The organism is Winslowiella iniecta (assembly GCF_001267535.1).
GTDB classification, from domain to species: Bacteria; Pseudomonadota; Gammaproteobacteria; order Enterobacterales; family Enterobacteriaceae; genus Erwinia; species Erwinia iniecta.
Genome location: NZ_JRXE01000013.1, coordinates 38,398 through 95,773, shown reverse-complemented (window position 1 = coordinate 95,773; position 57,376 = coordinate 38,398). Strand labels below are relative to the sequence as shown.

General features: G+C 53.6%; 56 protein-coding genes, 1 other RNA gene and 1 other annotated feature (1 of these 58 cut by a window edge). Of the genes, 23 read left to right on the top strand and 34 right to left on the bottom strand.

Annotated features, from left to right (window positions below; all coding sequences use genetic code 11):
• The 3 genes from copA to ybaK all read left to right on the top strand — a co-directional run.
• Positions 1-1,053: the final stretch of a copper-exporting P-type ATPase CopA gene (gene copA, locus NG42_RS10850; protein WP_052899333.1), read on the top strand. 1,461 nt of this gene lie to the left of the window's left edge; 1,053 of the gene's 2,514 nt are visible here — the last part of the coding sequence; its start codon lies beyond the left edge, outside the window; its stop codon occupies positions 1,051-1,053.
• Between the two features lie 74 nt (positions 1,054-1,127).
• Positions 1,128-1,931 carry a TraB/GumN family protein gene (locus NG42_RS10845; RefSeq protein ID WP_052899332.1) on the top strand — a complete coding sequence of 268 codons (804 nt, stop codon included), beginning with the start codon at positions 1,128-1,130 and terminating at the stop codon, positions 1,929-1,931.
• 171 nt (positions 1,932-2,102) lie between these two features.
• The gene (gene ybaK / locus NG42_RS10840; protein ID WP_052899330.1) at positions 2,103-2,582 is read left to right on the top strand and encodes a Cys-tRNA(Pro)/Cys-tRNA(Cys) deacylase YbaK; all 480 of its coding nucleotides are present in this window, start codon (positions 2,103-2,105) and stop codon (positions 2,580-2,582) included.
• Here the strand turns inward: ybaK and NG42_RS10835 are convergent.
• Entirely contained in the window at positions 2,579-3,448 is an 870-nt protein-coding gene (locus NG42_RS10835; protein ID WP_052899329.1) for a LysR family transcriptional regulator, read from the bottom strand. The two genes, ybaK and NG42_RS10835, sit on opposite strands and share 4 nt — an antisense overlap.
• Before the next feature lie 90 nt (positions 3,449-3,538).
• Here NG42_RS10835 and NG42_RS10830 point away from each other — a divergent pair, with 90 nt between their 5' ends.
• Positions 3,539-3,973, top strand: coding sequence for a multidrug/biocide efflux PACE transporter (locus tag NG42_RS10830; protein WP_052899328.1), 435 nt, complete (start codon positions 3,539-3,541; stop codon positions 3,971-3,973).
• 201 nt (positions 3,974-4,174) lie between these two features.
• Here the strand turns inward: NG42_RS10830 and ushA are convergent, their stop codons facing one another.
• The gene (gene ushA, locus NG42_RS10825; RefSeq protein ID WP_053115696.1) at positions 4,175-5,788 is read right to left on the bottom strand and encodes a bifunctional UDP-sugar hydrolase/5'-nucleotidase UshA; all 1,614 of its coding nucleotides are present in this window, start codon (positions 5,786-5,788) and stop codon (positions 4,175-4,177) included.
• A gap of 608 nt (positions 5,789-6,396) precedes the next feature.
• Here ushA and ybaL point away from each other — a divergent pair.
• A complete protein-coding gene (ybaL, locus tag NG42_RS10820) occupies positions 6,397-8,085 on the top strand; it encodes a YbaL family putative K(+) efflux transporter (RefSeq protein ID WP_052899324.1) in 1,689 nt (562 codons plus the stop codon).
• Positions 8,086-8,134: 49 nt separating this feature from the next.
• Here the strand turns inward: ybaL and NG42_RS10815 are convergent, their stop codons facing one another.
• The 4 genes from NG42_RS10815 to NG42_RS10800 form a co-directional block, all read right to left on the bottom strand.
• Positions 8,135-9,442, bottom strand: coding sequence for an inosine/guanosine kinase (locus tag NG42_RS10815; RefSeq protein ID WP_052899323.1), 1,308 nt, complete (start codon positions 9,440-9,442; stop codon positions 8,135-8,137).
• A 70-nt stretch (positions 9,443-9,512) separates the two neighbouring features.
• Complete coding sequence (gene hemH / locus NG42_RS10810) at positions 9,513-10,472, bottom strand: ferrochelatase (protein WP_052899321.1); 960 nt, start codon at positions 10,470-10,472, stop codon at positions 9,513-9,515.
• Positions 10,473-10,594: 122 nt separating this feature from the next.
• Positions 10,595-11,239 (bottom strand): adenylate kinase, encoded by a 645-nt coding sequence (gene adk / locus NG42_RS10805; RefSeq protein ID WP_052899319.1) that lies wholly within the window; start codon positions 11,237-11,239, stop codon positions 10,595-10,597.
• Positions 11,240-11,484: 245 nt separating this feature from the next.
• Positions 11,485-12,102, bottom strand: coding sequence for a DUF6024 family protein (locus NG42_RS10800; RefSeq protein WP_156322033.1), 618 nt, complete (start codon positions 12,100-12,102; stop codon positions 11,485-11,487).
• 268 nt (positions 12,103-12,370) lie between these two features.
• Here NG42_RS10800 and NG42_RS10795 point away from each other — a divergent pair, with 268 nt between their 5' ends.
• Positions 12,371-13,246, top strand: a complete 876-nt coding sequence (locus NG42_RS10795) for a LysR substrate-binding domain-containing protein (RefSeq protein ID WP_052899318.1) — start codon at positions 12,371-12,373, stop codon at positions 13,244-13,246.
• An 86-nt stretch (positions 13,247-13,332) separates the two neighbouring features.
• On the opposite strand, the gene htpG is transcribed toward NG42_RS10795, so the two are convergent.
• From htpG to NG42_RS10765, 6 genes are all read right to left on the bottom strand, one after another.
• A complete protein-coding gene (gene htpG / locus NG42_RS10790; protein WP_052899317.1) occupies positions 13,333-15,207 on the bottom strand; it encodes a molecular chaperone HtpG in 1,875 nt (624 codons plus the stop codon).
• Between the two features lie 98 nt (positions 15,208-15,305).
• A complete protein-coding gene (gene recR, locus NG42_RS10785; protein ID WP_052899316.1) occupies positions 15,306-15,911 on the bottom strand; it encodes a recombination mediator RecR in 606 nt (201 codons plus the stop codon).
• On the bottom strand, positions 15,911-16,240 hold the full coding sequence (locus NG42_RS10780; RefSeq protein WP_052899314.1) for a YbaB/EbfC family nucleoid-associated protein: 330 nt from the start codon (positions 16,238-16,240) through the stop codon (positions 15,911-15,913). The genes recR and NG42_RS10780 overlap by 1 nt, the downstream gene beginning before the upstream one ends.
• 54 nt (positions 16,241-16,294) lie before the next feature.
• Positions 16,295-18,229, bottom strand: a complete 1,935-nt coding sequence (gene dnaX, locus NG42_RS10775; RefSeq protein WP_052899313.1) for a DNA polymerase III subunit gamma/tau — start codon at positions 18,227-18,229, stop codon at positions 16,295-16,297.
• Positions 16,898-16,959: a sequence feature (DnaX frameshifting element), on the bottom strand. (Overlaps the previous gene by 62 nt.)
• Positions 18,230-18,372: 143 nt before the next feature.
• Entirely contained in the window at positions 18,373-18,924 is a 552-nt protein-coding gene (apt, locus tag NG42_RS10770; protein ID WP_052899312.1) for an adenine phosphoribosyltransferase, read from the bottom strand.
• A gap of 158 nt (positions 18,925-19,082) precedes the next feature.
• Positions 19,083-19,460, bottom strand: a complete 378-nt coding sequence (locus NG42_RS10765; protein ID WP_052899311.1) for a DUF454 family protein — start codon at positions 19,458-19,460, stop codon at positions 19,083-19,085.
• Positions 19,461-19,517: 57 nt separating this feature from the next.
• Between NG42_RS10765 and priC the strand changes: the two genes are divergently transcribed.
• Genes priC through rsmS form a run of 3 tightly spaced genes read left to right on the top strand, consistent with a single transcriptional unit; the run spans position 19,518 to position 20,494 of the window.
• Positions 19,518-20,054, top strand: a complete 537-nt coding sequence (gene priC, locus NG42_RS10760) for a primosomal replication protein PriC (protein ID WP_052899310.1) — start codon at positions 19,518-19,520, stop codon at positions 20,052-20,054.
• A 36-nt stretch (positions 20,055-20,090) separates the two neighbouring features.
• On the top strand, positions 20,091-20,336 hold the full coding sequence (locus NG42_RS10755; protein WP_052899308.1) for a GlsB/YeaQ/YmgE family stress response membrane protein: 246 nt from the start codon (positions 20,091-20,093) through the stop codon (positions 20,334-20,336).
• An 11-nt stretch (positions 20,337-20,347) separates the two neighbouring features.
• On the top strand, positions 20,348-20,494 hold the full coding sequence (rsmS, locus tag NG42_RS21985) for a pleiotropic regulatory protein RsmS (protein ID WP_072133189.1): 147 nt from the start codon (positions 20,348-20,350) through the stop codon (positions 20,492-20,494).
• Between the two features lies 1 nt (position 20,495).
• Here the strand turns inward: rsmS and acrR are convergent, their stop codons facing one another.
• A complete protein-coding gene (gene acrR, locus NG42_RS10750) occupies positions 20,496-21,143 on the bottom strand; it encodes a multidrug efflux transporter transcriptional repressor AcrR (protein ID WP_052899306.1) in 648 nt (215 codons plus the stop codon).
• A 141-nt stretch (positions 21,144-21,284) separates the two neighbouring features.
• Here acrR and NG42_RS10745 point away from each other — a divergent pair, with 141 nt between their 5' ends.
• The 4 genes from NG42_RS10745 (at position 21,285) to ykgO (ending at position 26,193) form a co-directional block, all read left to right on the top strand.
• Positions 21,285-22,481 carry an efflux RND transporter periplasmic adaptor subunit gene (locus tag NG42_RS10745; RefSeq protein ID WP_052899305.1) on the top strand — a complete coding sequence of 399 codons (1,197 nt, stop codon included), beginning with the start codon at positions 21,285-21,287 and terminating at the stop codon, positions 22,479-22,481.
• Positions 22,482-22,498: 17 nt separating this feature from the next.
• Positions 22,499-25,657, top strand: coding sequence for a multidrug efflux RND transporter permease subunit AcrB (acrB, locus tag NG42_RS10740; protein WP_052899303.1), 3,159 nt, complete (start codon positions 22,499-22,501; stop codon positions 25,655-25,657).
• A gap of 125 nt (positions 25,658-25,782) precedes the next feature.
• Positions 25,783-26,043: a type B 50S ribosomal protein L31 gene (locus NG42_RS10735; RefSeq protein ID WP_052899300.1), complete on the top strand. Its 261-nt coding sequence runs from the start codon at positions 25,783-25,785 to the stop codon at positions 26,041-26,043.
• A gap of 9 nt (positions 26,044-26,052) precedes the next feature.
• Positions 26,053-26,193, top strand: a complete 141-nt coding sequence (ykgO, locus tag NG42_RS21980; protein WP_072133188.1) for a type B 50S ribosomal protein L36 — start codon at positions 26,053-26,055, stop codon at positions 26,191-26,193.
• 55 nt (positions 26,194-26,248) lie between these two features.
• Here the strand turns inward: ykgO and NG42_RS10730 are convergent, their stop codons facing one another.
• The 3 genes from NG42_RS10730 to NG42_RS10720 are packed head-to-tail and all read right to left on the bottom strand — an operon-like array spanning position 26,249 to position 28,676.
• The gene (locus tag NG42_RS10730; protein WP_052899298.1) at positions 26,249-27,127 is read right to left on the bottom strand and encodes a metal ABC transporter substrate-binding protein; all 879 of its coding nucleotides are present in this window, start codon (positions 27,125-27,127) and stop codon (positions 26,249-26,251) included.
• Positions 27,124-27,993, bottom strand: a complete 870-nt coding sequence (locus NG42_RS10725) for a metal ABC transporter permease (RefSeq protein ID WP_053115704.1) — start codon at positions 27,991-27,993, stop codon at positions 27,124-27,126. Before NG42_RS10725 ends, NG42_RS10730 begins: the two co-directional genes overlap by 4 nt.
• A gap of 5 nt (positions 27,994-27,998) precedes the next feature.
• Complete coding sequence (locus tag NG42_RS10720; RefSeq protein WP_052899387.1) at positions 27,999-28,676, bottom strand: metal ABC transporter ATP-binding protein; 678 nt, start codon at positions 28,674-28,676, stop codon at positions 27,999-28,001.
• A gap of 417 nt (positions 28,677-29,093) precedes the next feature.
• On the opposite strand from NG42_RS10720, the gene NG42_RS10715 reads away from it, so the two are divergent.
• From NG42_RS10715 to NG42_RS10705, 3 genes are all read left to right on the top strand, one after another.
• A complete protein-coding gene (locus NG42_RS10715; RefSeq protein WP_052899296.1) occupies positions 29,094-29,447 on the top strand; it encodes a hypothetical protein in 354 nt (117 codons plus the stop codon).
• 151 nt (positions 29,448-29,598) lie between these two features.
• Positions 29,599-29,979 carry an Hha toxicity modulator TomB gene (tomB, locus tag NG42_RS10710; RefSeq protein WP_052899295.1) on the top strand — a complete coding sequence of 127 codons (381 nt, stop codon included), beginning with the start codon at positions 29,599-29,601 and terminating at the stop codon, positions 29,977-29,979.
• 29 nt (positions 29,980-30,008) lie between these two features.
• Positions 30,009-30,227: an HHA domain-containing protein gene (locus tag NG42_RS10705; RefSeq protein WP_052899294.1), complete on the top strand. Its 219-nt coding sequence runs from the start codon at positions 30,009-30,011 to the stop codon at positions 30,225-30,227.
• A gap of 58 nt (positions 30,228-30,285) precedes the next feature.
• Here the strand turns inward: NG42_RS10705 and ffs are convergent.
• An RNA gene (gene ffs / locus NG42_RS21975) (signal recognition particle sRNA small type) lies at positions 30,286-30,382 on the bottom strand.
• 305 nt (positions 30,383-30,687) lie between these two features.
• On the opposite strand from ffs, the gene NG42_RS10700 reads away from it, so the two are divergent.
• Positions 30,688-30,999, top strand: coding sequence for an MGMT family protein (locus NG42_RS10700; RefSeq protein WP_052899293.1), 312 nt, complete (start codon positions 30,688-30,690; stop codon positions 30,997-30,999).
• Positions 31,000-31,211: 212 nt separating this feature from the next.
• Here the strand turns inward: NG42_RS10700 and NG42_RS10695 are convergent, their stop codons facing one another.
• Positions 31,212-31,769 (bottom strand): YbaY family lipoprotein, encoded by a 558-nt coding sequence (locus NG42_RS10695; protein ID WP_052899292.1) that lies wholly within the window; start codon positions 31,767-31,769, stop codon positions 31,212-31,214.
• 223 nt (positions 31,770-31,992) lie between these two features.
• On the opposite strand from NG42_RS10695, the gene tesB reads away from it, so the two are divergent.
• Positions 31,993-32,853 (top strand): acyl-CoA thioesterase II, encoded by an 861-nt coding sequence (gene tesB / locus NG42_RS10690; protein ID WP_052899290.1) that lies wholly within the window; start codon positions 31,993-31,995, stop codon positions 32,851-32,853.
• Between the two features lie 98 nt (positions 32,854-32,951).
• Here the strand turns inward: tesB and amtB are convergent, their stop codons facing one another.
• From amtB to NG42_RS10665, 5 genes are all read right to left on the bottom strand, one after another.
• On the bottom strand, positions 32,952-34,238 hold the full coding sequence (gene amtB, locus NG42_RS10685; protein WP_052899289.1) for an ammonium transporter AmtB: 1,287 nt from the start codon (positions 34,236-34,238) through the stop codon (positions 32,952-32,954).
• Positions 34,239-34,272: 34 nt separating this feature from the next.
• The gene (gene glnK, locus NG42_RS10680; protein ID WP_052899287.1) at positions 34,273-34,611 is read right to left on the bottom strand and encodes a P-II family nitrogen regulator; all 339 of its coding nucleotides are present in this window, start codon (positions 34,609-34,611) and stop codon (positions 34,273-34,275) included.
• Between the two features lie 266 nt (positions 34,612-34,877).
• Positions 34,878-36,647: a SmdB family multidrug efflux ABC transporter permease/ATP-binding protein gene (locus NG42_RS10675; RefSeq protein WP_052899286.1), complete on the bottom strand. Its 1,770-nt coding sequence runs from the start codon at positions 36,645-36,647 to the stop codon at positions 34,878-34,880.
• Positions 36,640-38,409, bottom strand: coding sequence for a SmdA family multidrug ABC transporter permease/ATP-binding protein (locus tag NG42_RS10670; RefSeq protein WP_052899285.1), 1,770 nt, complete (start codon positions 38,407-38,409; stop codon positions 36,640-36,642). The genes NG42_RS10675 and NG42_RS10670 overlap by 8 nt, the downstream gene beginning before the upstream one ends.
• Positions 38,410-38,453: 44 nt before the next feature.
• A complete protein-coding gene (locus NG42_RS10665) occupies positions 38,454-38,915 on the bottom strand; it encodes an Lrp/AsnC family transcriptional regulator (protein ID WP_052899284.1) in 462 nt (153 codons plus the stop codon).
• A 113-nt stretch (positions 38,916-39,028) separates the two neighbouring features.
• Here NG42_RS10665 and NG42_RS10660 point away from each other — a divergent pair, with 113 nt between their 5' ends.
• Positions 39,029-40,060, top strand: coding sequence for a PLP-dependent cysteine synthase family protein (locus NG42_RS10660; protein WP_052899283.1), 1,032 nt, complete (start codon positions 39,029-39,031; stop codon positions 40,058-40,060).
• A gap of 18 nt (positions 40,061-40,078) precedes the next feature.
• On the opposite strand, the gene NG42_RS10655 is transcribed toward NG42_RS10660, so the two are convergent.
• Positions 40,079-41,218 (bottom strand): RHS repeat-associated core domain-containing protein, encoded by a 1,140-nt coding sequence (locus tag NG42_RS10655; protein ID WP_053115694.1) that lies wholly within the window; start codon positions 41,216-41,218, stop codon positions 40,079-40,081.
• Positions 41,219-41,400: 182 nt separating this feature from the next.
• On the bottom strand, positions 41,401-42,222 hold the full coding sequence (gene cof / locus NG42_RS10650; RefSeq protein ID WP_052899282.1) for an HMP-PP phosphatase: 822 nt from the start codon (positions 42,220-42,222) through the stop codon (positions 41,401-41,403).
• Positions 42,223-42,320: 98 nt separating this feature from the next.
• Here cof and NG42_RS10645 point away from each other — a divergent pair, with 98 nt between their 5' ends.
• Positions 42,321-44,021, top strand: a complete 1,701-nt coding sequence (locus NG42_RS10645) for an SgrR family transcriptional regulator (RefSeq protein ID WP_052899281.1) — start codon at positions 42,321-42,323, stop codon at positions 44,019-44,021.
• A 47-nt stretch (positions 44,022-44,068) separates the two neighbouring features.
• Positions 44,069-44,764, top strand: coding sequence for a 7-cyano-7-deazaguanine synthase QueC (queC, locus tag NG42_RS10640; protein WP_052899280.1), 696 nt, complete (start codon positions 44,069-44,071; stop codon positions 44,762-44,764).
• Positions 44,765-44,816: 52 nt separating this feature from the next.
• Here the strand turns inward: queC and NG42_RS10635 are convergent, their stop codons facing one another.
• From NG42_RS10635 to bolA, 9 genes are all read right to left on the bottom strand, one after another.
• Positions 44,817-45,236 (bottom strand): YbgC/FadM family acyl-CoA thioesterase, encoded by a 420-nt coding sequence (locus NG42_RS10635; protein ID WP_052899279.1) that lies wholly within the window; start codon positions 45,234-45,236, stop codon positions 44,817-44,819.
• Positions 45,237-45,344: 108 nt separating this feature from the next.
• Positions 45,345-45,686 carry a ComEA family DNA-binding protein gene (locus NG42_RS10630; protein WP_052899278.1) on the bottom strand — a complete coding sequence of 114 codons (342 nt, stop codon included), beginning with the start codon at positions 45,684-45,686 and terminating at the stop codon, positions 45,345-45,347.
• A gap of 141 nt (positions 45,687-45,827) precedes the next feature.
• Positions 45,828-47,696: a peptidylprolyl isomerase gene (gene ppiD, locus NG42_RS10625; RefSeq protein ID WP_052899277.1), complete on the bottom strand. Its 1,869-nt coding sequence runs from the start codon at positions 47,694-47,696 to the stop codon at positions 45,828-45,830.
• A gap of 252 nt (positions 47,697-47,948) precedes the next feature.
• The gene (gene hupB / locus NG42_RS10620) at positions 47,949-48,221 is read right to left on the bottom strand and encodes a nucleoid-associated protein HU-beta (RefSeq protein WP_052899276.1); all 273 of its coding nucleotides are present in this window, start codon (positions 48,219-48,221) and stop codon (positions 47,949-47,951) included.
• Positions 48,222-48,435: 214 nt separating this feature from the next.
• The gene (gene lon / locus NG42_RS10615; RefSeq protein WP_052899275.1) at positions 48,436-50,790 is read right to left on the bottom strand and encodes an endopeptidase La; all 2,355 of its coding nucleotides are present in this window, start codon (positions 50,788-50,790) and stop codon (positions 48,436-48,438) included.
• Between the two features lie 189 nt (positions 50,791-50,979).
• The gene (gene clpX, locus NG42_RS10610; RefSeq protein WP_052899274.1) at positions 50,980-52,254 is read right to left on the bottom strand and encodes an ATP-dependent protease ATP-binding subunit ClpX; all 1,275 of its coding nucleotides are present in this window, start codon (positions 52,252-52,254) and stop codon (positions 50,980-50,982) included.
• 124 nt (positions 52,255-52,378) lie between these two features.
• Complete coding sequence (gene clpP / locus NG42_RS10605) at positions 52,379-53,002, bottom strand: ATP-dependent Clp endopeptidase proteolytic subunit ClpP (protein WP_052899273.1); 624 nt, start codon at positions 53,000-53,002, stop codon at positions 52,379-52,381.
• 344 nt (positions 53,003-53,346) lie between these two features.
• Positions 53,347-54,651, bottom strand: coding sequence for a trigger factor (tig, locus tag NG42_RS10600; protein WP_052899272.1), 1,305 nt, complete (start codon positions 54,649-54,651; stop codon positions 53,347-53,349).
• Positions 54,652-54,984: 333 nt separating this feature from the next.
• On the bottom strand, positions 54,985-55,299 hold the full coding sequence (gene bolA / locus NG42_RS10595; protein ID WP_052899271.1) for a transcriptional regulator BolA: 315 nt from the start codon (positions 55,297-55,299) through the stop codon (positions 54,985-54,987).
• A 311-nt stretch (positions 55,300-55,610) separates the two neighbouring features.
• Here bolA and NG42_RS10590 point away from each other — a divergent pair, with 311 nt between their 5' ends.
• Positions 55,611-56,189 carry a lipoprotein gene (locus NG42_RS10590; RefSeq protein WP_052899270.1) on the top strand — a complete coding sequence of 193 codons (579 nt, stop codon included), beginning with the start codon at positions 55,611-55,613 and terminating at the stop codon, positions 56,187-56,189.
• A gap of 125 nt (positions 56,190-56,314) precedes the next feature.
• Positions 56,315-57,376, top strand: a 1,062-nt coding sequence (locus tag NG42_RS10585) for an AmpG family muropeptide MFS transporter (protein WP_052899392.1), incomplete at its 3' end; no start/stop codon positions are given.

Here is a 57,376-nt window from a genome sequence, read left to right as displayed (position 1 = left end):
GCAACACCGATGTCGATTATTTCCGGCGTTGGTCGCGCCGCCGAGTTCGGCGTACTGGTGCGTGATGCCGATGCGCTGCAACGCGCCAGCAGCGTCGATACGCTGGTATTTGATAAAACCGGCACCCTGACCGAAGGCGCACCGCGGGTAACCGATATCATCACCTTTAATCAGACGAAACAATCACAGGCTCTGCGCTGGGCGGCGGCGCTGGAACAGGGTTCTAATCATCCACTGGCCCGCGCCATTACAGAGCGTGCCGGAGAAGCGTCACTGCCGACAACTGAGCAATTTCGTACAATACCCGGCCAGGGCGTCAGCGGTATGATTGACGGCATCAACGTGTTACTGGGCAACCGCGCCCTGATGCAACAGCAGCATATTGCCACCGGCGAGGCTGATAACGTCTTCGCCACCCAGGCAGAAAGTGGCGCGACGCCGGTGATGCTGGCGGCCGATGGCAAACTGGTGGCGCTCTTCGCAATTCGCGATCCGCTGCGCGCCACCAGCGCCGATGCGCTGAAACGACTGCACCAGCTTGGCTATCGGCTGATTATGCTGACCGGCGATAATCCGGCGACAGCACATGCGATTGCGCGTCAGGCGGGCATTGATGAAGTGATTGCCGGCGTGTTGCCGGACGGAAAAGCGCAGGCAATTATCCGTTTGCAGCAGCAAGGTCGTCAGGTGGCGATGATTGGTGACGGCATTAATGACGCTCCGGCGCTGGCACAGGCGGATGTCGGGATTGCGATGGGAGGCGGCAGCGATGTGGCGATTGAAACGGCATCGGTCACCCTGATGCGACATGATTTAAACAGCGTCGCTGATGCGCTGGCGATTGCCAAAGCCACGTTACGCAATATGAAGCAGAATCTGCTGGGTGCCTTTATTTATAACTCACTGGGTATTCCGATTGCGGCGGGCGTGCTCTATCCGCTGACCGGCACGCTACTCAGCCCGGTAGTGGCGGGAGCCGCGATGGCCTTGTCTTCGATTACCGTGGTCAGCAACGCCAATCGCCTGCTGCGTTACCAGCCACCAAAAGTGTGACGCTTACAGATTTGCTCTGTTCATCAGTCAGTTAACGCGCTAGCATAAATTGTTTGATGGCAAAGGGCGGAAAAATGGGCAAATTGCTGCGCAAAGTGACCTCACTGTTCAGAGCGCTTTCACCGGTGAAATACGCTTATCCGGCGCTGGATATTATTCTGCCCGGCGAGCGGCAACTGCATCTGGTCGGCAGCATCCATATGGGCACCCGCGATATGATGCCGCTGCCCGCGACGCTGCTGCATCGGCTGAATAAGGCGGATACACTGATTGTCGAGGCGGATATTACCGGCGGCGCTTCGCCTTTCGCCCACAGCGAATCGCACCCGCCGCTGGCGCATCGTCTGTCAGCCGACAATCTGAACACGCTGACGCGGCTGTGCGACGAGTTGTCGATTGATGCGGAGATCATCGCCTCACTGCCCGGCTGGCAGGTGGCGCTGATGTTGCAGGCGCAACAGGCGCAGCGACTGGGTCTGCGGCCGGATTATGGCATTGATTATCAGCTGTTGCAGGCGGCAAAGCAGCGCCAGCTGTCAGTGACAGAGCTGGAAGGCCCGGACGAACAGCTTGAGTTACTGAAAACTCTGCCGGACAACGGCATGTCGCTGCTGACCGATACCCTGCAACACTGGCACACCAATGCCCGCCTGTTGCAGACCATGGTGAGCTGGTGGCTGGAAACGCCACCGGGGCAGAATCAGGTCGCGCTGCCCACCACCTTCAGCAGTGAACTGAATGATGTATTAATGCATCAGCGCAATCGTCGCTGGTGCGAAACACTACGCGGTTTACCGGCGGGTCGCTATGTGGTGGCGGTCGGCGCCTTACACCTCTATGGCGAAGGCAATTTGCCGGATCTGCTGAAAGGCAGATAAAAAAAAGGCCAATATCGCTATCGGCCCGTCAAAGAGGAATTTTTTTATGATTTTGGTTATCCATCAGCAATCGAGTTGCTGATGGGACGGCGATTGTCGCTCAAAGCCTGGATTTTCGCCAGTACTTTTCTTCATCAGGCACGATGAGCCTTCTCTATTCAGGAGCGGAAAATGACCCCGGCGGTTAACCTGTTGGAAAAACAGAAAGTTGCCTTTACTCTGCATTCTTATCAGCATGACAGTGATGAAACCCACTTTGGCGATGAAGCGGTACGTAAGCTCAATCTGAATGCCGAACAGGTGTATAAAACCCTGTTAGTGGCAATGAATGGCGACGCGAAAAATCTGGCGGTGGCGGTCACACCGGTTTCCGGCCAGCTGGATCTGAAAAAGGTCGCTAAAGCGCTGGGGGCAAAAAAGGTAGAGATGGCCGACCCGCAGATAGCGCAACGCATTACCGGTTATCTGGTTGGCGGCATCAGCCCGTTAGGTCAGAAAAAACGGCTGCCGACGGTAATTGATCATCTGGCGACCGGCTGGCCGACCATCTTTATCTCCGGCGGCAAGCGCGGGCTGGATATCGAGCTGGCCGCCAGCGATCTGGCCGCACTGCTGAATGCCCGGCTGGCGGATATCGCGCGGCGCGATTAGTCCTGCCGCTGGGCGCAGAGCTGATCGATCATCCAGCGCCCGGCCGGGCCTGGCGGCGAGCGTTTCGACCATACCGCATCGACCGCGATACTTTGTGGCCAGCCATTAACCGGCAGCTCGGTCAGTACCTGATGCCCAAATTGCTCGACCAGCCAGCGCGGCAAAATGCTCCAGCCAAAACCTTGTTCCGCCATCTCCAGCAATAAAAGATAGGAAGGCGCAAACCATACCGCCCCCTCAGCCCGCTGATGCAGACTCGGTGCCCAGGTATTCAGCCGCAGCTGGCGTTCGCCGTTAAGCTGACTCTGCGTCACCTGACTCTGCTGCGCCAGCGGATGCTGCTGATGAATATAGATCGCCATCTGCGCCTGAACCTGTAGCCGCGAAGTGGCAATTTCCAGCGGCAGCTTCGGCTGCACCCGCACCACGCCGACATGTACGCGACCCAGCAACAGCAGATCGATCAGATCCGCATCTTCAGCAATCATGCATTCAAATTCAATCGCCGGATAGCGTGCCGCAAAGCGCTTCAGCAGCGATTCATGATGGTCTGCCTGCCAGAAGTCGGAAATCGCCAGACTGAGGCGCGGTTCGACATCGCCAGCCAGTCGCACCGCCAGCTCATCGAGTCGTGAACTGGCCGCCAGAATTTCCTGTACCTGTGCCAGCGCCCGCCTGCCCTCCTCCGTCAGCACTGGCTGGCGCGCCTCGCGATTAAACAGGGCAAAGCCAAGATCGGTTTCCAGGTTTGCCACGGCGGTACTGATGGTCGACTGACTTTTGCGCAAAGCGCGCGCCGCCGCCGAAAAAGAACCGCTTTCTACCGTTTGTACAAAAGCTTCGAGTGATTCAGGAGAGTAGCGCATGGTGAACTATCGCTTTTATCGATGGATACTCATTTTATCTTACCAGTAAAAACGATGAAAATGTTTAGCTGAACTTATAAAGGAGTGGATATGCCTACCAGAACACTGAAAGAACGTTTTTTACATGCTACAGGCTTTGAGGCGCTGGCCATTTTGATCGTCTCGCCACTGGCCGCCTGGATTATGGATAAACCGCTGTTTCAGATGGGCGCGCTGGCGATCATGCTGTCGACCGTTGCCATGCTATGGAACATGATTTACAACGCCGGTTTTGACCGATTGTATCCGCCGGGAGTGGCAAAACGCGGCATTGGCGTTCGTATCATGCATGCGCTGGGCTTTGAAGGCGGGTTTATCGCCATTGGTTTGCCGATCGCCGCGTGGATGCTGAATGCCACTCTGTGGCAGGCGTTTCTGGTCGAAGTAGGCTTTTTCCTGTTCTTTCTGCCGTACACCGTGGTTTATAACTGGGTGTATGACACGCTGCGCCAGAAGCTGATGGCGCGGCGCGCGTGCCAGGCCTGAGAAACAACATCATGAGGGATGTTAACCCTCGGCACGGGCGGCGAGAACGCCGCCCCTACGGTTTCGATCGGTTATTGGGGAACCGGAACGCCTGACGCTGATCGTTAAGGAAAAACGACCGGAATTTCTGGAATCTCCCAGGGGAGCCGTTTTCGGCTCCCGTTCTGATGGTATGCAGGGTGCTAACCCTCGGCAGGGGCGTCAGTTGGCTGTTTTATAAATAATCTCGCCATGCGGTGCATATTTTGCAGCATCGAGTGGAGAATGTTGCTCGATATACTGTTTCAGCACTTCCGCATCAACAAAACCGGTATTAACGTAACTTGCCCTGTCACTGACCTTCGGATAACCATCACCACCGGTCGCATTAAAGCTGAGTAACGCCATGCGGTAGGTTTTATCGCGCTGCAACGGCTCACCTTTGATTTTGACCTCGCTGACGCCTTTCCCGTCGGCAATCAGACTGACGTTGGCAAACTGAGCATAAGCACCAGAGTCGACCTGCATATTGGCCACTACCGCCAGATATTTTTCGACGTCGCTACCTTTCATATCGACGTAAGTCAGCGTATTGCCAAACGGCTGTACTTTCAGCACATCCTTATAAGTGATATCGCCCTTTTCAATCGAGTCACGCACGCCGCCACCGCTCATCACGGCAAAATCGGCCTTGGTGCGATCGATCTGCCCGGCAAGAATTACGCGCGACAGGTTGGTCTGAACAAAGCGCACTTTACTGCGGTCACCTTCCAGATGCTGGTTGACGCTGCCAATCTTCACGCCGAGCTGCGCCTCGCCCTTCTTCTGAAAGGGAGTCAGTAACTTCATCATGCCCGGATGCTTTTCGATTTGCTGGGTGTAGTTAACCCAGGTTTCAGTGCCGTCGCTGTTTTTAACTTTATGCTTCAGGTTAACCGGAATCAGCTCGTAGTGATCCATCGTCAGCTTGCCGTTACGGAAGGTGAAATCGGCACGACCAACATATTTTCCCCACTCATGGGCCTGCACAATCCAGGTGCCGTTTTGTTGGTCCGGCACGCATGGTGTACCCGGTACGTAGTCGGCCTGTTTAACATTATCTTTGGCCATGCAGACCGGGTCCTGCGAATGTCCGCCGACAATCATATTGAGGTAACCCGCTGGCAGCTCGCGTGCCATTTCAACATCGCCCGGCGCGTTGGAACCGTGATGACCATTGTCGTAATGGCCCATATGGGTCGCCGCAATAATCACATCCGGTTTTTCACTGGCACGCAGCTCCTCAACCACCGCCTTCGCTTCAGCAGCAGGTTTACGGAACTCCATATCGGTAAAGTACTCCGGGTTGCCGATTTTGGCGGTGTCGTCGGTAGTCAAACCGATAACCGCAATTTTCAGGCCAGAGCGATTAAACAGGGCGTAAGGCTGAAACAGACGCTTACCGCTGCTTTTCTGATAGATATTGGCCGACAACAGCGGGAATTTGGCCCACTTTTGCTGCTGACGTAACACCGACAACGGGTTGTCAAATTCATGATTACCAATCGCCATCGCATCGTAACCAATCAGGTTCATGCCTCGGAAATCAGGTTCAGCATCCTGCAAATCGGATTCAGGCACGCCGGTATTAATATCCCCACCTGAGAGAAGCAGTACCGAACCGCCATGCGCCTGCACATCGTAACGAATGCTGTCTACCAGGGTTTTCTGTGCCGCCAGGCCATACTCATCATGATCGTTATTCCAGAAACGCCCGTGGTGATCGTTGGTATGCAATACCGTGAATTTATAGCTGCGGTCTTTTTCCCACGCCTGCGCCAGCAATGGCGTCGCCATTAATGACAACAATAAAACCCCGGGTAAAACTTTTGTCGTTAAACGCAAAATCGATCTCCTTGTCAGCAACGCCATCGCATTATCACGCCAGTGTAAATCGCCGTGCGCAATAACATCAATGCATTCAATTTTTTATAATTACTTACCCATTATCCCGCAGTTTTATGACAGTACCCAGTCAGGATTGTTATAGATAAGTCAGCGATCACGTTTTCAGCGATGGCACATTGCCGACTAACCGCGGAATACAGCGTGGGATAAGGTGGTGCTGGCGTGGCAAATCTGTGCTTATCTGCCACTTATCGGCATTCTGGCGACTTTCCTGCCGAGTAATCGGTGAAAATAGCCCGCACGGAGGATGGATATCTGTGAATTGCCCCGCATCTTAACGTGATAATATATAGCCTGAATTATGATGAGTGTGAGAAATCTCACTCATTCACGGTTTTTCTCTCATTTTTCATCTTTTTTGCAATTATCACCATTATTGACAAGCGCGCGCCAGAAATATGCAATAAACTCAATACTTACAACCGGACACATTTGCATACACCCGCAATAACTGGATTTGCAGCTTCAGCTAAACCGGGAGACACAAGGAGACAGGCATGCATCACACCACACCGCTTATCACGACAATTGTCGGAGGCCTGGTTCTTGCCTTCCTCCTGGGCATGCTGGCTAACCGCCTGCGCATCTCCCCTTTAGTCGGCTATTTGTTAGCGGGGGTACTGGCTGGCCCTTTTACGCCAGGCTTCGTCGCTGACACCGACCTCGCCCCGGAGCTGGCTGAACTTGGCGTTATTCTGTTGATGTTTGGTGTTGGTCTGCATTTCTCCCTCAAAGATTTAATGTCCGTCAAATCCATCGCTATTCCCGGTGCCATTGCGCAGATTGCGGTTGCTACCCTGTTGGGTATGGCGCTGTCATGGAGTATGGGTTGGTCGCTGATTACCGGTTTAGTGTTTGGCCTCTGTCTCTCCACCGCCAGTACCGTGGTGTTACTGCGCGCGCTGGAGGAACGTCAGTTGATTGACAGCCAGCGTGGTCAAATCGCCATTGGCTGGCTGATTGTTGAAGACCTGGTGATGGTCTTAACCCTGGTTCTGCTGCCTGCGATTGCCGGTATGCTGGAACAAGGCAACGCCAGTGTCTCAATGCTGGCGTGGGATCTGGTGCTGACCATCGGTAAAGTAGTGGCATTTATGGTGCTGATGATGGTGGTCGGTCGCCGCGTGGTGCCGTGGATTCTGGCAAAAAGCGCCGCAACCGGCTCACGTGAACTGTTTACCCTTGCGGTACTGGCATTAGCGCTGGGCATCGCTTTCGGTGCCGTTGAGTTCTTCGACGTCTCCTTTGCGCTGGGTGCCTTCTTCGCCGGTATGGTGCTGAATGAGTCAGAACTGAGCCATCGTGCCGCTCACGATACACTGCCGTTACGCGATGCGTTTGCCGTGCTGTTCTTTGTCTCGGTGGGCATGCTGTTTGACCCGATGATTCTGGTGCAGGAGCCGCTGGCGGTTCTCGGAGCGCTGGCCATTATCGTGCTGGGCAAATCCATCGCTGCCTATTTCCTGGTGACGCTGTTTGGCCATTCACGCCGAACCGCGCTGACCATTTCAGCCAGTCTGGCACAAATCGGCGAGTTCGCCTTTATTCTGGCCGGACTGGGTATTTCTCTTAATCTTCTCTCCGCAGAGGGGCGCAACCTGGTGCTGGCGGCAGCGATTCTGTCGATTATGCTGAACCCGATTCTGTTTACCCTGCTGGAGCGTTTTCTGGAGAAAACCGAAACGCTCGACGAGCAGACCATGGAAGAAGCCATCGAAGAAGAGAAGCAGATCCCGGTCGACCTGTGTAATCACGCGCTGGTGGTCGGCTATGGCCGCGTTGGCAGCCTGCTTGGCTCACGCCTGATAGAAGCAGGCGTACCGATTGTGGTAGTGGAGAATTCCCGACCACGCGTCGAAGCGTTACGCGAGCAGGGTATTAAAGCGGTGCTGGGCAATGCGGCGCGCGCCGATACCATGGAACTGGCGCGGCTGGATTGTGCCCGCTGGCTGTTACTGACGATTCCGAATGGTTATGAAGCCGGTGAGATTGTCACTGCCGCCCGCGAAAAACGTCCGAATATCGAGATTATTGCCCGTGCGCATTATGACGATGAAGTGGAATATATTATGGAGCGCGGAGCTGACCGCGTGGTGATGGGGGAGCGCGAAATCGCTAACAGTATGCTGAATATGCTTAAGCTGGAGCTGGAAACCGAGCCACAGCCCGAGCAGTGCCCGATTTAACCGATATGAAATCCCAGGGGAGTCGTTTTCGACTCCCCCCAAACCGCCGTTACCTTTCCCAGTAAGACTCTTCCAGACTGTCCTCACGCTCCGGCAATCCCCGCGTCAGACGTGGCGAGTGCTGATTTAGCACCTGATAGCTGACGCGATTCGCGTACTTACATACCTGTGCCAGCGAGGAGTAGGTCAGATAACTGCGCACATGCTTGCTGGAGTTTGGCACATTGGCGCGGTGATAGTTGTTGGCGGTAATATCATGCAGCACCGCCGCCAGCGCCCCGTCCCCTGCCCCATTGGTATTCATAATCTTCTCTGGGCCGCCCATATAAGGGGCAATATGCGAGAAAATACGCAGCGGCTGCTGACAATCCTGATGACGCATCGCGCGGCTGAACTCATACTGGTTAAATTCGGCAATCGCTCCTGGCAGCAGCGGATGGTTGGTCTTACGCTTGCCTTCATCTTCGGTATAACCGGCCATATACAGCCCGTTTGGCCCGGCAGTACACAGCACCAGGTCAACCCAGTCCAGTGCTTTATCGGAAGCCAGCAATGGATCGCTGAGGCCAGTCAGTTCCTGCGCTTCATCTTCATTCATCGCGACAATAGACACGTGGTCGCGCAGGAAGTCGCGCCAGAACTGCGGATTATCGGCAATCACATACTTAGTACCGAGCGTCAGCACCACCGGCACATTATGCTTTTTCGCATACCCGATGGCTTTCATGGTGGCGGCAGGCATCGGCTCGCCCGGCTTACAGCGCACCAGATAAGAAGTCAGCACCAGCGCCGAAGCACCGGCAATCACCTGCTCCGGAATATTCTCTTCGTGCAGCTGATTCATCATGCCCGGGCTGATGGCAAAGGTACGCTCGCCATGCTCACCAATCAGGGTGAAGCAGCGGCCAATTGCGCCATCTACGCCCTGTAAGTAGTTAAGATCGGTACGGCTGGAGGTATTACACAAATAGCGATAGGCGTAACCGCCAATCTGTACATTGCTGCACATCACGCCGAGCAATACCGAACGGTCATCGGCCAGTACCGAGTAATTATGCAGGGTGTTACCAATGGTGCCACCGGCGAACTGATGACTGATTAACTGTTCGCGCATCAGTTCGTTGTACAGCGCTTCGGCGACGTCATCCTCAATAACCAGCGAGTGACCGGCACTCAGGCCATAACGCGCGACAAAGGCATCATCCACTTTGGCTTCAATATCCACCAGTGTCTGATCGATACCCACCACCCAGCTGCTGCCGTTTTCACTTTCTGGCTGGAGTTGAGGTTGCAGTAATGGATCGCGGGCACTGACGGGGAAGTAGTGTTTGGATTTACGTTTGCCGGGAAATTTCATGATTAATAGCTTCGGAAGAATTCAGGCCGTGAATGATAACATATTCACGGCCTGGCTTTAGCCAAACTCATCAGCGTTGACGGGTAACTAAATCCACCATCATATCGATATGTTCAGCGTCATCATTCAGTGCCGGAATATATTCAAACTGCGTACCACCGGCGTGCATAAAGAATTCGCGGTTCTGTTCGCTAATCTCTTCCAGCGTTTCCAGGCAGTCAGCGGAGAAACCCGGACTCATAATCTGAATATGCTTCACGCCTTTTGCCGGCAAGCCTTTCAGTGTTTCGTCGGTATACGGTGTTAACCACGGCTCGCGACCAAAGCGCGACTGGAAAGTCATCATCACTTCGGTCGGCCCCAGCCCCAGTGCCTCTGCCAGCGCATCCGCAGTATCGCGGCAACGCTGCGGGTAATCATCGCCTTCGTCGGCAAAACGCTGTGGAATGCCGTGGAAAGACATGACCAGCAGATCGGGTTTACCGTGGGCGGCAAAAGAGCGCTCCACCGATGCCTTCAGTGCGTCAATGTAGCCGGGATGCGTGGCGTAATCACGGATAAACTGCACGTCCGGCAGCGAACGGTAACTGGCGAACACTTTGGTTAAGCCATCCCATACCGCAGCCACGGTCGAGCAGGAGAACTGTGGATAGAGCGGCAGGACGATCAGGCGCGTCACGCCCTGCGCCATCAGACTGTCCACGGCGCTTTTCAGGCTGGGATTGCCGTAACTCATGCCCAGTGCCACCGGCATATCCAGCCGGGCAGCCAGCGCTTCACGCTGACGCTTGCTGTACACCAGCAGCGGAGAGCCGTCATCCATCCATACTGATGCATACAGTTTTGCCACACGCGGTGAGCGGATCGGCAGGATCGCGCCATTGAGGATCGGCCACCACAACCAGCGCGGGGTGTCGACAACACGCGGATCGCTGAGAAACTGTTTCAGATAGCGCTTTACCGCAGCAGGGGTTGGCGCATCAGGCGTGCCGAGATTAACCAGCAATACGCCGGGTTTATCGTGCCTCATTTTTATTCCTTTTATTGGCATAAAGGTGGGTATAAATGAAAACGAGAATGATTGTAGCTAAAAATTGCGGGGGATAAACCGATTGCTGCAAAAGGGCCAGGTGAAACCCGGCCCCAGAACGATTAACCGAGGATTTTTGCCAGCTCGGCGCTGACTTCAGACACTTTACGCGTGCCGTCAATTTTGTGGTAAGCGGTGTTACCGGCTGCCGCTTCTTTGCTGTAATAAGCAATCAGCGGAGCAGTCATCTGATGGTATTCCACCAGGCGTTTACGCACGGTCTCTTCCTGGTCATCTTTACGCGTGGTCAGCTCTTCGCCGGTTACGTCGTCTTTACCTTCTTCTTTCGGTGGATTGAAAGTAACGTGGTAAACGCGGCCTGATGGCGCGTGCACACGGCGGCCAACAATACGCTCAACGATCAGTTCGTCAGGTACGGCGAATTCCAGCACGTTATCCACTTTGATACCGGCGTCTTTCATGGCATCCGCTTGTGGAATGGTACGTGGGAAGCCATCGAGCAGAAAACCGTTACGGCAATCTTCCTGCGCAATTCGCTCTTTAACCAGCGCAATTACCAGCTCATCGGTCACCAGCTTGCCAGCATCCATAATCTCTTTGGCTTGTTTACCCAGCTCACTTTCAGCTTTTACAGCTGCACGTAACATATCACCGGTGGAGATTTGCGGAATACCGTATTTCTCCATAATGAACTGAGCCTGAGTACCTTTTCCTGCGCCCGGAGCGCCGAGCAGAATAATACGCATTGCGTAAATCCCCTTGCGAATCGCATTGATCTAACTAATAAGGCCAAGAACATACCACTAAGCCCCGGTATCCACAAGAAAACGGGCGGTTAAACGGCAGTAACAATAATGATCTTAATATGTAAAATGTATAATAATTTAAGTTTAATTACAGAAAGTTAGGCAAATTGTTCTCGGTAACATCTTGACGCTTTATCACGTTTACCGCCACTGCTTTTGTCCGTTTTATTAACCGGCGCATTCAGCTAAGCCAGATTATAGGGTTGCCAGTGGCTACTGTGGATTTTTCCCAATGCATCGGCCAGCGGCTTAGCGGGAACCGTTGAGGCTTCGAACAACCGCAATTCGCTGCGCATCAGGGTGCTGAATTCAGACGTGCGCAGCGCAATCATTGCCAACCCTGTCGACAACGAGGCGTGCAGATGCAACGGGGTGATAAAAATCGCGCTGTCGCGCACCAGCTCATCGTGCAGGGTGGTGGCAAAACTGTCGGAAGCATCAACTACCCCCTTCCCTTCACAGTCACGCAGGCTGTTGACCTGGCCGGTACGGGGATTTACATGCCTGATAACCGGTACCGTTCCCGGATCGCCAAGGCGGGCAGCATGGCGGTCCAGCAGTTCACTGGCTGGCAGCTGGCTGGCTTGTCGGGCCACACAGCGCGCCACTTCCTGCTTGTGAAACAGATGAGATAAAATCACCAGCCCGACAGCGACCGATTTCACAAAAAAGATATCGTGATTTTCCAGCTTATACAGCCGCGAAAGGCTCTGGCGCAGCTGATTGTGCAGCGTGTCAGCACGCTGCTCAGCCGGTTGGTCTGCAATTTTTTGCCGCAATGGAGAGAGCGAGGATGTATCCATTATTGATTAACTCTTGCCGGTAAAAAGCTGCTTCGCGACTGATTGCTGTGTGCAGTCGCGGAGAGAGTGTCTGGTTGTTATTTTTTTGCTGTAAGCCGTGCCTGAGAGCAGGCTACAGATTCCCTGGTGCTGGCGGACAAATTAACCGCCACGGCTTATTAGCGCGGTTTCTCGTTAACTTCCGTTGCCAAGAGTATGAAAATGCGGCTGGACTTTGAAATGATTTAAACAGACACTTCCTGTTAGTTTTTCTCACAGGTAGTGATTTATGGCGGACCTCCCCTCATTACGTGCGCTGCGTTATTTCCAGCAGGCAGCACTGCATAACAGCTTTAGCCTGGCGGCTCAGTCACTGAATGTGACTCACAGCGCGATCAGCCATCAGATCAAACAGCTGGAGGAGTGGCTGGGTAAACCATTGTTTGTTCGGGCTAATGGCCGGGTTTATCTGACGGCTGACGGTGAACGCCTGAAAGTTACCTGCACGCGCGCTTTTAGTGAAATTGAAACCACCTGTGAGAAAATATCCCAGCGCACCAGCAGCAGTCTGACGGTCTCCAGCGCCCCCAGTTTTCTTTCGCAGTGGCTGATCCCGCGCATCAGTCATTTCAGTCAGCAGCATCCCGATATCTCTCTGAACTTTCAGACGCATATGGATATCGATAAAGTGCGTAGCGATCAGACTGATGTGCTGATCCTCAGCCACGAGCAGACCTCGCACCATGATATCGCCGCCACGCTGATTACCGTCGATTATATTGGCCCGGTATGCTCAGCCGATTTTGACCGGCAGGTGAGTCACGATACCGATTTCACCACCCTGCCGCTGCTGCATGCCGAAACGAAACGGCATGCCTGGGCTGAGTGGGCGGAAAAAAGCGGCGCACGCGGTGATTTCTGGGCGGGCAGGTATTTCGACAATCTGACACTCGGCATTCAGGCGGCGCGCAATGGTTTAGGCCTGATGATCACGCCGCGGATTCTGGTAAAAAAAGAGCTGGAAGATGGCACACTGATTGCGCCAGTAGGATTTACGGCAATGGCGCGCGCCACCTGGATGATGGTGAAGCAGAGTCGGAAAGATGAACAGGAAATTGCTATTTTTCGCCGCTGGTTACTGGCTGAAGCGGCTGGCGGGGAGTAAAAAAGGCGGCCTTAGCCGCCCCTACAACAAACGGATGCCAGAAATAGTACAGGGGAGCTAACCTCGCCGCCCCTGTGACACCCGTATCAGGCAATCAGCAGCTGATTCATGCGGCGGATAAACTGGTTAGGATCGTCCAGCGTACCGCGTTCAGCGAACAACGCCTGATCCAACAGCAGCTCGATCCACTCGGCAAAATGTGTCTCGTCCTGCGTATCGGCAGCACGTTTTACCAGCGCGTGATCCGGGTTGATCTCAAACAGATACTTCACTTCCGGTACCGCCTGACCCGCCGCGGCAAACAGTTTCGCCATCTGGGTACTCATGTCGTTGGCTTCGGTGGTGACGATAGCCGGGGTATCGGTTAAGCGATGAGTTAAGCGCACTTCTTTCACGCGCTCGCCCAGCAGGGTTTTCACGCGCTCGATAAACGGTTCCAGCGCTTTTTCCGCTTCTTTCTGCTCGTCGCTCTCTTCATCAGCCAGCTTGCTTAATGAATCGTCCGCCTTGCTGACCGACTGGAAGGATTTACCATCAAATTCAGTCAGGTAGCTCATCATCCATTCGTCAATGCGGTCTGAAAGCAGCAGGACCTCAATACCTTTCTTACGGAACAGCTCAAGGTGCGGGCTGCTCTTCGCCGCCGCATAGCTGTCGGCAGTGATATAGTAAATTTTGTCCTGTCCTTCAACCATGCGGCTGACGTAATCTTCCAGCGCCACGGTCTGCGCAGAACCTTCACTACTGGTAGACGCAAAGCGCAGCAGTTTGGCGATAGTTTCGCCGTTACTGGTATCTTCTGCCGGGCCTTCTTTCAGTACCAGACCGAACTGCTGCCAGAACTGCTGATATTTTTCCGCATCGTCTTTCGCCATTTTCTCCAGCATCTGCAATGCACGCTTACTCAGTGCACTGCGCAGACTCTGGGTGATACGGCTGTCCTGCAGGATTTCACGGGATACGTTCAGCGGCAGATCATTGGAGTCGATCAGCCCGCGAACAAAGCGCAGGTAGTTCGGCATAAACTGCTCGGCGTCATCCATGATAAACACGCGCTGCACATACAGTTTCAGGCCGTGTTTATGATCGCGGTTCCACATATCCCATGGCGCCTGCGCCGGGATATACAGCAGGCTGGTGTACTCCTGCTTGCCCTCGACGCGGTTGTGGCTCCAGGCCGCCGGATCGGTAAAGTCATGGGCAATATGTTTGTAGAACTCTTTGTATTCGTCGTCGCTGACGTCGGACTTGTTGCGCGTCCATAACGCCTGCGCTTTGTTGATTTTTTCCCAGTGGGTGGTGTCGTCTTCTTCGTTATGCGACTCAATCTCGACCGGCAGAGCAATGTGGTCAGAGTATTTGCTGATAATGCCGCGCACGCGCCACGCATCGAGGAACTCATCTTCGCCTTCGCGCAGATGCAGGGTGATTTCGGTGCCGCGATCGGCTTTTTCGATATCGGCGATGGTGTAATCGCCTTCACCTTCTGACTCCCAGAAGACGCCTTCATCGGCAGCAGCACCGGCCGCGCGGGTGCGCACCGACACTTTATCCGCCACGATAAACGCCGAGTAGAAACCGACACCGAACTGACCAATCAGCTGGCTGTCTTTCGCCTGGTCGGAACCGAGCGATTCAAGGAAGGATTTGGTGCCAGACTTGGCAATCGTTCCCAGGTTTTCAATGACTTCATCACGACGCATCCCGATGCCGTTATCGCGCAGCGTAAGAGTGCGTTGTTCCTTGTCAACCGAAACCCGGACCCGCAGATCGCCATCACCTTCATACAGCTCAGAAGCAGAGAGCGCGCGGAAACGCAGCTTATCCGCCGCATCTGAGGCGTTGGAGATCAGCTCGCGCAGGAAGATTTCTTTGTTTGAATAGAGGGAGTGGATCATCAGGTGCAGAAGCTGTTTTACCTCTGACTGGAAGCCACGTGTCTCTTGTCCTTTCATGGTCATTGATACCTCAACAAATCAGGTTTATTGAATGTTGAAGAGGAGATGGGGATGAAATAAAACTTTTCAAGCAGGTACGAACGCGCCGTACCTGCAAATATTCAGAATTTAATCTTTTGACGTCCTGCCAGCGAGTGCGACAGGGTAGTACCATCGACCATTTCCAGTTCGCCGCCCATCGGTACACCGTGTGCGATACGGCTGGCATCCACACCATACTGCCCGCAAAGCTCAGCAATATAGTTGGCGGTCGCCTCACCTTCCACCGTCGGGTTGGTGGCGAGAATCACTTCCTGGATGGTTTCACGTTCCAGACGATGTTCAAGGCGATCCAGCCCGATATCATTGGGGCCGATACCGTCCAGCGGCGAAAGATGGCCCATCAGCACAAAGTAGCGACCGCCAAACTGGCCGGTTTGCTCAATGGCGTGAATATCGGCCGGGCTTTCCACCACGCAGATCTGGCCGTTCTGCTGACGTCGCGGATTGGCGCAAATGGTGCAAATGTCCTGCTCGGTAAATGTATGGCAATCCTTACAGTGACCGATTTCAGACATGGCACGGGTCAGCGCCTGCGCCAGCCGCATTCCGCCGCTGCGATCGCGCTGCAACAGCTGGAATGCCATGCGCTGCGCTGATTTAGGCCCGACACCGGGTAAACAGCGCAGCGACTCCATCAGTGATTCGAGGAGCGGGCTGGTTTGCATCAGAATGGCATCTTAAAGCCCGGCGGCAACTGCATTCCGCTGGAAACTGCTGCCATTTTCTCTTTCTGCGTTTCACCAATACGGCGCGCCGCGTCGTTGAATGCCGCAGCCACCAGATCTTCCAGCATGTCTTTGTCATCTTCCAGCAAGCTTGGATCGATTTCAACACGACGGCAGTTGTGCGCACCGTTAATGGTCACTTTGACCAGACCCGCACCGGATTCACCGGTCACTTCCATTGCAGCAATCTCTTCCTGCACCTGGGCCATTTTGTCCTGCATTTGCTGGGCCTGCTTCATCAGGTTGCCCAAACCGGCTTTACCAAACATAGTCTTCTCTCTCAGCTCAGGCCGCGTAATCGTCGGATACGCTTAGGCGGCGGTTCAAACGGGGCGAATACTCTCTTCATCCAGATCGGCATCAAAGAACCGACGCAGGGTCTGAATATGAGTATCCGCGATTATCGACTGGCGCGCCTGCGCCAGCTTTTCTTCATAAATCGCCTGTCGCCACTCCAGCGGCGTTAACACCGACGGATTATCATCTTCGACAATCGTCAGTTCAACCGTCTGGCCTGCCGCCAGGCTTAATGCTTCCGCCAGCACTTTTTGTGCCGATGGCGAATTCAGATGACGCTGTCCGGCACGTAAGTGTAAACAGATCCCCTGCTCAGTCTGTTCTTTCCATGCGTTTAATGCCAGCTGCTGCACTAATTTAGGTATCGCCATCGCCGCGATTTCTGCCGCCCAGGCATCACGCTGCTGCGACTCTTCCATCAGCCGGTTTGCCAGCTCCGGCGTTTTCTCGTGCTCTAACGCCGAGCGCAACGCTTTTGGTGTCGCAACCGGCTCCGGCTTCGCTTCAACCGGATTCAGTGCTTTCCAGCGGTACGCCTCTTTTTTTACCGTTGCGCCAGCCTCAGCGGCAGCAGCTTGCTGGCGCTTCTGACCTCGCTCGGTAACTGAAGCCAGCCGCTCCAGTGCCGAACTCGCCGGCCGCGCTCCAGGCGCCGCCGGCTCACTCTTTTTTACTTTGGTCGCTCCCTGCTGACGCATCAGTTGGGTGCGCGCCTGCAATAGCTGACTGGTGGCATCGGGTAAATTGCCCGGCGGCGCGCTGTCCGGCACGGTATGCGGGGCTGCCGGTTGTGACGGTGCGCTGGCCGGTACAGTTGGCTGTGGCTGAGCCTGCGGCGTCATCACCGGGCGGGATGCCGGTTCGGCAATCACCTGGCGTGGGTGAAACGCCAGGGCGCGCAGTAGCGTCATTTCGACGCCCATCCGGCGATCCGGTGCCAGCGCCAGCTCTTTACGCCCCATCAGCAAAGTCTGATAGTAAAGCTGCACGTCAGCAGGCGGCAGCACACGCGCCAGCTCGCGCAACCGCTGTTCAATTGCCGCCTGATCGTCGCCGATAGCCGACGGTAACAGCTGCACCATCGCAATGCGATGCAGCAGGCGCAGTATTTCTACCAGCAGCGCCTCCCACTCCACGCCGCGTGATGCCGCCTGGTTCAGCAGCGCCATCACTTGCTGACCATCGGCATCCACCAGCGCTTCAATCAGCGCCAGCGGCTGTTCATCATCCAGCGTGCCGAGCATCGTGTTAACTGTGTCGGTAATCACCTGCCCTTGCCCCATGGCGATGGCCTGGTCAGCGAGGCTGAGCGCATCTCGCATACTACCATCGGCGGCACGCGCCAGCAGCTGCAAGGCACGGTTTTCCGACGGAATCGCTTCCTGTTTCAGCACATGCTCCAGCTGGCCCCGAATTTGCTCAACATCTAACGCTTTCAGATGGAACTGCAAGCAGCGTGACAGGATGGTGACCGGCAGCTTCTGCGGATCGGTGGTGGCAAGCAGGAATTTGACGTGTGATGGCGGCTCTTCCAGCGTTTTCAGCAAGGCGTTGAAGCTGTGGCGCGACAGCATATGTACTTCGTCAATCAGGTAAACTTTAAAACGACCGCGCGCCGGCGCGTACTGGACGTTATCCAGCAGGTCGCGGGTGTCTTCGACTTTGGTACGTGAAGCCGCATCGATCTCGATCAGATCGACAAAGCGCCCCTGCTCAATTTCACGGCAGTTATCGCACTGGCCGCAGGGGGTGGCAGTAATGCCGGTTTCGCAGTTCAGTCCTTTCGCCAGCAGGCGCGCAATGGTGGTCTTTCCCACACCGCGGGTGCCGGAAAAAAGGTAAGCGTGATGAATGCGGCCAAGCGACAGGCCATTTGCCAGCGCTGTCAGGACATGCTCCTGACCGACAACATCAGTAAACGCTTGTGGACGCCACTTGCGGGCAAGTACCTGATAGCTCATTAATTCGCAGAATTTGTCAGTGAAACAGGGGTTAATGCTAACACAGCCGCACTTTTACAGCGAGGCTGAAGATAGTGGGTAGCGAATAGCCAAAATAATTCGAGCGGCAGCCAACGCATCTGCCGCTTGAAGTATGAAGAGTATTAATGACCGGGGAAGTTGACCAGACTATAGCAATCAACGCCCATCGCTTTCAGGCGTGCTTCACCGCTCAGGTCAAACAGATTGATTACAAAGGCGGCGTTTTTCACTTCACCACCGGCACGGCGGATCAGTTTCACCGTCGCTTCCAGGGTACCGCCGGTGGCCAACAGGTCATCCACCACCAATACCACATCACCTTCGCCAATCGCGTCGCAATGCAATTCGAGGCAGTCGGTGCCGTATTCCAGCTCATAGGTTTCGCTGAAGGTTTTGCGTGGCAGTTTGCCCGGTTTACGCACCGGTACGAAACCAACGCCCAGCCCCAGCGCGACAGGCGCACCGAACAGGAAACCACGCGCTTCGGTGCCAACCACTTTGGTGATGCCGGTATTGCGATAGCGATCAACTAACAGTTCAATGCAGGTGGCATACGCTTTCGGATCTTCCAGCAGGCTGGTTACGTCACGAAAGAGGATGCCCGGCTTTGGATAATCCGGGATGCTTTTGATACTGTCTTTAAGGAATTCAAGCTGCTGCGCAGTCGCGGTCATAATGTTATGCCTGGTAAAAACGAATCTGACTCGCGCAGCTCCGAACCTCTCTGGCAGTCTTATGCCGCAGAGAGAGATGTGGTCAAACAGGGGAGCCGCGCACGAAAACGTTCAAATCTAAGCAAAGTGCCGGATAATTGCAACCATCAACCGCTGAATCAGCGATTTTCTTGCTCTGAGGCAACAACTGGCAGGCGCAGCATGAAGATGATCAGTACGCAGAGCATCGTTGCCAGCAGAATGCGTAGCCACCACACTTTTACCAGCCACAATGAAACAGCAAAGGTGATGACAATAAACAGTATCGCCCGGACTTTCGCCTTCGGTGGCAAGGCGCGATGCTGCTGCCAGTGACGAATATAGCCGCCAAACCATGAACGATACAATAACCAGTGGTGAAAGCGCGGTGAAGAGCGCGCAAAGCACCAGGCCGCCAGTAAAATAAACGGCGTGGTCGGTAACAATGGTAAAATAATGCCAAGCGTGCCGAGCACAATTGCCAGCCAGCCAATAACCAGGAGTAAGATGCGCTGCATAGTGTGACCTGAATACGTCGAACTGCGACTACTTTACCACAGTGACCGGAATCTATAATGAAAAGCACCCTTTTACTGCAACAGCTGGATGCGCGCGTCGATCAGCTGGCCAGCAGCGTCTCGCCGCTGGCGGAACGCCGCACTCGCCGGGCGCGCTTTGACAATCAGCTGTTTCATTGTCAGAGCACCCGACTGGGCGACTATTTGCAGGAGGTGCGGGAGACTCTGGCACAATTAAAACAGTGCGTGGCCGGAGCCAATCCTGAGCGCCTCAGCTGGCTGGCGGAACGGGTGGTGCTGCAAATTGGCGCACTACAGCGTGAAGTTGCCACCCAGACGCTGCGCCGTCAGGAGGGCATGAAGCAAAGCCCGGCGGAAAAATTGCAGCAGAAACTCGCCGATCATCATGAGTTTGAGCGGCGTCTGCTGGCAATGCTGATGGAGCGCGAGCGCCAGCTGGGACAGCAGGAAACGCTGCTGCAACAGCAGAAAATGCAGCAAGAAATGGTGGCGCTGGAAGCGCGTTTACAACGCTGTCGCGCGGCGCTGAAAGAGATTGAGCGCGAGGTTGCTCAACGCGAACAGGGTTTTTAACTATAATCACAGCCTGGTGACATCGGGGGGATCGAAATGGGCATTGTCAGCTGGATTATTATCGGCCTGCTGGTCGGTTTTGTGGCACGTAAATTTTTTCCGGGCCGACCAGGAGGTTTAATTCCAACGCTGGTGCTGGCGATGATTGGTGGGTTAATTGGCGGCTATATCAGCAGCTACTTCAACTGGGGTTCGCTGACGCTGCTGCATCCGCGGGCGCTGTTATTCGCGCTGCTCGGTTCGCTGCTGATGTTACTGGTGGTCAAAAAGTTACGTCTATAACGGAGCCAAAGATGTCTTTAGAAAACGCCCCCGATGAAGTCAAACTGGCGGTCGATCTGATTATGCTACTGGAAGAGAATCAGGTGGCTCCACAGACGGTGCTGGCCGCGCTGGAAATTATCAGACGCGATTTCGAAAATAAGCTGACGCAGGCATAAATTATTCGCGGCTGACAGACTGGCGAAGCGAAGGGCTGCTGGTCAGCATTTCGATCAGGGTTTCCACTAACAATGGGGCGTCCGCCGCCAGATCGAAGCTTTCCGGCATAAACAGCCAGTTTTCCATAATTCCGCTGACGTAACCGCGAATAATCACCGCCGCACGTCGGGTATCCAGTTCCGCCGGCAGCTGTTGATGTTCAATGCAATCTTGCAGCGCTTCTTCAATTTTTTCGTAGCATTCCAGATATAAATTTTGCTGCACCATTTGCAGAGTTGTCATTTCACCGACAAACTCACATTTGTGGAAAATGATTTCCATAAGTGACCTTCTGCGCTGGTCACGTGCTGTGGCTTCAAACACATAGTTAAGCATTGCGCGCATAACGGAGAGTGGATCGCCTGGGTATTTTATTTGATACTCATGTTCTAAGTCCTCCATTCCGGACTCAGACTGCGCCCAAATCTCATTCAACAAGTCGGCTTTGTTTTTGAAATGCCAGTAAATTGCACCACGCGTCACCCCGGCAGCCTGAGCGATATGCGCCAGTGACGTTGCAGAGACACCATGTTCAGAGAACCGGGCAATTGCCGCATCAATGATTTGGCCCCGCGTTTCAAGGGCTTGTTCTTTGGTTTTTCGTGCCATAAGTGGGGTATTTACAAAAGGTTAGATTTACATACATTTGCGAATGTATGTAACATAGCACGACCATAATTTAAACGCAGCAATGGGTTTAACGGTTTGTGATCCATTGAACAATCGATATCGGACACTCGAGGTTTATTTATGAACAAATACAGAGGGTTAACGCCTCTGGCGGCCGTCCTGATGCTCTCAGGCAGCTTAGTGCTAACAGGATGTGATGAAAATAAATCCCAGGGAGCCGGCCAGCAACAAGCACCAGAAGTCGGCATTATCACCCTGAAAAGTGCGCCGTTGAAAATGACCACCGACCTGCCGGGAAGAACCTCTTCTTACCGCGTTGCGGAAGTGCGCCCACAGGTTTCGGGCATTATTTTGAAACGAAATTTCGTTGAGGGAAGTGATATTAAAGCAGGGGAATCCCTGTATCAGATCGATCCGGCGACCTATCAGGCGGCGTATGACAGCGCCAAAGGCGATCTCGCGCAGGCACAGGCGAACGCGCAAATCGCCGCTGTCACGGTGAAACGCTATAAGCCTCTGCTGGGCACCCAATATATCAGTCAGCAAGATTACGACCAGGCGATTGCAACCCAGAGCCAGACTGCTGCGGCCGTTCAGGCAGCTAAAGCCAATGTTGAAAGCGCGCGTATTAACCTCGCTTATACCAAAGTGACCTCACCGATTAGCGGACGAATTGGCAAATCTTCCGTCACCGAAGGTGCGCTGGTGCAGAGCGGTCAAACCACCGCGCTGGCAACCGTGCAGCAACTTGACCCGATCTATGTCGATGTGACGCAATCCAGCGAAGATTTCTTGCGCCTGCGTCAGGAGCTGGAATCCGGCAAACTGAAACAGAATGACGGCAAAGCCAGCGTCAAGCTGTTAACGCAAGATGGTAATACTTACGCTCAGGCGGGAACATTAGAATTCTCTGATGTGACGGTAGATGAGACCACCGGTTCAATTACCCTGCGTGCCGTGTTCCCTAACCCTGATCAAAAGCTGCTGCCAGGTATGTTTGTCCGTGCTCGTCTGGATGAAGGCACCAACCCGAACGCCCTGCTGGTTCCACAGCAAGGTGTGACGCGCACGCCAACCGGTGATGCCACCGCAATGGTTGTCGGTCAGGACAATAAAGTGGAAGTGCGCAAGCTGACCGCTGACCAGGCGATTGGTGATAAGTGGTTGGTTTCAGCGGGTCTGAAAGATGGCGATCGCGTGATTGTTACCGGTATTCAGCGTGCTAAACCTGGCGCTCAGGTGACTCCGCAGGAAGTGAGTGCAGACGACGCGAAGAAACAAGATTCTCAGCAGCAGTCTGAACCAACGAAGTCTTAAACAGGAGCCGCTGATACATGGCTAAGTTCTTTATCGATCGCCCCATATTCGCATGGGTCATCGCCATCATCATCATGCTGGCGGGTGCGCTGTCGATTCTCAAACTGCCGATTGAGCAATATCCTAATGTTGCTCCACCTGCCATTGAGATCACAGCAACCTACCCAGGTGCGGATGCAAAAACCTTGCAGGACTCCGTCACGCAGGTCATCGAACAGAATATGAATGGCCTTGATGGCCAGATGTATATGAGTTCCAGCAGTGACTCCTCAGGTACAGTTACGCTGACGATTACCTTCGAATCGGGTACCGATCCGGATATCGCCCAGGTTCAGGTGCAGAACAAACTGCAACTGGCAACGCCGCTGCTGCCGCAGGAAGTCCAGCAACAGGGGATCAGGGTTCAGAAATCCTCCAGCAGCTTCTTGATGGTGGCGGGTTTTATCAACACTGACGGCAGCATGACGCAGAACGATATTTCGGACTACGTTGGCTCCAACATTAAAGACCCCATCAGTCGCGTTAACGGCGTTGGTGATACTCAGCTATTTGGTGCGCAGTATGCGATGCGTATCTGGATGGATCCGCACAAGCTGAACAACTACGCATTGACTCCGGTTGATGTGATTAGCGCCATTAATAACCAGAACTCGCAGGTTGCAGCCGGTCAGCTGGGTGGTACGCCACCGGTGAAAGGCCAGCAGCTGAACGCCTCGATCATTGCGCAAACCCGTCTGACCTCTACCGATGAGTTCGGCAAAATTTTGCTGAAAGTCAACGAAGATGGTTCGCAGGTGCGCCTGCGTGATGTCGCGAGAATCGAGCTGGGCGGCGAGAACTACGAGATCATTGCCCGTTATAATGGCCAGCCGGCTTCCGGTCTGGGGATTAAACTGGCTACCGGTGCCAACGCGCTGGATACCGCCGCCGCGGTAAAAGCGCAACTGGCTGAACTGGAACCGTTCTTCCCGTCAGGCTTGCAGGTGGTTTACCCGTACGACACCACGCCATTCGTTAAGATCTCTATCAATGAAGTGGTGAAAACCCTGGTTGAAGCGATCGTGCTGGTGTTCCTGGTAATGTACCTGTTCCTGCAAAACTTCCGCGCAACGCTGATCCCAACGATTGCGGTTCCGGTGGTTCTGCTCGGTACCTTTGCGATTATCAACGCCTTTGGCTATTCGATAAACACCCTGACGATGTTTGGTCTGGTGCTGGCGATCGGGCTATTGGTCGATGATGCCATCGTGGTGGTGGAGAACGTCGAGCGTGTGATGGTGGAAGAAGGGTTGCCACCGAAAGAAGCCACGCGTAAATCAATGGGCCAGATTCAGGGTGCATTGGTGGGTATTGCGCTGGTGCTGTCGGCGGTATTTATCCCGATGGCTTTCTTCGGCGGCTCAACCGGTGTTATCTATCGTCAGTTCTCGATTACTATCGTTTCGGCGATGGTGCTGTCGGTGATTGTTGCACTGATCCTGACCCCGGCACTCTGTGCCACCATGCTGAAGCCGGTTAAAAAAGGCGACCATGGTAAAACCACCGGTTTCTTCGGCTGGTTTAACCGCATGTTTGATAAGAGCACCAATCACTATACCGATAGTGTGGGCCATATCATTCGCAGCACCGGTCGTTATCTGGTGATCTACCTGCTGATCGTGGTGGGCATGGCGTTTCTGTTCCTGCGTCTGCCAAGCTCGTTCCTGCCGGAAGAGGACCAGGGTGTATTCCTGACCATGGCTCAGCTGCCAGCGGGTGCCACTCAGGAGCGTACTCAGAAGGTGCTTGACCAGGTCACGGATTACTACCTGAATAAAGAAAAAGCCAACGTCAGCTCAGTGTTTACCGTTAACGGCTTTGGCTTTGCAGGTCGTGGTCAGAACACCGGTATCGCCTTCGTCAGTCTGAAGCCGTGGGATGAGCGCTCTGGTACGGAAAATAAAGTCCCGGCGATTGCCGGACGTGCAATGGGTGCCCTCTCGACTATCAAAGATGCGATGGTGATTCCATTTAACCTGCCGGCGATTGTCGAGCTGGGTACTGCTACCGGTTTTGACTTCCAGCTGATCGATCAGGCTAACCTCGGTCATGAAAAACTGACTCAGGCGCGTAACCAGTTACTCGGCATGATCGCGCAACACAGCGATACGCTGGTCGGTGTGCGTCCGAACGGTCTGGAAGATACGCCGCAGTTCAAGCTGGATATCGATCAGGAAAAAGCGCAGGCATTGGGTGTGTCTATCTCTGACATCAACACCACGCTGGGGGCTTCCTGGGGCGGCAGTTACGTCAACGACTTTATCGACCGCGGTCGCGTGAAGAAAGTGTACGTCATGGGTGACGCGCCGTACCGTATGTTGCCAGGCGACATCGGCAACTGGTATGTGCGTAACAGCAGTGGTGGCATGGTTTCGTTTAATGCCTTTGCCAGTGCGCGTTGGGAGTACGGTTCTCCACGTCTGGAACGCTATAACGGCTTACCATCGATGGAGATCCTCGGCCAGGCGGCCACAGGCAAAAGCTCCGGCGACGCGATGAACCTGATGGAAGAGCTGGCGTCTAAACTGCCAAGCGGCATCGGCTATGACTGGACCGGTATGTCCTATCAGGAACGTCTGTCCGGTAACCAGGCCCCTGCCCTGTATGCCATCTCGCTGATTGTGGTGTTCCTCTGTCTGGCGGCACTGTATGAAAGCTGGTCAATTCCGTTTGCGGTTATGCTGGTTGTACCGCTCGGGGTTATCGGTGCGCTGCTGTTTACCACCCTGCGTGGTCTCAGTAACGACGTTTACTTTGTGGTGGGCCTGCTGACAACCATTGGCTTGTCGGCGAAGAATGCGATATTGATCGTTGAATTCGCCAAAGACCTGATGGAGAAAGAAGGCAAAGGCCTGGTAGAGTCGACGCTGGAAGCGGTTCGTATGCGTTTACGTCCGATTCTGATGACCTCACTGGCGTTTATCCTCGGGGTACTGCCACTGACCATCAGTACCGGTGCAGGTTCCGGTTCTCAAAACGCCGTAGGTACTGGCGTAATGGGCGGCATGGTCACCGCAACGGTACTGGCAATCTTCTTCGTACCGGTGTTCTTCGTGGTGGTTCGTCGCCGCTTCAGTAAACACAAAGAAGAACTTGAACACGGGCATCCCGTCGAGCATAAACAGCAAGATCACTAAGTTTCAACCGTGATGAACAGAGGCCGCAAATGCGGCCTCTTTTTTTTGCCCGCAGATCGGGTTGCATTTCATCTCAGAGGTGCGCATAATAATTGTTATGTTATAACATATCTTTTGGAGCCACCATGAAAGCTGATATTCATCCCCACTATCGCCCGGTAATTTTTCATGACACCAGCGCCGATCACTATTTCAAAGTCGGGTCGACCATCAAAACCGACCGTACCGTTGAATTTGAAGGGGCCACTTACCCCTACGTCACCCTTGATGTCTCTTCTGCTTCCCATGCGTATTACACCGGCAAGCAGAAAGAGTTCAACAAGGAAGGGAGTGCGGCTCGCTTTAATAAGCGCTTTGGCAGTTTCCTCGGTAACAGCAACAAGTAAGGGGCCATCATGCAGGTACTGAGTTCATTACGTTCAGCCAAAAAGCGTCATAAAGATTGCAAGGTAGTGCGTCGCCACGGTCGCATCTATGTGATTTGCAAGACTAACCCACGCTTTAAAGCGGTTCAGGGTAGAAAGAAAAAACGATAGTGTTGTTGTGTCATATTGTCCTTTTGGGCCGGACTTCCCATCCGGCCCTTTTTTATTACTTCATACTGCCGGCAATCGCTGTTACGTTATGTTTAAATGCCGCAATATAGCTGGCGGCTGGCCCATCCTTCTCCGATAACGCTTCGGGATACAGCTCTCCGCCCTGCTGCGCACCGGTTGCCGCCGCAATCTGTTTTACCAGTCGTGGATCGGTTTGATTCTCAATAAACCAGGCGTGAATCTTCTCGGCTTTTAGCTGCTTAATTAATGCCGCGACATCACTGGCACTGGCTTCCGACTCGGTAGAAAACCCGACCGGTGCGAGAAAACGCACGCCATAACGCTGGCCGAAATAGCCAAATGCATCGTGGCTGGTCAGCACCTTACGCTTCGTTTCAGGAATGGCGGCAAAGGTCTGCTGCGCCCAGCTATCCAGTTGATTAAGCTGGCTGATGTACGCTGCGCCGTGCTGACGGAAATAGTCGGCATCATCCGGGTCGGCCGCGATCAGCGCATTCATGACGTTGGTGGCATACACCACACCGTTATGCATACTGTTCCAGCCGTGCGGATCGGTAATGGTTTCACCGTCCTCTGCCATTTGGCGCGTGTCGATACCCTTTGAAGCCACCACCACCTTGCCCTGATAGCCCGAGGCGGTGACCAGTCGATCCATCCAGCCTTCCAGCCCCAGACCGCTGACAAAGACGACCTGCGCTTTTGACAGCGCCAGGCTGTCCTGTGGCGTGGGTTCAAAGCTGTGCGGATCGCCGTTTGGCCCGACCAGGCTTCTCACTCTGACGTGTTCGCCCCCCACCTGCTGCACGATATCCGCTAGTACGCTAAAGCTGGCCACGGTTTCGACCGTTTTTGCCAGCGCCAGTGGGCTGCTGAGCAGCGCGGCTAAAGCCAGCGCCATCGGTAACTTCTTCATACTTTCTCCTTACCTGTCGATAAAAAACGGCGGCTGCTAATTAAGCCACCGCGAGGCCCCATCAAAATCGAAATAAAAAACAGTATTGCTGCACTCAGCACCACCGCCGGACCGGCAGGCAGTGAGAGATAAAATGAGGCGAACAGACCGCTGAAGCTGGCGATCAGCGCCAGAATAATCGCGGCGGCCAGCATGCCTGGCAGGCGGATGCTCCAGAAACGAGCACTGGTGGCGGGCAACATCATCAGCCCGACTGACATTAAGGTGCCAAGCACCTGAAACCCGGCCACCAGATTCATCACCACCAGCACCAGAAAAATGCCGTTAACCAGCGGTGAGCTCCAGCGGCTTTGCGCCCGCAGAAAGCTGGCATCGAAGGCATCGATAACCAGTGGCCGATAAATCAACGCCAGCGCCATCAGGGTGATTGCGGCGATAGCGCCCACCAGCAGGATCGACTGATTGTCGACCGCCAGTAGCGATCCAAACAGCACGTGCAGCAGATCGACGCTCGAGCCACGCAGCGACACCAGCGTGACGCCTAACGCCAGCGATCCGAGATAGAATCCGGCAAAGCTGGCGTCTTCACGCAGCGGCGTGAAGCGACTGACTGCCCCCGAAAGCAGCGCGACCGATAAACCGGCGATAAAGCCACCAACGCCCATCGCCACCAGCGACAAGCCGGAAATCAGATAGCCAATCGCCGCGCCCGGTAACACCGCATGGGATAACGCATCGCCCACCAGACTCATGCGGCGCAGCAGTAAAAACACCCCTAACGGAGTGGCGCTAATCGATAACGCAATACAGGCCACCAGCGCACGGCGCATAAAGCCAAATTCGATAAAAGGTTGCAGCAGCGGGATAACCATTACCGACCTCCCACCTGTTGCAGTGGCGCGGCCTGCACGCGACGTGAACGCCACTCGGCCTCATCCGGCTGTAAGCGCAAAACCTGCGGGAAACAGGCATCCACCATACTCATATCGTGCAGTACCACGATTAAGGTGCAGCCCTGACGGTGGCGCTCGGCAAGTAAATCCAGCAGCAGCGCAACGGTCTGGCTGTCAATGCCGGTAAACGGCTCATCCAGCAACAGCAGCGAGGCCTGCTGCATCAGCAAACGGGCAAACAGCACGCGCTGCAACTGGCCACCAGACAACATCCCCGGTTGCGCATCGGCAAAGTCGTCCATTTTCACCGTGCGCAGGGCTTGCATAATCTCCTGACGCAGCTGGCGGCCGATGCAGCCAAACCAGCCGGTGCGCTGCCAGCACCCCATCGCCACCAGATCAAACACGGTGATCGGGAACTGGCGCTCAATTTCCGACTGCTGCGGTAGCCAGCCGACCGCGGACGCCGGCAGCGATAACTGGTATGCACCGCTAACCGGCGGCAACAAACCGGCGAGGGTTTTTAATAAGGTTGATTTACCGCAGCCGTTGGCACCGACCAGTGCGGTCATCGAGCCGGGTGCAAAGCGTCCACTGATCGGCGGTGTTACCGCCTGATGACGATATCCCGCCTGTAATTTTTCCAGGCTAATCATGATGAAATTGCCCAGCAAAGCGCCGCACACAGCAAGGCAATCGGAATCAGACTTAACAGCAGCCTTGCCGATGCAGAACGGGTCAACAGAGTGGGTTTAGCAGTAAAAGAGTGAGGCACAGCAGTGATCCAGTGGAAATTAATATGTTATAACATAACACTTAATCCACTGACGGTTGTTCAACCAAAGCGGGAAAACTGTTTCGAGGTGTTACATCCACGACTTTCCACGCAGGCAACGCCTCTGGTAAAAAAAATTAATCAGCATTCTGCTCGCTATCACAGTAAAAGGCGCGGCCTTTTAAGATAAAGTTCATATAAATCATAATGATATAAAATGAGCTTTTTTTGCCTCTTGCTTTATTCTCAACTGAACGCAATGATCAATATAAGGTGTAATTAACTCTGTGAAGGAAAAATGCGCAAATTAATCCCGTTTAATTATTTGCAGGATGAAGTTGACCCACTATTATTGAATCAAACACTTCTACAGAATATTCCCAAAATAGAACCACAGTTGATCGGGGATTTAGCCTGGTACTCACAAGATGCGCGTTTTGTTCCCGATAGCCTAAAAATTATTTCAATCGATCCACTGGAGAGTTTGCGTTATAAGATGTGTTATCAGTTTGCATGGAACATATTCAATGCATGCTTAGATATTGATGCCAACCAGACCGTAACTGAAAGCGTCAACTTCCAGATTATTCCCGGCTTTCTGGCTTTCGATCTGATTGACAACCCCTACCCTTCAACCGCAGATGAATTGTAATTTTTGGTAATATCCTCAGGCAATATTAATTAATCTGCGTTATATTCAAGATGTCCGTTTATAAAGTATTTTTTTATAATCGCTTCCAGGCCGCATACCTTTAGCTCAGCCCAAGTAACGGCTTTTGTCATTCGCTATGGAGGGGAAAGAGATGGACGAATACACACCGAAAAGGCATGATATCGCTCAGTTGAAATTCTTGTGTGAAAATCTGTACGACGAGAGTATGGCAACCCTGGGCGACAGTCACCATGGTTGGGTCAATGACCCGACGTCAGCGGTCAATTTGCAGCTTAACGAATTGATTGAGCATATCGCCTCTTTCACCATGAATTACAAAATAAAACACGTTGAAGATACGGATCTGATTGCACAGATTGATGAATATCTTGATGACACATTTATGCTTTTTAGTAACTACGGTATTAATGTTCAGGATCTTCAGCGCTGGCAGAAATCAGCAAAACGACTTTTTAACATTTTCGTCGAAGAGTGTGCTCAGCGGCCTTTATCTGCAAGCCATTCATTTTAGCAACCCATTATTTTTACTACGGTTTAACAATGACAGACAAAATCCTGACCAAAACTGATTATCTGATGCGTTTAAGACGTTGTCGTTCTATTGATACGCTTGAACGCGTAATTGAAAAAAATAAGTACGAATTATCTGACGATGAATTGGAAGTGTTTAATTCTGCGGCGGATCATCGCCTGGCTGAATTGACGATGAATAAGCTGTACGACAAAATTCCGGTTTCGGTCTGGAAATATGTACGTTAAGGCAAGTTTTAATACTGTGACGGGAAAAAGTAATGCGAAGGGCTGAAATTGGTGGAGGCCCTGCCAGCGACATCCCGGCACACGCGTCACCTGCTGCGGCTGCTTCCTTCCGGATCTGACCGAGTTCACAAGTTAGCGTTGCGGGAGAACCAACAGGGCCTCCATTGACGGCTCCAACGTTCAGAGCGCAGGCATTATCAATGATGCCTTCTTCAATTGCAAGCGAACCCCAGGCGACCGTTGCTTTCTTGAACAACTGACGCCTTTTAGCCCAAACTGACGGCGTTGCACGCCGGTTATTGGCTGAAATAGACGCAGTCAGTTCTGACGGTTAATTGATCATACTGGCGATCATCTCAGCGACGTCGCGGTACGTGGCCCGGCTCGCTGATTAAATTTGCTTTAGTATCCAAAAGTTATCGATTAAGGTTTCATTATTATTTTCCCCCGGAACCTTCACATGACTGACAACGACAGCTTTCAACAACGCGTCTGGCAGATTGTGGCATCGATCCCGCCTGGCTGCGTCACCACCTATGGCGAGATCGCACGGCTGGCCGGTTCACCGCGTGCCGCCAGACAGGTGGGCGGCGTGCTGCGTCGTCTGCCGCAGGGTAGCAAGCTCCCGTGGCATCGGGTGATTAATCGTAAGGGTGAGATTTCTCTGGTGGGTGACGATCTCAGTCGCCAACGTGATGCGCTGGAAGCCGAAGGGATTGAAGTCAGTAATGACGGTAAAGTGTCTCTGACACGCTATCGCTGGCAGCTTTAAGCCAATGAGCGGAACCCAGCGGCGGCAAGGATTTCCATCCTGCCAGCCATCAGGACGGGAGCCGAAAACGGCTCCCCTACAGTATTCCAGAAATTCCGGTGATTTTTCCTTAAACGCCCAGCATTAGCTGAAAACGGCTAATGCTGGTTACTTAACCACCTTTACCCCGGATTATCCCGTAGGGGCGGCGTTCTCGCCGCCCGCCAGGACGATCAGTAACGGGTCGGCGCCGGGACTGAAGAAGAAGGCGTCACCTGCGTTGGTGAGGTTGACGGAATCGTCCGGGTCGCGCCGCTATGCGTTGGCATCGCAACTGACGGAACCGGCACCAGAATCAGCTCCGCTTTGGTTCCACCGCCATTAATCACAGGTTTAACCGTATCGGTAATAAATGCCAGTTTGCCATCAATGGTTATGGCGGCACTTAACAGGATACGCGCACCAGGCTGAATATCGGCCGGATTAAACGGCAACACAAACTGGAACGGTGACTGCTTGCCCTCGGTACGCACCGCACGCTGAGCCAACACCTTCGACGGCGCATCCGCCAGCGAAGCATCTGACAGTGTTACCGTCAGCACTGCGTCAGGTGGCAAAGCAATGCGCTGACGAATAAAAACTGAGCCGCTGACATTCGGTTGCGCAATTACCGCCTGCTGCCCTGCCGTCGGCGAACCCAGAGTTGGAGTCGGAATATCACTGCTTTTATCCGCGCAACCAGCCAGTGCCACAGCCAGCGCAGCGCCACTCATTACATGCCAAAGTTTCATTGATTTCTTCTCCTTACGATCAATGTTTGCCGGTAAACCTGCCGGAAACTACGCTATTAACAGCGTCACAGATTTAATTCTGGCACAACTTACTGATTTTTGCCTGGGACCGGGGTTTCATCAACGCGAAATGGAAAAAACAGAGCATTAGCCTTTATCGCGGTTGACGGTAACTGGTCGGATCTCGCAAACTAACTGCTGAACCATTTTCGAGGATGTTGCTATGAGCCAGGCACTGCAAAACCTGTTAGATCTGCTCAATTTAGAAAAATTAGAAGAGGGCCTGTTTCGCGGTCAGAGCGAGGACTTAGGTTTACGCCAGGTCTTTGGTGGGCAGGTTGTTGGCCAGGCGTTGTACGCCGCCAAACAGATGGTCCCCGCTGACCGGTTGATCCACTCGTTTCACAGCTATTTCTTGCGCCCCGGTGATAGCCAGAAACCAATCATTTACGATGTCGAAACCCTGCGTGACGGTAACAGCTTCAGCGCACGTCGCGTCAGCGCCATCCAGAACGGTCAGCCGATTTTCTATATGACCGCGTCCTTCCAGTCGCCAGAAACCGGCTATGAGCATCAGAACAGCATGCCGCAGGTGACGGGGCCGGAAAATCTGCCTTCGGAAACCGATATCGCGCGACAACTGGCGGAATTTATTCCGGAAAAAGCGCGTGAAAAGTTTCTTGCCGAAAAGCCGCTGGAAATCCGTCCGGTGAAATTTCATAACCCGCTACAGGGACATGTTGATCAACCTGAGCGTCAGGTCTGGTTTCGCGCCAATGGTCAGATGCCCGAAGATATTCGCGTTCATCAGTATCTGCTGGGTTATGCCTCAGATTTCAACTTTTTACCGGTGGCGTTGCAGCCCCATGGCAAGGGATTCCTCGAATCCGGCATGCAGGTGGCCACTATCGACCATTCCATGTGGTTCCACCGCCCTTTCGATCTGAACCAGTGGCTGCTGTATAACGTGGTCAGCACCTCAGCCTCAGGCGCGCGCGGTTTTGTGCGCGGTGAGTTCTATACTCAGGATGGCACGCTGGTGGCCACAGCGGTGCAGGAAGGGGTGATGCGTCTGCGCAGTTAACTCTGCCCGCCGCAAAAAAAGGGGCGATGTCACCGACATCGCCCCTGCTGTTTTATTCTATTTTTTTATGCACTGCTTTTCTCAGTCAGACCCGATGCTTAGTGGTTGTAAGCATTTTCGCCATGGCTGTTTACGTCCAGACCTTCGCGTTCCTGCTCTTCCGATACACGCAGGCCAACAATCATGTCCGCAACCTTGAAGCCGATAAAGGCAACCACAGCAGTCCAGACGATAGTCACTACTACGCTCAGCAGCTGAATCAGCACCTGATGACCCATGGTAACGCCTTCTGCGTAACCCACGCCACCCAGTGAGGAAGAGGTGAACACACCGGTCAGGATACACCCAACGATACCACAAACACCGTGTACACCGAACACATCGCAAGGGTCATCAACGCGCAGCCATTTCTTCAGGATAGTCACACCCCACAGGCCAGCAATACCCCCGGCGATACCGATAATCAGTGCACCACCGACGCCTACGTAACCACAGGCCGGAGTAATCGCCACCAGACCGGCAATGACGCCTGAGCACGCTCCCAGCAGTGAAGGCTTACCGCGGAACATCCACTCGCCGAAGGTCCACGCCAGTACCGCACCTGCTGTCGCCATAACGGTGTTGAGGAACGCCAGCGCCGCGATTTCGTTAGCGGAACTTGCCGAACCGGCGTTGAAACCGAACCAGCCAACATACAGAATCGCCGTGCCGATAAAGACCATTGGCAGGTTATGCGGTTTAAACGCTTCTTTGCCGAAGCCTGCGCGTTTGCCCAGCAGATAAGCCCCCACCAGACCCGCTACCGCGGCGTTAATGTGCACTACCGTGCCGCCAGCGAAGTCCAGCGCGCCATCCTGTGCGAGGAATCCCCCCCCCCACACCATATGTGCCACCGGCAAATATGCCAGCGTCAGCCAGATGACCACGAAAATCAGTACCGCCGAGAAGCGAATGCGTTCCGCGATGGCACCCACAATCAGTCCAACGGTAATACACGCGAAAGAGCACTGGAACGCCACGTGGATATACTGATAGAAGGAGCCGGATAAGGCGGTCAGCTCGATATTTTTCAGCATTGCCATGCCGAAGCCACCGAAGAAAGCGTTGCCTTCGCTGAAGGCCAGTGAATAGCCGTACAGCATCCACAGCACGCACACCAGCGAGAATGTCACCGCCACCTGCGTCAGCATAGAGAGAACGTTTTTACCGCGAATCAGACCGCCGTAAAACAGTGCGATACCTGGTATAGTCATAAACAGCACCAGCGCGGTGCAAATCATCATAAAGGCGTTATCAGCTTTATCTGCAACGGCAGGTGCCGCCATCGCGAGCGAGGGTAACAGTGCCAGGCTTGTCAGACCCAACGTCGTCAGTAATTTTTTCATTTTATTCCATCCCATCACAGTTCAGACCCCGAAATTACAGCGCGGCTTCGTCAGTTTCACCGGTACGAATACGGATGACACGCTGCAGTTCTGCAACGAAGATCTTACCGTCGCCAATTTTGCCGGTGTAAGCGGCTTTGCTAATCACGTCGATCACTTCATCGATCTGATCGTCGGCGATCGCAATATCAATTTTTACTTTTGGCAGGAAGTTCACGCTGTACTCAGCACCGCGATAGAGTTCTGCATGACCTTTCTGGCGACCAAACCCTTTCACCTCGGTGACGGTCAGCCCCTGAATGCCGATTGAAGACAGCGCTTCACGCACGTCTTCCAGTTTGAACGGTTTGATTACCACGGTAACCAGCTTCATACGATCCCCTCCAGGTATTGAAAAATGTCAGTCACACCCGACCCGGATTGAATAAAGCAAAGGCTGTGCCATAAATTAAAAACAGGGTAATTTCAGGAGATAAGGCCGTCCGCAACCGGGTTAAAACGGGCAACAGCCAGAGAAGCGCGGTGGCCCGCTTACGGGCCGAAAAGAAAAACGCACCATTTGGGTGCGTTGACGGTTCAGGGAAGTGCATCAAGGTTATGCAATCCGAAAAAACTGCTCAAAAAAGGTGCAATCGCCTCTCAGGCTTCGGCCGGAATGCCCGAGCTGAGTTCATCACCGGCCAGCTGTAATTGATACATCTGCCAGTAACGCCCCTGCTGCGCCAGCAGTTCGCGATGATTGCCCTGCTCGACCGCCTGACCACGATGCAGAACCAGAATGGTATCGGCTTCGGTAATGGTGGACAGGCGATGGGCAATTACCACCAGCGTGGTGTGCTGACGAATCGCCCGCAGCGCGCGCTGAATCGCCTGCTCAGTACCTGAGTCAATGTTAGCGGTCGCTTCATCAAGAATCAGAATCTGCGGTGCCGCCACCAGCACGCGTGCCATTGCCAGCAGTTGCTTCTGACCAACCGATAAATTATTTCCCTGCTCGCCCAACCGGGTATGGATGCCCTCGGTCAGACCGCGCGCCAGCTCGGCCAGCTGCACGGTTTCCAGCGCCTGCCATACCTGCTGTTCACTGATATCGCGCCCCAGCGTGACGTTGGCAAAAAAGGTATCCGCCAGCACCACCGGGTCCTGCTGCACCATCGCCACGCCCTGACGTAATGTCTGGTGACTCAGGCTGCTTAACGGGCGACCATCGAGGCGAATCTCGCCCTGCTTCAGCGGGTAATAGCCCATCAGCAGGTTAGCCAGCGTACTTTTACCGCTGCCGGTATGCCCGACCAGCGCAACAAAATCGCGCGAAGGCACCTGCAAATTGATATCACTCAGCACATTACGATCGCCGCGGTAGGCAAAACTGAGCTGATCGACGTCGATGCGGCCACTGCTCAGCGGGCGCCGATCGTTACCGTATTGCTGACGCGGAGCATCCATCAGCTCAAAAATGCGTTCGCCCGCCACCACCGCCTGCTGCAACATCGATTGCTGCGTCGTCAGCTCAATCAGCGGCTCGTTAAGTCGGCCGAGATAGTTAATAAAAGCATACAGTACACCGACCTCAATACTGCCGATCGACGAAAAGCCAAACAGCATCATCAGGCCGCACAGTATCAGTGCAGAGAACAGGCTGAGTAACGGGCGCAGCAAAAAGCCATCAAGCCGCAGCGTTTGCATACGCGCCAGATAGTGTGAACGGCTGGCTTCGCCCATGCGCTCGCCGAAGCGTGCCTGCTGGCGAAACTGCTGAATCACGCTCATGCCGTTAATCACTTCATTAAAGCCGTTATTGATATCCGCCAGATAGCTGCGCACCCGGCGCACAATCGGCGTGCTGTAGCGCTGATAAATCAACATCACGGTGATCACCGCCGGAAAAATGGTGATTGCCACCAGCGCCATGCGCCAGTCGAGGCTGAACATCGCCACCAGCATCGCACCCACCAGCGCCGCGCTGCGCAGTACCGTCGCCACCACCGTGACATACAGGTCGCGCACCACTTCGGTATCATTGGTTACCCGCGAAATAATCTGCCCGACCGGCTGGGTATCGAACGCACTCAGCGGCTGACGCAGTGCCGCGTCCATCACCTCGCTGCGCAGACGTTGCACCACGCCGACCGCTGCCTGACTGAACAGCAGTGACTGCGCGTAGTGCAACGATGCCGCCAGCAGTTGCAGCAAAATATAGCCAGCCACCAGTCCAAGGGCGATCCCCAGCGGCATATGATGTTTCGCCACCATATTATCGATAAAGTAGCTGATCAGGATTGGCCCAAGCACTTCCGCCGCCGCCGCGATCCATAACAGCACCACCGCGATACCCAGCGATTTGCGCCAGGGTTTGCCGTAAGAGAGCAGGCGCTTTAAGGTTGGCCAAATCTGCGGCAAACTATTCATGTGGCACTCCCTTTTCGTTCTCATCTTCATCGAGCGCCGCTTCCAGCTGCTGATAGCGATACATATCGCTGTACCAGCCAGGCTGTTCTGTTAATTGCTCATGGCTGCCGCGCTGCGCCACTACGCCGTGCTTCATCACCAGAATTTCACTGGCTTCGGTCAGAGCCGACAGGCGATGGGCACTGATAATTACCGTGCGCCCTTCACCCCAGCTGCGCAGGTTATGCAGGATCTGATGCTCGGTGCGCCCATCTACTGCCGACAGCGCGTCATCCAGCAGCAAAATTTCGGCGTTAAGCAGCAGCGCCCGCGCAATAGAAATACGCTGCTTTTGCCCGCCGGACAGCATTACCCCACGCTCGCCGACTTCGGTTTCATAGCCCTGCGGCAGACGCAGAATATCGTCATGCACGCTGGCAAGGCGCGCAGCTTCTTCGATTTCACTTTGCGTCGCACCCGGACGACCCAGCGCAATATTGTTGGCGACGCTATCGGAAAACAGGAATGGCGTCTGATTGACCACTGCCAGTCGGCCACGCCAGCTGTCAATGCGCAACTGGGTCAACGGCATGCCGTGATAGCGAATATCACCCTGTGCGATGTCGAAGTGGCGCTGAATCAGACTCAGCAAGGTGCTTTTACCAGATCCGGTCGGGCCGCACAGCCCTAACATCTGTCCCGGTTTCAGGTTAAAATTAACATTGCGCAGCGAGGCTTGCTCACTGCCCGGCCAGCTAAATGCCCGGATCGCCACCTGCAACATGCCGCGCCCTTCCGGCAGCGTTTTATCCCCGTCGGCCACCGCCGGTGCTTCCGACAGCAAGGCGCGAATGCGGCTCCACGCCGCACTGCCGCGCTCGACAATATTAAACATCCATGCCAGCGCCAGCATGGGCCAGATCATCAGGCCGAGATACATCACAAAACTGGTCAGCTGGCCCAGCGTCATCTGCCCATGCCATACCAGCCAGCTGCCGCCGCCGATCGCCAGCAGGTTAGACATACCGATGGCGATATAAATGGTGGGATCGAAACGTGCATCGACGCGCGCCACACGCATATTTTTCTCGCCGGTATCACGGGCAATATCAGCAAACTGGGCAGACTGATGATCTTCGAGACCAAAAGCTTTAATCATACGGATACTGGTCAGGCTCTCCTGGGTCTGGTTGTTCAGCGAGGAGAACGCCGCCTGCGCCAGTTTGAAGCGGTTATGCAGCTGGTCGCCGTAGCGTTTAATCACCAGCGCCATTACCGGCATCGGTAACAACGCCAGTAACGTCAGTTGCCAGCTAATTTGGGTACTCATCACGATCAGTACCGCCAGCCCCATCACCAGCGAGTCCACCAGCGTCAACACCCCTTCTCCGGCGGCAAACACCACGCGGTCGACATCATTGGTAGCGCGGGCAATCAAATCACCGGTGCGATGACGCAGGTAAAATTCAGGATGTTGTCGGCTCAGCTGACGATAAAAGTCTTCACGCAGCTCTACCGCCAGTTGGTAGGAGGCACCGAACAGCAGCACGCGCCAGACGTAACGCAGCAGATAGACCACCACCGCGGTTATCAACATCAACCCAATCCACATCAGGATCTGCCCGCTGCTCATCTGCTGTTGAGTAACGCCGTCGACAATCTCTCCCACCACTTTTGGTGGCAGTAGTTGCAAAATCGCGATCACAATCAGCAATGAAACCGCGCCGAGATAACGACGCCATTCCCGGGCAAAATACCAACTCAATTGGCTAAACAGTCGCACGCAATAGTCCCTGGGGTCGGAGAAGGCGGTGATACCGCATCAGATTATGGATTTACCGGCAAAGCCGTAGTGTATTTTATCTCTTCCATGGCGAAACTCGAAGTGACATCGATTAAGCCTGGAACGCCGTTCACTAAACGTTTGTAAAACGCATCATAGCGTTTCATATCCGCCACCTGGATTCGCAGCAGATAGTCATACTCACCGGCCATACGATAGAACGCCATCACTTCCGGCATGCTCTGCACCACATCAACAAATTGCTGATACCAGTCGCTGCTGTGCTGCTGAGTTTTAATTAGCATAAAGGCGGTGAGTGACAGTCCCAGTTTCTCACCGTCCAGCAGCGCCACCCGGCCACGAATAATGCCGTCATCTTCCAGCTTTTTCAGCCGTTTCCAGCACGGGGTGGTGGTGAGATTTACCGCATCGGCCAGCGCCTGCAACGACAACGTGCAATCGTGCTGCAATAACGCCAGCAGTTTTCGGTCAGTTTTATCTAGCATGCGGCCATCCTGGAGAAAATATTTCTCTAATCTGGTCATTATACAGGAGAGAAGGCAAACCTTTTTTCCCGGAAATGCCTTAATCTCTGTGTACAATTTTCAGGAGCCAGACCATGAACAGCCAGTGGACCAAACACGCCATTAAAGAAATTAACGCTGACTTCCAGCGTTCTGCCGATACTCACCTGATCCGCCTGGCGCTGGCTGATTTTCCGGGCATCTGGCTCTACCTGAAAGATGAAAGCACACATCCAACCGGCAGTCTTAAGCATCGGCTGGCGCGGTCACTGTTTTTATATGGACTCAGTAATGGCTGGATCAAACAGGACCGGCCGATTATCGAGGCGTCATCGGGCAGTACTGCGGTGTCGGAAGCCTATTTCGCCCGGCTGCTGGGATTACCGTTTATTGCGGTGATGCCTGCCAGTACCGCCCGACGCAAGGTGGAGCAAATCGCCTTTTATGGTGGTCAGTGTCATTTTGTCAGCGACCCTTGTCAGCTGTATGCCGAGTCGGAACGGCTGGCACGCGATCTCGATGGCCACTTTATGGATCAGTTTACCTACGCCGAGCGCGCCACCGACTGGCGTGGCAATAACAATATTGCTGAAAGTATCTTCCGCCAGATGTCCAGCGAGCCTTTCCCGGTTCCTGATACGATTGTGATGAGCGCCGGAACCGGTGGCACGTCGGCAACCATTGGCCGCTATCTGCGTTATCAGGGCCATGATACCCAGTTGATGGTGGTCGATCCGGAAAACTCGGTGTTTTATGACTACTGGCAGCAGCGCGATGTGACTCTGCGTAGCGCGGTAGGCAGCAAAATTGAAGGCATCGGCCGCCCACGCGTCGAGCCGTCGTTTATTCCCGACGTAATTGATAGCATGCTGAAAGTGCCGGACGGTGCCAGCATCGCCACCCTGCTGTGGCTGGAAAAAATGCTCGGTCGCAAAGTCGGCGCATCTACCGGCACCAATGTCTGGGGAGCACTGCAGGTGGCCCGGCAGATGCGTGACCAAGGGCGTCAGGGTGCGATTGTCACGCTACTGTGCGACAGCGGCGAGCGCTATCTCGACAGCTACTACAACACTAAATGGGTGACTGAAAATATTGGTGATATCAGCCAGTGGCAGGCAGAACTGTAAGCCCGCAGCCGGTGAAGATTACCTGCGCATAAAGGGGATAGTCACCGGATTATAACCGCCGCGCTGCCCCCGATTTTCTTTGATCACATGGAATAGATTATCTCGGGTACTGAGGTTCATCAGTTCCTCGTTTAACTGCTCCTCCGCTGCAGTCAAATCACCGTTAAACAGCCTTTCAAGATTGTCGGGTAAGGCATGCGCATTTACCATTGATTGCAGCTCCCCCTCAGTGGTTACTGGCCCGCTGTAGGCTTTCACCGTTAAACCCGCCTGTCGGGAAAACTGGGCAGCAAAACTGTCTGCACCGTCGGCGGAGAAGCAAACGATCATTCTGACACCGGCGTCAGTGTACTCCGAGAAGTCGATGCCCATGTCGTTCAGATAAACAGCAAAGTTTTGACCGTTGTAGCGGGTTGATACCTGATTTAGGCCAATGGTGGTGTAGTTCAAATATCGTTCAAATCGTCCGTGCGCGACCACATTCAGACGCCGGGAGCCATTCTTTAAATCATCAAAACTGTAATAGATGTCAGTTGCTCTTGTGGTGCTGGCTGAGGCTCCGGCTCCCAACATCTGAACATTTTCAATATCGTCCACATCTCCCCAAGTGGTTCGTGAGGAGCTGATTTTGCGCATCTCACCGGTAGCTAAGCTCATCCGTCGATATGCGGTGAATGCCAGTCCCACCCCGAGAGAAAGCATCCCACAAGCAAACGAGACCCAGCTCAGCACGCCTGACGCTTTACGATCACTGTGTGCCAGCGCCAGGCTGGCAATGCCACTAATATCAGCGATCAGGCCGGATGTGCCGGTGAGTAAGGTTAGCGACGAGGCGCAGTCGATAGCCGCACTGAGGCTACCGGCTGCGGCAATGGAGGCTCCGCCAGTAATCAGCGCCGCGCTGATGCCCAGAATTCCCAGCCCAATTCCCAGCCAGCCGGGCCAGTTAACATGCCCTGACGGGTCAGCACGATTTATCGGATCGCCGTCACAGTAGCGATAAGGGTTGATACCGCCAGCCCCAAAGGGTGACCAGCTGTCCGGGCCACTGAATCTCATTAACAGGGGATTATAATCCCGATAGCCGTTACCTAAATGTGTGTTACCGCTAATTAGGTCTGGACGTTCGCCATTGAATCCCATCAGACAATTATTCATATTCCACTCCGTGGAAAGTAACCTGAGAAGTCTGAAGTTATTCCACCCATCGGAAAATAAAACCACCTGAATCGCATCATATTTATCATCATGCGGCGTGGGTTAAAAGATGAGTATTGGCCGGTAAAAAACCGGTCAAGCTAAATGACCGGCAAAGATAGCTTCAAACTGGCGTGATCCCGTCAGGAATGCGGGGTATAACTGAGGTGTGGTGTCGTCAGCCAGTGATTCAGATAGTGAGATACTCCCTGTGTCGCGCAATGCCCAATCACCGGTAAATGTGGCAGCGCATTTTTCAGTTGATGCATCGCATTGCCCATAATAAAGCCGCGTCCGACGCTCTCCAGCATTTCACGATCGTTCATCGCATCGCCAAAGGCCATACAGTCAGCCATCGTCAACCCCAGATGATTGCTGAGAAAGTTAAGCGCAGTGCCTTTATTACAGTTAAGCGGCAGCACTTCCAGACACTCCCAGGCGGAAAAACAGAGATGCGCGCGACAGCCCAGCGCTTCGCGCAGCTGGATCTCCAGCCGCAGCAACTCACCGTGCTCGGCGATAAAACAGATTTTTGTCACCTTATCGGCAGGCATATGCCGCACATCGGTCAGCTGATAGCTGAAACCGCTGAGCAGATGCGCCTGTAAGATTTCCGGCAGCTCAGTGGCGGTAAACCAGCCGTCGTCGTTGAACAGATGCAGGGTGGCGGTCGTGTCCCACCGCGTGTGGGTAAGCTGATGCGCAATTTCCGCAGGCAGATCGCAGCCAAACAGTCGTTCGCCGTTAACCCCGCTAATACGCGTGCCATTACTGGTTATAAGCCAGGCGTCGAGAGCCAGTTCGGCGGCAAGAATTTCCATCTCCAGCAAATGCCTGCCGGTCGCGAAAGCCAGTACCACCTGTTTTTTCTGTAACGCCCGCAGTGCCGCCAGCGTCTCTTTCCCAAACTGGTGGTTGGGTAACAATAAGGTGCCATCCATATCAAAAGCAGCTAAACGCGACATCTCGCCTCCGGCGAATGATTAAATAATAGGCATAGAGTATCACCTGGTATTTACGGAACTAATAGTGAATACTTTGTAAAATCACTTCCGGGTTTTCTATGCGCCAGCTCAATCGCCTGAACCAGTTCGCCAGGCTGTGGCAACACAGTCGTGGCGCTGCACAGCAGACCAGCGTTGCCGAGATGGCTGAACGCTGCTTTTGCAGTGAACGCCATGTTCGTACCCTGCTGCGCCAGTGGCAGCAGTCACAGTGGCTCGACTGGCAGGCGCAATCCGGCCGGGGTAAGCGCGGCACATTACGTTTTCTGCAAACTCCGGAGCAGCTGCGCAGTGCATTACTTCAGCAGCAGCTGGACGGCGGACATCCGCAGCAGGCATTGCAATTAGTACAGCTGGCACCCGAGCAGCTCGCGCATCTGCTGCAACCGTTTATGGGTGGACAGTGGCAAAATAACGCGCCAACGCTGCGTATCCCTTACTACCGGCCGCTGGATGATATTCAGCCACTCAGCCTTGACGGACGAGCCGAGCAGCATCTGGCACGGCATATTTTTGCCGGACTCACCCGCTTTGCGGACGATCGGTTGGTCGCCGATCTGGCGCATCACTGGGTGCGCAGTGACAATCAGAGAGAGTGGTATTTCTTTCTGCGTCCGCAACTGCACTGGCACAGTGGCGAAGCCATTGATGCCCGCCAACTACAGCAGCAGCTGCAACGTGTTCTGCAAAGCGAAGACGGCAGTAAACTGCTGGTCAGTGTCAAAAGCATCACGCTGGCGCACGCGCTCTGCCTGCGCTTTGAGCTGCATTGCCCCGATAACTGGCTGCCGCATCGTCTGGCCAGCGTCAGCTGTCTGTTGCCCCATCCGCAGGATGAAACACTGGGTGCCGGGCCGTATCGTCTCAGCCATTTTTCGCCGACGCTGGTGCGAATTGAAAGCCATGGCTGGTATCACCTGCAACATCCGCTGATGCAGACGATTGAGTACTGGATTACTCCACAGCTGTTTGACAGTCAGCTGGGCACCAGCTGTCGTCATCCGGTACAGATTGCCATTGGCGCGCAGCATGAGCTGTCGCTGCTGCGCCCGGTCAGTAACAGTATCAGCCTCGGTTTCTGTTATCTGGCGATTCAGCAAAGCGCCAGGCTCAGTGCTGCCCAGGCCGCAAAACTGATGCATTTGATCCAGCAGGCGGAAATCGTCGCCCAGCTGCCGCTGGAAGAAGGTCTGATTACACCAGGCCGCGAGATGCTGCCGGGTTGGTCGCTGCCGTGCTGGCCGGAGAACCGGCATATTGCACTGCCCGCCGAGCTGCAACTGCACTATCATCTACCCGTTGAGCTGGATGCGATGGCGCATAAGTTGCAGGAACTGTTGGCCGCACATCAGTGCCAGTTGCAGCTGCATTTTCATCCGGGTAAAAGCTGGAAAAATTACCCGCATCTTGCCAGCGCCGATCTGATCATGGGCGATCGGCTGATCGGCGATACGCCGGAATTTACGCTGGAAAGCTGGTTACGCCTGGATCCGCTCTGGCCAGCGATTCTGCCCGCTGAACGTTATCGCCAGTTGATGACCAACCTGAGCGAGATTCAGACGCTGGAGCAGGAACCCGCTCGCTTTGACGGCCTGCAACATACTTTTCAGCAGCTGATGAGCGATGCGGTGATTATGCCGCTGTTTAATTACCGCTATCAGGTAAGCGCGCCGCCCGGCGTGGAAGGAATTCATCTTAACAGCTGGGGCTGGTTTGACTTCACCCGTGCCTGGGTGCCGCCACCGGTGATGATTGAGTGAGAGAGCCACAGGCAGTACCATAGGCGATTAACCCGATAAGGACAGTTATGAAACGTGCAGTAGTGGTTTTTAGCGGCGGTCAGGACTCAACAACCTGCCTGATTCAGGCTCTTCAGCAATATGATGAAGTGCATTGCGTCACTTTTGATTATGGTCAGCGTCATCGCGAAGAGATCGAGGTTGCGCAGACATTATCGCTGCAACTTGGCGCGCGGGCGCATAAAGTGCTGGATGTCACCCTGCTGAATGAACTGGCAGTCAGCAGCCTGACGCGCGATAACATTCCGGTTCCGGCCTTTGATCCGAATGCCAGCGGTTTACCGAGTACCTTTGTGCCGGGCCGCAATATTCTGTTTCTGACGCTGGCATCAATTTATGCTTATCAGGTAGAAGCCGAAGCGGTGATCACCGGGGTGTGTGAAACCGATTTTTCCGGTTACCCCGACTGCCGCGATGAGTTTGTTAAAGCGCTGAATCATGCCATTGAGCTGGGTATGGCACGCAGCGTGCGCTTTGAAACGCCGCTGATGTGGCTGAATAAAGCCGAAACCTGGGCGTTGGCCGATTACTGGCAGCAGCTGCCGCTGGTGCGGCAACAAACGCTGACCTGTTATAACGGTATCAAAGGCGATGGTTGTGGAGAATGTGCCGCCTGCCATCTGCGCGCCAATGGTCTGAACCAGTATCAGGCTGATGCCGCTGCGGTAATGGCCAGCATGCAGCAAAAAACCGGTCTGATTTAATATCGTGGTATGCGGGGTGACAGGCCTCGGTATGGGCGGCGACAACGCCGCCCTACGAAAGGGAGCTGGCCGCATCATCCACCAGCAGCGACTGCAGGCGCGATTTCATTTCGCCTTCCAGCGGCTGCGCTTTTTGCGTGCGCAGATCGATACAGACAAATGTCAGCGTGGCATCCGCCACCTGAGTACCGTCTGCCAGTGATACATGCTGGCTCAGCACGCCGCTTTTCCCCTTTAACTCAATCAGCTGGCTGTCGATGGTCAGTACGTCACCCAGTACCGCCGGTCGACGATAATTAATATTGATATTCACCACCACAAACGCCAGATGGTTGTCGCTCAGCCAGTGAAAAGCCTCTTTGCGTTCCAGCCACTCCCAGCGCGCTTCTTCAAGAAACTCCAGGTAGCGCGCATTATTGACATGTTGGTAAACATCCAGGTGGTAGCCGCGCACTTTAATGGTTATCTGCATAAGTTATTTCCCGCCCGAAGAAAAGGCCACACCGACTGGTATGACCTCTTACAGGTTAGCAGCCTGTTCAGGCGCTTTCGACTACAACATGCCTTGCTGAGAGCACGATCACAATTTCAGTCTGGCGAGATTACGCTCAACCAGCGCATTACCGATACCCGGCACCTCTTTCAGCTGTTCCACTGCGCTGAACGGTCCATATTTCTCACGATAGCTGACAATGGATTCTGCTTTCTTGATGCCCACGCCATTCATTGCCGCAGCCAGTTGTTCTGCGCTGGCATTATTAATACTGATTGCCTCCCCGGCACTGACTGAAGCAACCTCGCCTTCTGCCTGCGATACAGGTTCGCTCAGTGAACTGGCCGACTGCATACTGGCCACTGATATTCCGGTACTACACAGTAGCACCAGCGAAAGACAGAATGCATTAACTCGGTTTTTGTTCATGCTGTAATTCCTCCGTGTGTTTGACAGCACGGCTAACTTACGGGTTTTTATCAGCAGGAAACAATTAGCAAACGGCAAAAATGGAAAAGGCCGCATAAGCGGCCTTTTCCGTTGCAACGAGTTGCATTTTAATTGCGAGGATTACTGTGCCTGTGCGGCAGCGCCATACTTAATTTTGGCGTCTTTGCGCAGGTTACTCAGCAGCGCTTCGAAAGCAATTTGCGCATTGTTCTGGGTGATCCCCTGAATCATGGCTTTCTTCTGCTCTTCCGGCATGCTGCCAGCCTGGACTTTATCCAGTGACAACAGCACAACATTGCCCTGCATATCTTCGCTGACACCGTAAGAGGCTTTGTCTTTCGCCGGTTCCGGCAGCGCAAATACCGCCTGGGTAATCGCATCCTGACCGTTTCGCGTCAACGTTTTGCTTTCACCAAAGCTCAGACCTGCCGCTTTCAACGCATCCTGCTTACCGGCTTTCAGCTCGGCAAGGATTTTGTCGGCGTCAGCTTTCGCCTGTTTACGCGCTTTGTCATGCTTAACGGTATCAACAATCTGTGCCTGAACCTCAGCAAACGGTTTTACCGCTTCGGCTTTATGCTCACTGACGCGCAAAATAAACGCGCGATCGCCATCAACGGTAATGATATCGGAGTTACTGCCTGGCGCACCGCCCTCACCGACTAAGCCGCCGTTGAAGATCGCCTGCTCTACCGGTTTGAAGTTCAGCTCAGCTGGCAGGTTGTCCTTGCCAAACCAGTTGGTCTCAACCGCTTTCACACCGGCCGCCTGCTCAGCGCTGGCCAGGGACTCGTTGTCATTACTCGCTGCATCGCTCACTTTCTGCTGCAGTTTGTAATAAGCATCGATGGCTTTTTCCTGCTTCACTTTGTCGGCGATAGCAGTACGCACTTCAGACAGTGGTTTAATCTGCTCTGGCTGAATATCGTCCAGACGCGCCACCAGGAAACCAACGGAAGACTTGATAACGCCAGAGAGCTGACCTTTGGTGGTCAGGTTCGCGTCTTTCAGTTCATCAGGCGTGGTGTCCGGCTCCAGCCAGCCCATATCGCCGCCCTTACGCGCAGAGATCGGATCGGCTGACTTTTCTTTCGCCAGAGCAGCAAAGTCACCGCCCTGCTTCAGCTGATCGACCACGGCCTGCGCTTCAGCTTCGGTTTTGGTCTGAATGATGCTGTAGCGATTGCGCTGCGGCTGGCCGTAATCGGCTTTATGTTCGTCATACCAGCTCTGAATTTCGCTGTCGCTGACCGACTCTTGCATGCTCGCCGCATCCAGCTTGATATAGCTGACACGGAACTGCTCTGGAGCCATAAAGCTGTTTTGATTCTGCTGGTAGTAGTTTTTGCTCTCTTCGTCACTGACCGTCTGTTTCGCCGCCAGCTGATTAACGTCGAGGGTCGCGCTGCGCACCAGGCGCTCCTGCGAGACCAGCGCTGCCAGCGCGTCTGACTCACTGCCCAGCATAAAATCGGTACCGGCCACGGCCTTCACCAGCTGCTGAGTGGTCAGCTGCTTGCGCAGTGCTTCTGCGTACTGATCGGCGCTAAAGCCCATATTGCCGATCAGCGCCTGATATTTGGCATTGTCGAATTTACCATCGGTCTGGAATGCCGGTTGTTCGAAAATTGCCTGTTTGATTTGGTCATCACTGATGCCCAGCTTCAGTTCTTTGGCGTATTGATCCAGCAACACTTCGTCTACCAGTTGAGACAGCGCCTGCTGACGCATCTGCTGCATGTAGCCTTCATTACTGGCCAGCTGAGAGAACTGCTCGCCCAGCATCTGCTGCTGACGGCTACGTTCGCTGGAAAAAGCGCGTTCTAATTGCGATCGGCTGATTTCCTGACCGTTAACTTTAGCGGCGTAATCGCCGTTACCGCCAATCAAAAAGTCGCCGACTCCGGTCAGCACGAATGACAGGATAATCAGACCCAAAATAATTTTGAGCACGACATGGTTCGACGCCGCGCGTAAATTGTCCATCATGGTATGCCAACACTCCGCTGTAGTGTGAATGTAAACCCTACGTTTTCATCCCGCATCCTCGCGGGGGTTCCACGCTGCTGCACTTCAGGCCTGCAGCATTCGGCCAGGTTTTGACACGCGCAAACAGCGTTTGTCACAGATAACGATAAAAAAAGGCACATCAATCACCTGATGTGCCCTTATGTTACATGAGAACGCTTTGTCAGTCCTCAATCCACCGAAGAAATTGCTTCAATGGAGGGTTAACCGCCATTAGTTAACCGCGTCTTTCAGCGCTTTACCGGCACGGAAGCCTGGTACTTTACCCGCTGGAATGGTGATCTCTTTACCCGTCTGTGGGTTGCGGCCAGTACGCTCTGAACGCTCACGAACAGAGAAAGTACCAAAACCAACCAGCGCGACTTCTTCACCGGCTTTCAGAGTATCGGAAACGGAACCCATAAAAGCATCTAATACACGTCCAGCTGCAGCTTTAGAAATGTCAGCATCCGCAGCAATTTTGTCGATCAACTGTGACTTATTCACTCTATTCATCCCCTCTTTTATTATTCACATCGTACCCGAGCATCCCGCCCTGCACGATCGCGCAGCAAGTTATATCAAGCCTTAAGTGCTGAAACAATGTTTAATCTTTAACGTTGTTAGCTCAGCAGCTCTCTAAATTAGCGAGTCAAAAAAAAGCTGGCAAGCCCGATTTGACTCGCCAGCGACACTTTCAGACGCTTTTTGCCTTAAATCACTATTTTGCAGTGGCAACCTGCATGCCGTATGGGGCATTTTGTAACGCCAGCGCCAGCACTTCCTCGATGCGCTTCACCGGATGAATGTCCAGATCGGCAATAACGTTATCCGGAATCTCTTCCAGATCGCGCTTGTTTTCATCCGGAATCAGCACGGTTTTGATACCGCCACGGTGTGCTGCCAGCAGTTTCTCTTTCAGGCCACCAATCGGCAGCACCTGACCACGCAGGGTGATCTCGCCGGTCATCGCCACATCGGCACGTACCGGATTACCAGTCAGGCAAGAAACCAGCGCGGTACACATCGCAATACCGGCGCTCGGGCCATCTTTCGGCGTTGCGCCTTCCGGCACGTGTACGTGAATATCGCGTTTTTCGTAGAAGTCACCGTTAATGCCCAGTTTCTCCGCACGTGCGCGTACCACCGTTAATGCCGCCTGAATCGACTCCTGCATCACTTCACCGAGTGAACCCGTATAGGTCAGTTTGCCTTTACCCGGCACACAGGCGGTTTCGATAGTCAGCAGATCGCCGCCCACTTCCGTCCATGCCAGGCCAGTCACCTGACCCACGCGGTTTTCACTGTCTGCGCGGCCATAATCAAAGCGCTGAACGCCAAGGAAATCCTTCAGGTTGTCGCCATTAATTTCAATGTGCTTAACGGCTTTATCCATCAGCAGCGCTTTTACTGCTTTGCGGCACAGTTTCGACAGTTCACGTTCCAGGCTACGCACCCCGGCTTCGCGGGTGTAGTAGCGGATAATGCCGACGATAGCGCTGTCATCCACCGAAATTTCATTTTTCTTCAGCGCATTACGCTCAATCTGCTTCGGCAGCAGATGCTGTTTGGCAATATTCAGTTTTTCATCTTCGGTATAACCCGACAGACGAATCACTTCCATACGGTCCAGCAGCGGAGCCGGAATGTTCATCGAGTTTGACGTCGCGACAAACATCACATCGGAGAGATCGTAATCCACTTCCAGATAGTGATCGTTAAACGCGATGTTCTGCTCAGGATCCAACACTTCCAGCAGAGCGGAAGCCGGATCGCCGCGCATATCAGATGACATTTTGTCGATCTCATCCAGCAGGAAAAGTGGGTTTTTCACGCCGACTTTCGCCATTTTCTGGATTAGTTTGCCTGGCATAGAACCGATATAGGTCCGGCGGTGACCACGGATTTCCGCTTCATCACGCACACCACCCAGCGCCATTCGCACATATTTACGCCCGGTCGCTTTGGCAATCGACTGCCCCAGTGAGGTTTTACCGACACCCGGCGGCCCCACCAGACACAGAATCGGCCCTTTAATTTTGCTGACGCGGCTCTGTACGGCTAAATATTCGAGAATACGGTCTTTAACGCGCTCCAGACCAAAGTGGTCGGTATCCAGCGTCTCCTGCGCTTTACGCAGGTCTTTCTTCACCTTGCTGCGCGCATTCCACGGAACCTGAACCATCCAGTCAATATAGCCGCGCACCACGGTGGCTTCTGCTGACATCGGCGACATCATTTTCAGCTTCTGCAGCTCAGCTTCGGTTTTATCCCGCGCTTCTTTCGGCATTTTTGCCGCATCGATTTTGCGCTTCAATGCTTCGTTTTCGTCAGGCGCGTCATCCATTTCGCCCAGTTCTTTCTGAATCGCCTTCATCTGCTCATTCAGATAGTACTCACGCTGACTTTTTTCCATCTGTTTTTTGACGCGGTTGCGGATGCGTTTTTCTACCTGCAACAGGTCAATTTCAGATTCCATCATCGCCATCAGATATTCCAGACGTTCGTTAACGTCTGACATCTCCAGCACCGACTGCTTATCCGCCAGCTTCAGTGGCATATGCGCGGCAACGGTATCGGCCAGACGTGCTGCGTCGTCGATGCTGTTCAGCGACGTCAGGACTTCTGGTGGAATCTTTTTGTTCAGTTTGATGTAGCCTTCAAACTGATTAATCGCCGTGCGTACCAGTACTTCCTGCTCACGCTCTTCGATTTCTGGTGAAACCAGATATTCCGCCTGAGCAGTAAAGTGGTCACCGTTATCGGCCAGAGTCGTGATATGCGCACGCTGCAAGCCTTCCACCAGCACTTTTACCGTGCCATCTGGCAGCTTCAGCATTTGCAAAATGGAGGCAACGGTCCCTACCGAGAAGAGATCGTTAATGCCAGGTTCATCCGTTGAAGCCTCTTTCTGTGCAACCAGCATGATCTTTTTATCGTGATCCATGGCGGCTTCGAGGCACCGAATCGATTTTTCCCGACCTACAAACAACGGAATTACCATGTGCGGATAAACCACTACGTCGCGCAGAGGCAACACAGGGATTTCAATGCGTTCAGAACGCTCAGGATTCATAGAGCTCTCTCTTAGTTTAATGTCCGCCAGGGTGATGGGAACCGCATAATGCAGTGAAAGTGCAGTCAACCCACAGGTATTTGAGTATATGGGGATGAATGTCAGACATTCAATGTAAAGCTGGAGAGAAAAACAAAAGGGGAAAGAATTTTCCCCTTTTTAGATAACTGACTGGATTGATTTGGTTATTTATTCGCCAGAAGCTTGTTGCGCTTCCGGCTTGCCGTAAATCAGCATCGGATCGGTTTGCTCATCGATCACTGATTCATCAATCACCACTTTCTCCACGTCATCCATTGAAGGCAGATCGTACATGGTATTCAGCAACGCACCTTCGACGATAGAACGCAGACCACGCGCACCGGTTTTACGTGACATGGCTTTTTTGGCAATAGCCGTTAACGCCTCGTCACGGAACTCCAGTTCCACGCCTTCCAGGTTAAACAGCGCCTGGTACTGTTTGGTCAGCGCGTTCTTCGGCTCACGCAGAATCTGGATCAGTGCTTCTTCACTCAGTTCATTCAGCGTTGCCACGACTGGCAGACGACCAATAAACTCAGGAATCAGACCAAACTTGATCAGATCTTCCGGTTCCACCTGCTCAAGCAGCTGGCCTTCGGTGGCTTTCTGCGATTTACCTTTTACCGTAGCGCCAAAACCAATACCGGAGCCGGTTTCAACACGCTGAGCGATCACTTTATCGAGGCCGGCAAACGCGCCGCCACAGATAAACAGGATCTTCGAGGTGTCGACCTGCAGGAACTCTTGCTGCGGATGTTTACGTCCACCCTGCGGTGGTACCGCGGCAACCGTCCCTTCGATCAGCTTCAGTAACGCCTGCTGCACGCCTTCACCGGAAACATCACGTGTAATTGACGGGTTATCCGACTTACGTGAGATTTTATCAATCTCATCGATGTAAACGATACCGCGCTGAGCTTTCTGCACGTCGTAGTCGCACTTCTGCAACAGTTTCTGAATGATATTTTCGACGTCCTCACCCACATAACCGGCTTCGGTCAGGGTGGTGGCATCGGCCATGGTAAATGGCACATCTAACAGACGCGCTAAGGTTTCTGCCAACAGCGTTTTACCGCTACCAGTAGGACCGATCAGCAGAATGTTACTTTTGCCCAATTCGATACCATTGCTGGTATCGCCATTGCGCAGGCGCTTGTAGTGGTTGTAGACCGCAACGGCCAGCACCTTTTTCGCCTTCTCCTGACCGATAACATAATCATCGAGGTGATGGCGGATTTCGTGCGGCGTTGGCAGCGCACTGCGCTCACGATGCGGGGCCACTTCTTTAATCTCTTCGCGAATGATGTCATTACACAGATCGACACACTCATCGCAGATATACACTGACGGCCCGGCAATCAGCTTGCGCACTTCATGCTGGCTTTTGCCGCAAAAAGAGCAGTACAGCAGCTTTCCTGAACCGTCTTTGCGCTTATCTGTCATCAGTTAACCTCTTCTTTTATTCGTCCGCATGCTTGGCGGCGATGACAACGCCTCGCGCTGCCCTCGATATTGCAACTCCTGCCGCTGGTTTCACTAACTATAGCTCGACCAGCGGATTTGAGCCTTATTCGCGATGCGTCAGGATGGAATCGACTAAACCATACTCTACAGCTTCACTCGCGGAGAGGAAACGATCGCGTTCGGTGTCTCTCTCGATTTCTTCGAGAGTTTTGCCCGTATGTTCGGCCATCAACTGGTTCATACGCTGTTTCACTTTCAGAATTTCACGCGCATGAATCTCAATGTCGGTCGCCTGGCCCTGATAACCGCCTAACGGCTGGTGAATCATCACGCGCGAATTTGGCAGGCAGTAACGCTTACCTTTTGCGCCAGCGGTCAGCAGGAACGCGCCCATGGAGCAGGCCTGGCCCATACAGATGGTGCTGACGTCCGGCTTAATAAATTTCATGGTGTCGTAAATCGACATACCTGCGGTAATGACGCCACCAGGAGAGTTAATATAGAGATGGATGTCTTTTTCCGGGTTTTCCGCTTCAAGAAACAGCATCTGCGCGACAATCAAGTTCGCCATATGATCCTCAACCTGACCGGTAAGGAAAATAATGCGCTCTTTCAGCAGGCGCGAAAAGATGTCGTAAGAACGCTCTCCGCGCGAAGTTTGTTCGACCACCATTGGCACTAAAGCCATATGAGGTGCAGTTTGTTCACGTTCGCCACTGTATGACATTACCGTCTCCTGGATAAATTTCATTTGGCAACACTCTGTACCGATTCTACTAGAGTGAGTCGGGGAATACGAAGATTCCCGAGAGTCACTCGCCGACGCCATCCGGACGGTCAATCAGCCAGCGCTACAATTACGGGTTATGCATAAACTATCTGGGGATGCTGCCCTGGTATTTCAAGCATAACAACGTTTTCATCAATCGCTAACCAGGAAAAACAGCATAGACGATAATTCGTCGCTTAATTAAGCAAATAACCGTTAAAAGGTGACGTTTGCCAGAAAAGAGTAAAGAAAAAGCCCGCAACCTTGCGGCTGCGGGCTTAACTTATTGACGGAAATTCGAATCAGGCAGAAGCAGTCTGATTCATCAGATCCTGGAAGCCAGTCTCTTTTTCAGTCACTTTTGCTTTAGCCAGAACCGCTTCAACCGCTTGTTCTTCCAGAGCAACGTTACGCATGTTGTTCATCAGCTCATTGTTTTTGCTGTAGAACTCGATTACTTCCTGCGGATCTTCATACGCAGAAGCCATCTCTTCGATCAGCGCATTAACGCGGTCTTCGTCAGCTTTCAGCTCATGGGTACGAATCACTTCGCCCAGCAACAAACCAACCACTACGCGACGTTTTGCCTGCTCTTCAAACAGTTCACGTGGTAATTCAAACGCTTGTTTCTCGTTGCCACCGAAACGCTGTGCAGCCTGACGACGCAGAACGTCGATTTCGCTGTCAATCAGTGCTGCCGGAACGTCGATTTCATTGGCGTTAACCAGGCCGTCGATTGCCTGCGTTTTCACACGGTTACGCACTGCGCCTTTCAGCTCGCGATCCATGTTTTTACGTACTTCGGCACGCAGACCTTCCACAGAGCCATCTTCAACGCCGAAACGCTTGATGAACTCTTCGGTGAATTCTGGCAGTTCGCGCTCTTCAACTTTCTTCAGCACGATCTCGAACTTCGCTGCTTTACCTTTCAGATTTTCAGCGTGGTAATCGTCCGGGAAGTTAACGTCGATGGTGAACGTTTCGCCAGCTTTATGGCCAACAACAACTTCTTCGAAACCTGGGATCATACGACCCTGGCCCATTGCCAGTACGAAGTCAGACGCTTTGCCGCCTTCGAACTCTTCACCGTCGACAGAACCGGTGAAATCGATAGTTGCGCGATCTTCAGCAGTCGCAGCAGCATCGGTCTCTTTCCAGGTCGCCTGCTGCTTACGCAGGGTGTCCAGCATGGTATCGACGTCAGCGTCGGTCACTTCAACAACCGGCTTCTCAACTTCGATAGCTTCCAGACCTTTCAGCTCAACTTCCGGGTACACTTCGAATTCTGCAGCGAAAGTGAAGTCTTCACCCACTTTGTACTCGCCTGGCACGTAGTTAGGTGCGCCAGCCGGGTTAATTTTTTCTTTGATGATCGCGTCAACGAAGTTGCGCTGCATCAGTTCGCCCAGCACATCCTGGCGAACAGAAGCACCGTAACGCTGTGCAACAACGGTCATCGGCACTTTGCCTTTACGGAAGCCATCGATACGTACTTTTTTAGCCACGTCGACCAGCTCTTTTTTAACAGCGCTCTCGATGCTGTCAGCAGCGACAGTAATCGTAACGCGACGGCCCAGGCCCTGAGTGGTTTCTACTGAAACTTGCATCTTGTTACCTCAAAAAAAATCACGTGCTCGGTCAACTTCAGACAGCACACAAAACCGCAGCAGGCGATACTGTGCGCTCTCTAACAACCGGGACGGCCTCTGTTGCTCAGAACCGAATTCCCTGTTACCAGAAGCGTCCCGAAGACATTCCGGAAAAATAGACGCAGCATTATAGCGACATCGCCGGACTGAGTCGAGAACGCAAAACCGCCTCAAAGGCGCCGTTTTTTACAAATTCCGCTACAAATCGCAAATTATTGTTCAATCGCCGCGGGTAATCGCCAAAACGACAAAACGGCCCGCAGGCCGTTTTTTTACTCATCATCCCTGAAATCAGGCCAGGGTACCGGCACCACGACAATTAGGTGATGCCGGAACAGTATCCTGCAACCCTTCCCACTCTTTTACGGTATATGTATGTAACGCCAGCGCATGCACACTGCCCGCTAACTCATCGGCTAACACACCATAAATGGCGCGATGCCGCATCAGGAAGCGTTGGTTGGTAAAGCTGTCACTGACAATAATCACTTTGAAGTGACTTTCCGAACCGGCTGGCACGTTATGACGGTAACTTTCGTCGTTGACCTCCAGATGAACTGGATTAAACGCCGTGCGTAACTTTTCTTCTATTTGTCCGCGAATCATAACTACACTCCTCTACGGCAGCGAGCTGCGCCCCATCTCTTTAAATAATAGTCGGTTTTTTACCCAACCCGCGGTTTCGCGATGAATATTTCCTAAGCTGTTATTTTCTCAGCCAGCGAACAAGGCAGGTTCCGGCGCTTCGCTGCACCATCAGGTGGCACCGCTTCGCTGAACCCCTTGCCCTTCGCGAAGTCTTAAAATACCGCAAGCTGATGAATTTACGCCCTCTCAGGGCTTCCCTCCGCGCCTGCCAGTGATATGATGGCCGACGTTTTGTCAGCAATACAACTTACGCGAACGAGAAAATAAGCATGTTAAAAAAATTATTATTTCCGCTGCTGGCCGTCTTTATTCTGGCTGGCTGTGCCAACAACAGCAACACTTTAAACGTTTCACCGAAGATCGATCTGCCACAACAGGACCCCAGTCTGATGGGCATCACGGTCAGCATTAACGGTGCCGATCAACGTAGCGACCAGGCACTGGCAAAAGTGAATCGTGATGGTCAGCTGGTGACGCTGACCCCATCCCGCGACCTTCGCTTCCTGTTACAGGAAGTGCTTGAGAAACAGATGGGCGCTCGTGGCTATATGATTGGCCCTAACGGCGCGGTGGATCTACAAATCATCGTTAATAACCTGTATGCCGACGTTACCCAGGGTAACGTGCGTTACAGCATCACCACGAAAGCCGACATCTCCATTATCGCTACGGCGAAAAACGGCAACAAACAGGTGAAAAACTATCGCCAGACCTACAGTGTTGAAGGTGCCTTTAACGCTAACAATGAAAAAATCACCAAGGCGGTTAACGCAACGCTTGGCGACGTGATTTCAGATATGGCGCAAGACACCAGTATCCATACCTTTATTAAACAAAACGCTCGCTAATCAAAAACGGGTGGCAATCACGCTACCCATTTTGATATTTTCACTGGGGCGGCAATTTTGTCGCCCTGATGATGATTTCCTGCGGCGTTGCCGCCAGCCCAACCGGCATATGGCACAGAGATTCTATGGGCAATAACTACCTTCGCATTTTCACTCAACGTAACGCCGCACTCCTGCTGCTGCTGGGTTTCGCCTCCGGTTTACCCCTTGCATTAACCTCAGGCACCCTGCAGGCATGGATGACGGTTGAAAATGTCGATCTGAAAACCATCGGTTTCTTTTCTCTCGTCGGCCAGGCCTATGTGTTTAAGTTTCTCTGGTCGCCAATGATGGACCGCTACACGCCGCCATTCCTCGGCCGTCGTCGCGGCTGGTTATTGATTTCGCAGCTGTTGTTAATCGTCGGGATTGTGGCGATGGGCTTTATGGATCCGTCGCGTAACCTGACGCTGCTGGCTGCGCTGGCGGTACTGGTGGCTTTCTGCTCCGCCTCGCAAGATATTGTTTTCGATGCGTGGAAAACCGATGTGCTGCCGCCGGAAGAGCGCGGCAGCGGCGCGGCGATTACGGTATTAGGTTATCGGCTGGCCATGCTGGTATCTGGCGGGCTGGCACTGTGGCTGGCCGATCGCTATCTCGGCTGGCAGGCCACTTACTGGCTGATGGCGCTGATGATGATACCAGGGGTAATTGCCACCCTGTGCGCCAAAGAGCCGACCGATGCCATTCCCAAGCCACGCACTCTTGAGCAGGCAGTCATGGCACCGCTGCGCGACTTCTTTAACCGCAATAATGCCTGGCTGATTCTTTCCTTAATCGTGTTGTACAAGCTCGGCGATGCATTTGCCGCCAGTCTGACCACCACCTTCCTGATTCGCGGCGTCGGCTTTGATGCCGGTGAGGTCGGGCTGGTGAATAAAACTCTCGGCCTGCTGGCAACAATTATCGGTGCGCTGTACGGCGGCGTGCTGATGCAGCGCCTGACGCTGTTTCGCGCCTTGATGTGGTTTGGCATGTTGCAGGCGGTGTCAAATCTCGGTTACTGGATACTGTCTGTCACCGATAAACAGATGCTCAGCATGGCCAGCGCGGTATTTGTTGAGAATCTCTGTGGCGGTATGGGAACCGCAGCTTTCGTTGCGCTGCTGATGACCCTGTGCAACAAATCCTTTTCGGCTACCCAGTTC

Coding starts and splice junctions, on each gene's coding strand:
- NG42_RS10845 (WP_052899332.1), top strand. CDS start 1,128: ATGGGCAAATTGCTGCGCAAAGTGACCTCACTGTTCAGAGCGCTTTCA.
- ybaK (WP_052899330.1), top strand. CDS start 2,103: ATGACCCCGGCGGTTAACCTGTTGGAAAAACAGAAAGTTGCCTTTACT.
- NG42_RS10835 (WP_052899329.1), bottom strand. CDS start 3,448: ATGCGCTACTCTCCTGAATCACTCGAAGCTTTTGTACAAACGGTAGAA.
- NG42_RS10830 (WP_052899328.1), top strand. CDS start 3,539: ATGCCTACCAGAACACTGAAAGAACGTTTTTTACATGCTACAGGCTTT.
- ushA (WP_053115696.1), bottom strand. CDS start 5,788: ATGGCGACGCCATTGCTGGCGCAGGCGTGGGAAAAAGACCGCAGCTAT.
- ybaL (WP_052899324.1), top strand. CDS start 6,397: ATGCATCACACCACACCGCTTATCACGACAATTGTCGGAGGCCTGGTT.
- NG42_RS10815 (WP_052899323.1), bottom strand. CDS start 9,442: ATGAAATTTCCCGGCAAACGTAAATCCAAACACTACTTCCCCGTCAGT.
- hemH (WP_052899321.1), bottom strand. CDS start 10,472: ATGAGGCACGATAAACCCGGCGTATTGCTGGTTAATCTCGGCACGCCT.
- adk (WP_052899319.1), bottom strand. CDS start 11,239: ATGCGTATTATTCTGCTCGGCGCTCCGGGCGCAGGAAAAGGTACTCAG.
- NG42_RS10800 (WP_156322033.1), bottom strand. CDS start 12,102: ATGGATACATCCTCGCTCTCTCCATTGCGGCAAAAAATTGCAGACCAA.
- NG42_RS10795 (WP_052899318.1), top strand. CDS start 12,371: ATGGCGGACCTCCCCTCATTACGTGCGCTGCGTTATTTCCAGCAGGCA.
- htpG (WP_052899317.1), bottom strand. CDS start 15,207: ATGACCATGAAAGGACAAGAGACACGTGGCTTCCAGTCAGAGGTAAAA.
- recR (WP_052899316.1), bottom strand. CDS start 15,911: ATGCAAACCAGCCCGCTCCTCGAATCACTGATGGAGTCGCTGCGCTGT.
- NG42_RS10780 (WP_052899314.1), bottom strand. CDS start 16,240: ATGTTTGGTAAAGCCGGTTTGGGCAACCTGATGAAGCAGGCCCAGCAA.
- dnaX (WP_052899313.1), bottom strand. CDS start 18,229: ATGAGCTATCAGGTACTTGCCCGCAAGTGGCGTCCACAAGCGTTTACT.
- apt (WP_052899312.1), bottom strand. CDS start 18,924: ATGACCGCGACTGCGCAGCAGCTTGAATTCCTTAAAGACAGTATCAAA.
- NG42_RS10765 (WP_052899311.1), bottom strand. CDS start 19,460: ATGCAGCGCATCTTACTCCTGGTTATTGGCTGGCTGGCAATTGTGCTC.
- priC (WP_052899310.1), top strand. CDS start 19,518: ATGAAAAGCACCCTTTTACTGCAACAGCTGGATGCGCGCGTCGATCAG.
- NG42_RS10755 (WP_052899308.1), top strand. CDS start 20,091: ATGGGCATTGTCAGCTGGATTATTATCGGCCTGCTGGTCGGTTTTGTG.
- rsmS (WP_072133189.1), top strand. CDS start 20,348: ATGTCTTTAGAAAACGCCCCCGATGAAGTCAAACTGGCGGTCGATCTG.
- acrR (WP_052899306.1), bottom strand. CDS start 21,143: ATGGCACGAAAAACCAAAGAACAAGCCCTTGAAACGCGGGGCCAAATC.
- NG42_RS10745 (WP_052899305.1), top strand. CDS start 21,285: ATGAACAAATACAGAGGGTTAACGCCTCTGGCGGCCGTCCTGATGCTC.
- acrB (WP_052899303.1), top strand. CDS start 22,499: ATGGCTAAGTTCTTTATCGATCGCCCCATATTCGCATGGGTCATCGCC.
- NG42_RS10735 (WP_052899300.1), top strand. CDS start 25,783: ATGAAAGCTGATATTCATCCCCACTATCGCCCGGTAATTTTTCATGAC.
- ykgO (WP_072133188.1), top strand. CDS start 26,053: ATGCAGGTACTGAGTTCATTACGTTCAGCCAAAAAGCGTCATAAAGAT.
- NG42_RS10730 (WP_052899298.1), bottom strand. CDS start 27,127: ATGAAGAAGTTACCGATGGCGCTGGCTTTAGCCGCGCTGCTCAGCAGC.
- NG42_RS10720 (WP_052899387.1), bottom strand. CDS start 28,676: ATGATTAGCCTGGAAAAATTACAGGCGGGATATCGTCATCAGGCGGTA.
- NG42_RS10715 (WP_052899296.1), top strand. CDS start 29,094: ATGCGCAAATTAATCCCGTTTAATTATTTGCAGGATGAAGTTGACCCA.
- tomB (WP_052899295.1), top strand. CDS start 29,599: ATGGACGAATACACACCGAAAAGGCATGATATCGCTCAGTTGAAATTC.
- NG42_RS10705 (WP_052899294.1), top strand. CDS start 30,009: ATGACAGACAAAATCCTGACCAAAACTGATTATCTGATGCGTTTAAGA.
- NG42_RS10700 (WP_052899293.1), top strand. CDS start 30,688: ATGACTGACAACGACAGCTTTCAACAACGCGTCTGGCAGATTGTGGCA.
- NG42_RS10695 (WP_052899292.1), bottom strand. CDS start 31,769: ATGAAACTTTGGCATGTAATGAGTGGCGCTGCGCTGGCTGTGGCACTG.
- tesB (WP_052899290.1), top strand. CDS start 31,993: ATGAGCCAGGCACTGCAAAACCTGTTAGATCTGCTCAATTTAGAAAAA.
- amtB (WP_052899289.1), bottom strand. CDS start 34,238: ATGAAAAAATTACTGACGACGTTGGGTCTGACAAGCCTGGCACTGTTA.
- glnK (WP_052899287.1), bottom strand. CDS start 34,611: ATGAAGCTGGTTACCGTGGTAATCAAACCGTTCAAACTGGAAGACGTG.
- NG42_RS10675 (WP_052899286.1), bottom strand. CDS start 36,647: ATGAATAGTTTGCCGCAGATTTGGCCAACCTTAAAGCGCCTGCTCTCT.
- NG42_RS10665 (WP_052899284.1), bottom strand. CDS start 38,915: ATGCTAGATAAAACTGACCGAAAACTGCTGGCGTTATTGCAGCACGAT.
- NG42_RS10660 (WP_052899283.1), top strand. CDS start 39,029: ATGAACAGCCAGTGGACCAAACACGCCATTAAAGAAATTAACGCTGAC.
- NG42_RS10655 (WP_053115694.1), bottom strand. CDS start 41,218: ATGAATAATTGTCTGATGGGATTCAATGGCGAACGTCCAGACCTAATT.
- cof (WP_052899282.1), bottom strand. CDS start 42,222: ATGTCGCGTTTAGCTGCTTTTGATATGGATGGCACCTTATTGTTACCC.
- NG42_RS10645 (WP_052899281.1), top strand. CDS start 42,321: ATGCGCCAGCTCAATCGCCTGAACCAGTTCGCCAGGCTGTGGCAACAC.
- queC (WP_052899280.1), top strand. CDS start 44,069: ATGAAACGTGCAGTAGTGGTTTTTAGCGGCGGTCAGGACTCAACAACC.
- NG42_RS10635 (WP_052899279.1), bottom strand. CDS start 45,236: ATGCAGATAACCATTAAAGTGCGCGGCTACCACCTGGATGTTTACCAA.
- NG42_RS10630 (WP_052899278.1), bottom strand. CDS start 45,686: ATGAACAAAAACCGAGTTAATGCATTCTGTCTTTCGCTGGTGCTACTG.
- ppiD (WP_052899277.1), bottom strand. CDS start 47,696: ATGATGGACAATTTACGCGCGGCGTCGAACCATGTCGTGCTCAAAATT.
- lon (WP_052899275.1), bottom strand. CDS start 50,790: ATGAATCCTGAGCGTTCTGAACGCATTGAAATCCCTGTGTTGCCTCTG.
- clpX (WP_052899274.1), bottom strand. CDS start 52,254: ATGACAGATAAGCGCAAAGACGGTTCAGGAAAGCTGCTGTACTGCTCT.
- clpP (WP_052899273.1), bottom strand. CDS start 53,002: ATGTCATACAGTGGCGAACGTGAACAAACTGCACCTCATATGGCTTTA.
- tig (WP_052899272.1), bottom strand. CDS start 54,651: ATGCAAGTTTCAGTAGAAACCACTCAGGGCCTGGGCCGTCGCGTTACG.
- bolA (WP_052899271.1), bottom strand. CDS start 55,299: ATGATTCGCGGACAAATAGAAGAAAAGTTACGCACGGCGTTTAATCCA.
- NG42_RS10590 (WP_052899270.1), top strand. CDS start 55,611: ATGTTAAAAAAATTATTATTTCCGCTGCTGGCCGTCTTTATTCTGGCT.